Source organism: Pseudomonas sp. DR48 (assembly GCF_019823085.1).
Classification (GTDB): Bacteria; Pseudomonadota; Gammaproteobacteria; order Pseudomonadales; family Pseudomonadaceae; genus Aquipseudomonas.
In genome coordinates this window covers 2,375,760-2,433,430 of record NZ_CP081946.1, presented here as the reverse complement: position 1 = coordinate 2,433,430, position 57,671 = coordinate 2,375,760, and the positions used below count along the sequence as shown (strand labels likewise).

Here is a 57,671-nt window from a genome sequence, read left to right as displayed (position 1 = left end):
AATGCGACGGGCGTTAGCGATCGACTTGACCGAATCGGCCGCCATGAAACGCGCCAGGATGTGCGGCTGACCGAAGTAGCCCAGACCCCAGCCCATCAACGAAATGATGCCGATGAAGGTGGTGTTTTTCAGCATGTCGAAGTTGCCTGGGTCTTGCGCTTCGATGGCCAGGAAGGTGGTGTCGATGCCACCGGTGGCCAGCAGCACGATGATCGGCGTCAGCAGCAGGGCGAAGATCATCAGCGTGGCTTGCACGGTGTCCGTCCAGCTCACTGCCAGGAAACCACCGACGAAGGTGTAGGCAATCGTCGCCGCAGCACCGGCCCACAGCGCAGTCTCGTAGGACATGCCGAAGGTGCTTTCGAACAGACGCGCGCCAGCGACGATGCCGGAGGCGCAGTAGATAGTGAAGAACACCAGGATCACGACCGCCGAGATGATCCGCAGCAGGCCGCTTTTGTCTTCGAAACGGCTGGAAAAGTAATCCGGCAGGGTCAGCGCATCGCCGTTGTGCTCGGTCTGCACGCGCAGACGGCCAGCGACGAACAGCCAGTTCAGGTAAGCACCGATGATCAGGCCAATGGCGATCCAGCTTTCGGACAGACCGGACATGTAGATAGCGCCCGGCAGGCCCATCAACAACCAGCCGCTCATGTCGGAAGCACCGGCAGACAATGCGGTAACGACGCTGCCCAAGCTGCGACCGCCCAGAATGTAGTCAGAAAGGTTGTTGGTGGAGCGATAGGCCATCAAGCCGATCAGCACCATTGCTGCGATGTAGATCACGAACGTGATCAGGGTTGGATTACTTACGCTCATTCGAGTGATGCCCTGGCTTTGTTTTTATGTACGGCGAAGTGTGAAACGCCGACAGACGACAACGTCTGTTGAAACGATTTCCAGCCTCGCGCATTTATGACTGATGTTTCCCCAGGAAAGCCATCAGCCGGTGCACCTGTCTTTTTTGACCGGTTGCACCTTGGGCGCGAATGCTATTCAACAAAGCAAATAAGGTGCAACCAGTTTCGCGAGAATAAGTTGCACCTAATCCGATTTACCTGAAAAACCCCTGTTTTTGCTCCCTTTTAGCGCAGTCCTGAGGCTTTACTAGAAGTAAAAGCACCAAGCAGGAGCGGGACGTTCGTACCGGAATTTATTTCCTGACGAGCTGCTTATTATTCCGACAAAAAAAGGGTTGCACCCGGTTGCACCTCGACGGTTGCACGGCTAATCTTGCCGCCAGCTGATGCCACGCGGTCGTGGCAAACATGAGGATAAAAATATGGCTACCACCACCCTTGGGGTCAAACTAGATGACCCGACCCGCGAGCGCCTCAAAGCCGCCGCGACTTCGATTGATCGCACGCCGCATTGGCTGATCAAGCAGGCAATTTTCAATTACCTGGAAAAACTCGAGGGTGGTGCAACCCTGACCGAGCTGAGTGGTTTGACCAAGGATTCCGACGAAGCCGTCGATGCGCCTCTGGATCACGCCCACCAGTGCTTCCTCGAATTCGCTGAAAGCATCCTGCCGCAATCGGTCCTGCGCGCCTCGATCACCGCCGCTTACCGTCGCCCTGAGCCGGAAGTGGTGCCGATGCTGATCGAACAGGCTCGCCTGCCGGTCGCCATGGCGGACGCTACCAACAAACTCGCTGCTTCGATTGCCGAAAAACTGCGCAATCAGAAGAGCGCCGGCGGCCGTGCCGGCATTGTTCAGGGTTTGCTGCAGGAATTTTCCTTGTCGTCCCAGGAAGGCGTGGCGCTGATGTGCCTGGCTGAAGCGCTGCTGCGTATCCCGGACAAAGGCACCCGCGACGCGCTGATTCGCGACAAAATCAGCACCGGCAACTGGCAGCCGCACTTGGGCAACAGCCCGTCGCTGTTCGTCAACGCCGCCACGTGGGGCTTGCTGCTGACCGGCAAACTGGTCGCCACCCATAACGAAACCGGCCTGACGTCGTCCCTGAGCCGCATCATCGGCAAGAGCGGCGAGCCGATGATCCGCAAGGGCGTCGACATGGCCATGCGCCTGATGGGCGAGCAGTTCGTGACCGGTGAAACCATCGCCGAAGCCCTGGCCAACGCGAGCAAGTTCGAAGCCAAGGGTTTCCGCTATTCCTACGACATGCTCGGCGAAGCGGCGCTCACCGAACACGACGCCCAGAAGTACCTGGCCTCGTACGAACAAGCCATCCACTCGATCGGCAAAGCGTCCCACGGTCGTGGGATTTATGAAGGCCCGGGCATTTCGATCAAGCTGTCCGCTTTGCATCCGCGTTACAGCCGCGCCCAGTACGAGCGCGTGATGGACGAGCTGTACCCGCGCTTGCTGTCGCTGACCCTGCTGGCCAAGCAATACGACATCGGCTTGAACATCGACGCCGAAGAAGCCGACCGCCTCGAGCTGTCGCTGGATCTGCTGGAGCGCCTGTGCTTCGAGCCGCAACTGACCGGCTGGAACGGCATCGGTTTCGTGATCCAGGCTTATCAGAAGCGTTGCCCGTACGTCATCGACTACGTGATCGACCTGGCTCGTCGCAGCCGTCATCGCTTGATGATCCGTCTGGTGAAAGGCGCGTACTGGGACAGCGAAATCAAGCGCGCCCAGGTCGAAGGCCTGGAAGGCTATCCGGTCTACACCCGCAAGGTGTACACCGACGTTTCCTACATCGCTTGCGCGCGCAAACTGCTGTCGGTGCCGGAAGTCATCTACCCGCAATTCGCCACGCACAACGCCCACACCCTGTCGGCCATTTACCACATCGCCGGTCAGAACTATTACCCCGGCCAGTACGAGTTCCAGTGCCTGCACGGCATGGGTGAGCCGTTGTACGAACAGGTTGTAGGCAAGGTTTCCGAAGGCAAGCTGAACCGTCCGTGCCGCGTGTACGCACCGGTCGGCACTCACGAAACACTGCTGGCGTATCTGGTACGTCGCCTGCTGGAAAACGGCGCGAACACTTCGTTCGTCAACCGCATCGCCGACCAGTCGATTTCCATTCAGGAGCTTGTGGCCGATCCAGTGGCCAGCATCGAGCAGATGGCGACGCTGGAAGGCGGCTTCGGCCTGCCGCACCCGCGTATCCCGCTGCCGCGTGATCTTTATGGCGCCGAGCGCGCCAACTCCAGCGGCATCGACATGGCCAACGAACATCGTCTGGCTTCGCTGTCCTGCGCACTGCTGGCCACTGCTCACAACCACTGGAAAGCCGCGCCGATGCTCGGTTGCGCCTCCAGCACTGAAACTCCTGCGCCAGTTCTGAACCCGTCCGATCTGCGTGACGTGGTCGGCCATGTGCAGGAAGCCACCGTCGAAGACGTCGACAACGCGATCCAGTGCGCCCTGAATGCCGCACCGATCTGGCAGGCCACCCCGCCCGCCGAACGTGCCGCGATTCTGGAACGTGCCGCTGATTTGATGGAAGGCGAAATCCAGCCGCTGATGGGTCTGCTGGCTCGCGAAGCCGGCAAGACGTTCGCCAACGCCATCGCCGAAGTGCGTGAAGCCGTGGACTTCCTGCGTTATTACGCGGTGCAGGCACGTAACGATTTCACCAACGACGCCCACCGCCCACTGGGTCCGGTGGTGTGCATCAGCCCGTGGAACTTCCCGCTGGCAATTTTCAGTGGCCAGGTGGCTGCTGCATTGGCTGCCGGCAACCCGGTATTGGCCAAGCCTGCGGAACAAACCCCGCTGGTAGCGGCTCAAGCCGTGCGCTTGTTGCTCGAAGCCGGGATTCCCGAAGGCGTGCTGCAACTGCTGCCGGGCCGCGGCGAAACCGTGGGCGCTCGTCTGGTCGGTGACGATCGGGTCAAAGGCGTGATGTTCACCGGTTCGACCGAAGTCGCTCGCTTGCTGCAACGCAACGTCGCCGGTCGTCTGGATGCACAAGGTCGCCCGATTCCGCTGATCGCTGAAACCGGCGGCCAGAACGCAATGATCGTCGACTCCTCGGCACTGACCGAACAGGTTGTGATCGACGTGGTGTCGTCCGCCTTCGACAGCGCCGGCCAACGTTGCTCGGCTCTGCGCGTCTTGTGCCTGCAGGAAGATTCCGCTGACCGTGTCATCGAAATGCTCAAGGGCGCGATGGCTGAATGCCGTCTCGGCAACCCGGAACGCCTGTCCGTGGACATCGGCCCGGTGATCGACGCCGAAGCCAAGGCGGGCATCGAGAAGCACATCCAGGCCATGCGCGACAAAGGTCGCAGCGTGTACCAGGTGGCCATCGCCAATACCGAAGAAGTCAAACGCGGCACCTTCGTGATGCCGACCTTGATCGAACTGGAAAGCTTCGACGAACTGCAACGGGAGATTTTCGGTCCGGTGCTGCACGTGGTTCGTTACAAGCGCAAAGACATCGATCAATTGATTGGTCAGATCAACGCTTCGGGTTACGGCCTGACGCTGGGTGTTCATACCCGGATTGACGAAACCATCGCCAAGGTAATCGACAACGTCCACGCCGGTAACGTCTACGTGAACCGCAACATCGTGGGTGCCGTGGTGGGCGTGCAGCCGTTCGGCGGCGAAGGCTTGTCGGGCACCGGTCCGAAGGCTGGCGGTCCGTTGTACCTGTACCGTCTGCTGTCGACGCGTCCTACCGATGCGATTGAACAGTCCTTCGCTCGCGGCGACGCGATCACAGCGCCGGATGTACGTCTGCGCGATGCCATGAGCAAACCGCTGACAGCCCTGAAAGCCTGGGCCGACAGCAACAAGTTCAGCGACCTGAGCACCCTGTGCGTGCAGTTCGCGGCGCAATCGCAAAGCGGCATCACCCGCGTTCTGGCAGGCCCGACCGGCGAGCGCAACAGCTACGCCATCCTGCCGCGTGAACACGTGCTGTGCCTGGCGGAAGTCGAAGGCGACCTGCTGACGCAACTGGCGGCGGTATTGGCGGTGGGCGGCTCGGCAGTTTGGCCGGACGCTGACATGACCAAGGCTTTGTTCGCACGTCTGCCGAAAGACATTCAGGCGAAGATCAAGCTGGTGTCCGACTGGACCAAGGACGAAGTGGTGTTTGATGCGGTTCTGCATCATGGCCATTCTGATCAGCTGCGTGCGGTGTGCCAGCAAGTCGCCAAGCGTGCCGGGGCGATTGTCGGGGTTCATGGCTTGTCCCAAGGCGAGACCAACATTGCGTTGGAGCGCCTGGTGATCGAGCGGGCGTTGAGCGTTAACACGGCTGCGGCGGGTGGTAATGCGAGCTTGATGACGATCGGTTAAACCGCTTCAAATCCAGGCAGCCGCAATGGACGCCTAGAATGCAGAACCCTTGTGGGAGCGGGCTTGCTCGCGAAAGCGGTGTGTCAGTCGACATCAACATTGACTGTCACGCTGAATTCGCGAGCAAGCCCGCTCCCACATTTGATTAGCAGTGCCCGCACCACACCATCACGCTCATCAATCATCCTGTTCAGCCTTTATTCCCACGCCTAGACTCGGCCCATTCCAAAAAAAGGTAGGCCGCCATGTCCGAGACGTTGCTCAGTTCCCGCAATCTGGCTTTCGAGCTGTATGAAGTCCTCGATGCAGAAGGCCTGACCCAGCGTGAGCGTTTTGCCGAACACAATCGCGAAACCTTCGAAGCTGCCATCGGCACCGCGCGCAACATCGCCGAGAAGTTCTTCGCGCCGCATAACCGCAAGAACGACGAGAACGAGCCGCGCTACGAAAACGGTCAGGCGATACTGATTCCGGAAGTGAAGCCGGCGGTGGATGCCTTCCTCGAAGCCGGTTTCCTCAACGCGGCACGCAGTTTCGACGCTGGCGGCATGCAACTTCCTACGTTGTTGTCGCAGGCTTGCTTTGCGCATTTTCAATCGGCCAACGCGGCATCGACTTCGTATCCGTTCCTGACCATGGGCGCGGCCAACCTGATCGAAAGCTTCGGCACCGATGAACAGAAGCAGCGCTTCCTGCAACCGATGATCGACGGTCGCTTCTTTGGCACCATGGCGTTGACCGAGCCGCACGCCGGTTCTTCGCTGTCGGATATTCGTACACGCGCCGAGCCTGCGTCTGACGGCACCTATCGTCTCAAGGGCAACAAGATTTTCATCTCGGGCGGCGACCATCCGCTGTCGGAAAACATCGTGCACATGGTGCTGGCCAAATTGCCGGACGCACCGGCCGGGGTGAAAGGTATTTCGCTGTTTATCGTGCCCAAGTTTCTGGTCAACGATGACGGCAGCCTCGGCCAGCGCAATGACGTGCTGCTGGCTGGGCTTTTCCACAAGATGGGTTGGCGCGGCACCACTTCCACCGCGCTGAATTTCGGCGATAACGGGGAGTGTGTCGGGTATCTGGTGGGCAAGCCGCACCACGGTTTGAGCTACATGTTCCAGATGATGAATGAGGCGCGGATCGGCGTCGGCATGGGCGCGGTGATGCTCGGTTACGCCGGCTATCTGTATTCGCTGGAGTACGCCCGTGAGCGTCCGCAGGGTCGGGTGCCAGACAGCAAGGACCCGAACACTGCGCCGGTGGCGATCATTCAGCACGCTGACGTCAAACGCATGTTGCTGACTCAGAAGGCTTACGTCGAAGGCTCGTTCGACCTTGGGTTGTATGCGGCGCGACTATTCGATGACACCACGACGCTGGAGACTGAAGACCAGCGCAAGCAGGCCCATGAGCTATTGGATTTGCTGACGCCGATCGTCAAATCCTGGCCGTCGGAGTTTTGCCTGAAGGCCAACGAACTGGCGATCCAGATTCTCGGCGGCCACGGCTATACCCGCGAATATCCGGTTGAGCAGTACTACCGCGACAACCGCCTGAACCCGATTCATGAGGGCACTCACGGCATTCAGTCGCTGGATTTGCTGGGACGCAAACTGGCGCAAAACGGAGGTGCCGGGCTCAAGCAATTGATCCGGCTGATCGCCGACACCGCCGAGCGCGCTCAGGCATACGAATCGCTGACGGCACTGCGTGAACCGCTGGAAAAACTGGTGGCTCGCCTGCAAGCGGTGACCATCGGTTTGCTCACCGACCTGGGTCAGGGCAAGGTCAACAGCAGCCTGGCGAATTCGGCGCTGTACCTGAAAGTGTTCGGGCACACGGTGATTGGCTGGCGCTGGCTGGAGCAGGCGATTCGTGCCGAGGAAGGGTTGGCCAAAGGCAATGCGGCGGATGTGAGCTTCTATAAAGGCAAGCTGCAGGCGGCGCGGTATTTCCTGACGTGGGAAGTACCGGGTTGCCACCATGAGTTGGCGATTCTTGAGGCGCGGGATGATGTGTGCCTTGGGATGCAGGATGAGTGGTTTTAACCCCTCACACTGATCGTTCCCACGCTCCGCGTGGGAATGCCTCAACGGACGCTCCGCGTTCGGCTCCGGAAGGGACGCGGAGCGTCCCGGGCTACATTCCCACGCAGAGCGTGGGAACGATCGGTCAGGTGAGTTTGAAACTGCTCATCTGCCGCGCCAGATCATCGGCCAACCGCTGCAACGTCTGGCAATCCTCACGGCAAGCCCTGACTTCGCCTGCCGTCGCCCGGGCCAGATCGGAAATCCCCTGAACGTTGCGGTTGATCTCTTCGGTCACCGCCGACTGCTCTTCCGTCGCCGTTGCCACCTGATGGTTCATGTCGCTGATGCGCTCGACCTGACCGGTAATCGCCGTCAACGACGCGCCGGTGCGCTGGCTCGACTCGACTCCAGTGCCTGTCGCTGCCTGCCCGGAATGCATGGATGAAACGGCATTCTCCGCACCCTGCTTGAGGCTGCCGATCATCTGCTGAATCTCATCGGTGGACGCCTGCGTCCGCCGTGCGAGCGTGCGCACTTCATCCGCCACCACCGCAAAACCACGCCCCATGTCACCGGCTCGCGCGGCTTCGATGGCCGCGTTCAGCGCCAGCAAATTGGTCTGCTCGGAAATCCCGCGAATCACCGCCAGCACCTGATCGATGGACGCTACCTGATTGGCCAACTCACCCACGGCACCCGCCGCAATACCGATTTCATTCGACATGCTTTCAATATGCCGGATCGACCCACCCACCACTTCCCGCGCCTGCATCGCTTCATCGCGAGCATTCTGCGAAGCGACGGCGGCATTACCCGCGTTCTGGGCGATTTCCTGCACGGTCAGGCCCATCTCATGGACAGCGGTGGCGACCATGTCGGTCATTTCCTGCTGGCGACCAGAGCGTTCGGCGGTGTTGTCCACCACTCGCGCCACTTGGCCGACGGCCGTGCGCAAACGCTCGCTGGTGGTCAGTACTTCGCCAATCATCTGGCGCTGACTGTCCAGGAATCGGTTGAAGCCTCGAGCCAGGTCACCCAGTTCGTCGGCGCGACTGGAATCTAACCGGTGAGTCAAATCTCCACCACCGCTACCGATGGCCACCAGCGCCGCTGTTACCTGACGAATCGGCCGCACCAACCCACGGGCCAGCAAGACCACCAACAGCAGGCATACCAGCGCCACTGCCAGACCGATGCCGCTGCTCATCCACATGGCGCGACGGGCTTCGGCGTAGATTTGCGCCTGTGGCACTTCGGCCACCAGGGTCCAGCCCAAGTCCCGCAACGGCAGGCTCAACGCCAGATAATCTTCGCCGTCGCGTACGAAGCTGCTGTTGGTGGCAACTGCTTTTGAGCCAGAAAGGTGGCCCATCACCGCTTGTGCGGCCGGCGCGCCGATTTGCTCGGCCAGTGTGCGTTTACCGCTGTATTGCGCTTCGGGATGAACCTGGATCAAACCGTCTGAACGCACGAGATAGACCTTGCCGCGCGCGCCGAAACTGAAGTTGTGGATCAGCTCCGACAGCTCTTTCATGCTCAGGCCAAGCCCGGCAACGCCCACGGTTTTACCGGCCTGCTCGACCTTGAGGTCGATGAACAGCGCCAATTCTCCGGTCGCGGTGTCATTGTCGATATTGAGGGTGCGCGGTTGGTTGCTGTCGAGAAACGAATAGAACCAGGCGTCTTTGGGGTTGGAACGGCTGAGGGTCCGGTCCAGGCCTTTTTCAGTGAAATAGTGGTTTGAAGCGGTGCCGACGATCAGCGCGGTGAACGCTTTGTGCTCGGCGCGGATGCCTTCCAGGTACTGCACGAACGCGTCTGTCCGGGCGCTGCTTTCACCCCCGGCCAACCAGTCGCGCACCATGCTGTTGCTGGCGATGTCCTTGGCGGCGGTGAGGGGCTGAACGAGGATACGCTCGATGTCGTTGCGCATCGCCTCAATGCTCGACGGCAACGCTTGTTCGACCAGGTAGCTCTGGGCGAGACGGTTGACCACCAGGGTATAAATGCCAATCACGATCAGGATACTGACCAGCAGGGCGGTGCCCATACTCAGGATCAACTGCCATTGAATACTGCGTCGCCAAAACTGCATGGAGCACCCCCAAAGAATAAGAGGCTGAAACACTGCAACAGCCGTGCCGATTGTATACAACGCAACCGACAATTTATTCTTTGGTTGTGCGCAAAGCCGATCAGGCCTGATTGATCGTCTTGGAGATCACTTCAACCGTGGCGCTGACTTGCTCTTGGTAACGGTCGAGTTCCTGCTTGTGCTGCTTTTTCATTTCGATCTGCTGAGAACACAGATTCATCGCGGCCAGCACCAGCAGGCGGTCACCGATCAGCGTCGGATACTTTCTTTTAGTGTCGGCCAGGGCAGCCTTCAACATCATCACGGCGTCCAGCAGGGTTTGCTCTTCCCCGGCCGGCGCCTTGATCGAATAGTCCTCCCCCAGGATCGAGACGACTTTTACCCCTGCGGCGCCGTAGCTCATGCGCTGACCGGGCCGGCGCTGACGCGCTCAACCAGGGCCTGGATGCGTGCGGCGGTGGCGCCTTGTTTCTCTTCCTGTTCCATCAGGTTCAGTTGCAGGCTCTCGTTTTCATCCTTGGCCTGGGCCAGTTCTGCACTCAGGGTTTGGTTGGTGGCGAGCAGGCTCTGGTTCTGTTGTACCAGGTCGCTGACCAGCTGTTCCAATTGGCTTAGGGATGCTTCCAACATTTTGATTTTCCGGCATTTTCAAAGGGCGCGTACGATAAAGAAAAGTCACCACGGATGCCAGGGATATTGGGGCGCAAGGCCTTGATTTTCCTGGCAGATGAGCTTCCTCGCGAACTTTAAAGACTGTGATTGGCGGATCTGGTTCCTGCACTTCGTCGCCGGGCGTGCCGTGCGACAAAACCGCGCAGCCACTCAAGACTTTAGTCGCATGACCGATAAGTCATCCATACGTCAGTCTCGGCACCGCACGGGTGCGCTCATTTCGGTAAACACCATGTCCCTTCGTAATATGAACATCGCACCGCGAGCGTTCCTCGGTTTCGCCCTGATTGGCGGTTTGATGCTGGTTTTGGGGGTGTTTGCCTTGAACCAGATGAGCAAGATTCGCGCAGCGGGCGTAGACATCGCCTCCACCAGTGTCCCGAGCATCAAGAGCCTGGACGAATTCACCCAACTGACCCTGCGCCTACGGGTGTTGTCCTACCGTTTACTGGTCAACCGCGAACCGGACGTGCAGCAGAAAACCTTCGAGCTGTTTGACTTGCGCAATCAGCAGATTCGCGATGCTCAGAAGGTCTACGAACCGCTGATCGACGGCCCCCAAGAACGCGCAGCTTACGATCAATACGTGCAACTGCTGGCGCAGTATCGCCAACTCGAAGACCGCATGAAGACACTCTCGCGCAATAACCAGGTCGATGAACTGCGCAAGATGCTCAACACCGAATTGCTCTCCAACTCAGAAGCCGTCAACTCCGCCCTCGCCAAGTTACTCGAGATCAATACGCAACAGGTTGACGCCACCAACACCCAGGCAGGTGACCAGTATTCGACATCCTTTAACCTGGTCATCACTTTGCTGGTGATCGCTGGCGGCCTGACCTTGCTGTTCGCCTGGTTGCTGACCAACAGCATCACCAAGCCCATCGCCAATGCCTTGAGCGCCGCCGAAGAAATCGCCGAAGGCAATCTGACTCGCCCGATCACCGTAGACGGCGAAGACGAAGCCGGTCGTTTGCTGTTAGCCATGTCGAAGATGCAGGACAAATTGCGCGACACCCTGCAACGGATTTCTGGGTCGGCCACACAGTTGGCCTCCGCCGCAGAAGAGTTGAACAGCGTCACCGACGAAAGCGCCCGCGGCCTGACTCAGCAGAACAACGAAATCGAACAGGCTGCCACCGCAGTCAACGAAATGACCAGCGCCGTGGAAGAAGTCGCCCGCAACGCCGTGAGCACCTCCGAAGCCTCGAAAAACGCCACCACCTCGGCCGGTGACGGTCGTGATCTGGTGCAGGAAACTGTCAGTGCCATCGAACGCATGAGCGCTGATGTGCAGAGCACGGCGACCTTGATCGGTGATCTGGCCAATGAATCCCGCGACATCGGCAAGGTTCTGGACGTGATCCGCGGCCTGGCGGATCAAACCAACCTGCTTGCGCTAAATGCGGCGATCGAAGCGGCGCGTGCCGGTGAGGCCGGTCGTGGATTTGCGGTGGTGGCGGACGAGGTTCGAGCACTGGCCCATCGCACCCAGCAGTCGACCAGTGAAATCGAGCGCATGATCGGCAGCATTCAGACCGGGACCGAACACGCGGTGAATTCGATGCGCAACAGCACCGAACGTGCCGAATCGACCTTGAACATTGCCCGTGGTGCCGGTTTGTCGCTGGACACGATCAATAGTGCCATCGTCGAGATCAATGAGCGCAACCTGGTGATCGCCAGCGCGGCTGAAGAGCAGGCGCAAGTGGCCCGGGAAGTGGACCGTAACCTGGTGAACATCCGGGATCTGTCGGTGCAGTCGGCGACCGGGGCGAACCAGACGAGCGCGGCGAGCAACGAACTGTCGCGGTTGGCGCTGGACCTGAACAACATGGTTGGGCGGTTTAGCCTTTAACGGTTACCTCCTTGAAGGATCGTTCCCACGCTCTGCGTGGGAATGCCTCAATGGACGCTCCGCGTCCGTATTGGGACGCGGAGCGTCCCGGGCTGCATTCCCACGCAGAGCGTGGGAACGATCACGCCCCCTGATATCCAATGCTGCAAAACCTTTTTGACAGCATCACATTTCAACAGGTTAGAATCGCTGGCACGCAGACTGCATGGTCAGTTTGTGTCCGTCTTTCAGCTTTCTGGAGTACTGCCTTTGAATGCGACGACCATCAACAGCCTGTTCTTGATCGGCGCGTTGCTGGTAGGTGCAAGCATTCTGGTGAGCTCACTTTCGTCCCGCCTTGGCATCCCGATTCTGGTGATTATCCTGGCCGTGGGCATGGCGGCCGGCGTCGACGGCGGCGGCATTATCTTTGATAACTATCCAACGGCTTATCTGGTCGGCAACCTCGCGTTGGCGGTGATTCTGCTCGACGGCGGATTGCGCACCCGGGTCGCGAGTTTCCGTGTGGCACTGTGGCCCGCGCTGTCGCTGGCCACCGTCGGGGTATTGATTACGACCGCACTGACCGGTCTGGTCGCGGCCTGGCTGTTCAACCTGAACATCATTCAGGGCTTGCTGATCGGCGCCATTGTCGGCTCGACGGACGCCGCGGCGGTGTTCTCGCTGCTGGGTGGCAAAGGCTTGAACGAACGGGTCACCGCCAGCCTCGAAATCGAATCCGGCAGCAACGACCCGATGGCGGTGTTTCTCACCGTCACCCTGATCGACATGCTCGCCAGCGGCCAGACCGGCTTGCACTGGAGCCTGTTGGGGCATTTCGTGCGTGAGTTCGGCATCGGCGCCATCATCGGCCTGGGCGGCGGCTGGGTCATGCTGCAATTGGTCAACCGGATCAATCTGGCCAACGGCCTCTACCCGATTCTGGTGATTGCCGGCGGTCTGGCGGTGTTCGCCCTGACCAACGCTCTGCACGGCAGCGGCTTCCTCGCCGTCTATCTCTGTGGCCTGGTCATCGGCAACCGTCCGGTGCGCAGTCGCCATGGCATCCTGCACATGCTCGACGGCATGGCCTGGCTGGCGCAGATTGGCATGTTCCTGGTGCTGGGGTTGCTGGTGACCCCGCATGACCTGCTGCCCATCGCCCTGCCCGCTCTTGGGCTGGCGCTGTGGATGATTCTGTTTGCGCGGCCGTTGTCGGTGCTGGTCGGCCTGCTGCCGTTCAAAGCCTTCCACGGACGCGAGAAAGCATTTATCTCCTGGGTCGGATTGCGCGGCGCGGTCCCGATCATTCTGGCGGTGTTCCCGCTGATGGCCGGGCTGCCCCATGCCCAGCTCTACTTCAACCTCGCCTTCTTTATTGTGCTGGTGTCCCTGCTGGTGCAAGGCACGAGCCTGCCGTGGGTGGCAAAACTGTTAAAAGTCACCGTCCCGCCGGAGCCGGCACCGATCTCCCGTTCTGCGCTGGAAGTGCATGTCACCAGCGAGTGGGAACTGTTCGTTTATCGCCTGGGCCCGGAAAAATGGTGCATCGGTTCGCCCCTTCGCGAGCTGAAAATGCCGGAAGGCACTCGCATCGCTGCACTGTTTCGTGGCCAGCAACTGCTCCATCCGTCGGGTAGTACGGTGCTTGAGGTCGATGATTTGCTCTGCGTTATCGGCCATGAACATAACCTTCCGGCGCTGGGAAAACTCTTCAGCCAGGCACCGCAACGCGGGCTGGATTTGCGTTTCTTCGGCGACTTCGTGCTCGAAGGAGACGCCCAGCTGGCCGCGGTTGCGGCCCTGTACGGGTTGAAAGTCGAAGGCATCGATCCGGACATGTCCCTGGGGCACTTCATCGCACAGAAAGTCGGTGGCGCACCCGTTGTCGGTGACCAGGTGGAGTGGAACAACACCATCTGGACCGTCGCGGTCATGGACGGGAACAAGATCGGCAAAGTGGGCGTCAGATTCCCCGAAGGAAGTCGCCCGGGTCCCGGCTTGTTCCTCTAAACTCCACACTTCGTCTCGTTTTCGATCGGTCTCTATGTCAACCCTGCGCACCTTTTTCATCATGGCCCTGCTGGGCTTGAGTCTTTCTGTCGGAGCCCTGCAAGCGGCCGAACCGCCGTCCGCCGAAGCCGTGCAGGCGAACCTGGACAAGATCGCCGACCGCAAACTGCCGGAAGCCGATCAGAAAGCCCTGCAATCGATCCTGCAAAACACGCTGACCCAGCTCAACAATCAGCGCGATTACGAGCAGAAGCTGGCGGCCCTCAAGCAACAGTTGGCCACCGCGCCCAAGCAGAACATCGAGAACCAGCGTGAGCTGGTCCGGCTCAAAGCCTCCAAAGTGCTGCCGGTGGCGCAACGCTACGCCAATCAGTCAATCCAGCAGCTTGAGCAAATGCTCACCGAGCGCTCGACCCAGCAAAGCGATTTGCAAAAAGCACTGGCCGAGGCCAACAGTCTGGTGATTACCGCCCAGACCCGTCCCGAGCGAGCCCAGGCTGAAATCTCCAGCAGCCAGACGCGCATTCAGCAGATCAACAACATCCTCAAGACCGGTAAAGACGCCGGCAAGACCTTGACCGGCGAACAGCGAGACCTGCTCAATGCCGAGCTCGCAGCCCTCAATGCCCTGATCCCGCTGCGTCGTCAGGAACTGGCCGGCAACAGCCAGTTGCAAGACCTGGGCAACAGCCAGCATGACTTGCTTACGGAAAAATCCGATCGCCTGGATCAGGAAATCCAGGAGCTGCAAACCCTGATCAACCAGAAGCGTCTGGCTCAGTCCCAGGAAACGGTGACGCAGCAGTCCATCGAAGCGCAGAAGTCGGGCAGCAGCAGCTTGCTTGCCACTGAAAGCGCAGCCAACCTGAAACTCTCCGACTACCTGCTCAAAAGCACTGACCGTCTCAACGAAGTCACCCAGCAGAACCTGCAGACCAAGCAGCAGCTGGACAACGTGACACAGAGCGATGCGGCGCTGGACGAGCAAATCAACGTGCTCAAGGGCAGCCTGCTGCTCTCCAAGATTCTCTACAAACAGAAACAATCGCTGCCGCACCTCAAGCTTGATCGAGATTTGGCCGACCAGATTGCCGACATTCGCCTCTACCAGTTTGAAGTCAGCCAGCAACGGGAGTTGCTCAGCAACCCGGCAACCTATGTCGACAACCTGCTGGCGTCCCAACCGCCGGAACAAGTCACTCCGCAGTTGCGCAAGAGCCTGCTGGACTTGGCCACGACTCGCGCGGATCTGCTGGAGCGACTGAACCGCGAACTGAGCGCGGTGCTCAACGAATCCATCACCCTGCAACTCAATCAGAAACAATTGCTCAGCACCGCGCAAAGCCTGCGGGCGACGCTCGATGAACAGATGTTCTGGATTCCCAGCAACAAGCCGCTGGACCTGGAATGGATGCGCGCCGTGCCGGAACGCCTGCAACGCCAGGTGACGACGCTGCCGTGGGCCTCCAGCCTCAGTGAACTGACCGATGGCCTGATTCAGCGACCGTTGCTGTTTCTGCCACTGGTGCTGCTGATCGGCGCCCTGCTGTGGCGGCGCAAAAGCCTGTATGCCCGACTGAACAAGGTTCACCAGGACATCGGTCACTTCAAACGTGACAGCCAGTGGCACACCCCCCAGGCCATCCTGATCAATATTCTGCTGGCGATGCCGGTTTCCCTGGGCCTCGCGTTGTGCGGCCTGGCGTTGCAGATCGATGCCCGCGGACAGAATGCCAACATGGGCGCCGCACTGCTGCAAATGGCTCAGGCCTGGCTGGTGTTCTACACCGCGTACCGGATCCTCGCACCGGGTGGCGTGGCCGAACTGCATTTCCGCTGGGAAAAACCCCAGGTCGAATTCCTGCAAGGCTGGGTCCGCAGGCTTGGGCTTGTGGTGATGGCATTGGTCGCGGTGGTGGCTGTCGCCGAACTGCAACCCGCAACGCTGGCCGATGATGTGCTCGGCATGCCGGTGGTGTTGACGTGCTACGCCTTGATGGCCTGGCTGCTCAGCCGCCTGCTGGTCAGCAGCCCGACTCACCAGAACGCATCGCTGTTTCGCAAAGCGGTGGGGATCATGTTCACCGTCTTGCCCGTCGCGTTGTTCGTGGCGGTGTGCTTCGGCTACTACTACACGGCGCTGAAACTGAGCGACCGGTTGATCAATACACTCTATCTGCTGATGTTCTGGCTGGTGATCGAAGCCACTTTCGTTCGCGGCCTCAGCGTTGCGGCCCGACGCCTGGCTTATCAGCGAGCGCTGGCCAAACGGCAGGCTGCAAAAGAAGCCGGCGAAGGCGAAGCGGTGATCGAAGAGCCGACGCTGGACATCGAAAAGGTCAACGAACAATCGCTGCGACTGATCCGCCTGGCGTTGCTGGGTGGTTTCATCGCCGCGTTGTACTGGGTCTGGTCCGATCTGATCTCGGTGTTCTCGTACCTGGACAACATCACCCTTTACGAATACACCAGCGGCACCGGCGCCAACTTGAGCATGGTGCCGCTCAGCATTGGCGACTTGCTCGGCGCCCTGATCATTATCGGCATCACCTTCGCCCTCGCGCGCAACTTGCCGGGACTGCTGGAAGTGCTCGTGTTGTCGAAGTTGAACCTGGCGCAGGGCAGCGCCTACGCCACGACCACGCTCCTTTCTTACGCGATTGCCGGCATCGGTTTCGTATCGACCCTGTCCACACTCGGCGTGAGCTGGGACAAGTTGCAATGGCTGGTAGCAGCGCTATCGCTGGGTATAGGTTTCGGGATGCAGGAGATTTTCGCGAACTTCATCTCCGGCATCATGATTCTGTTCGAGCGTCCGGTGCGCATCGGCGACACCATCACCATCGGCAACTTGTCAGGCACGGTCAGCAAGATCCGTATCCGCGCCACCACCATCACCGACTTCGATCGCAAGGACATCATTGTCCCGAACAAGACGTTCATCACCGGGCAACTGATCAACTGGTCCCTGACCGACACCATTACTCGCGTGACGCTCAAGCTCGGCGTCGATTACGGCTCCGACCTGGATCTGGTGAAAGAACTGCTGCTCAAAGCTGCCCGGGATAACCCGCGCGTACTGAAGGATCCAGAACCGCACGTGTACTTCCTGAACTTCGGCGAAAGCACCCTCGACCACGAGTTGCGCATGCACGTGCGCGACCTCGGCGACCGTAACCCGGTGCTCGATGAGGTCAACCGCTTCATCAACCGCGAGTTCAAGAAGCAGCACATCAACATCTCGTTCCGCCAGATGGAGGTTTACCTCAAGAACCTCCAGGGCCAGGAATACAAAATGGTGCCGATCGAGCCGGAATCCAAAACCATCGTCCCCAAGCGAGATGACGAACCGCAAGAGCCGCCGGCCGCCAAGCTCGACTAACCGGCTTATCCCTAGCAGAATGCTCGGACATTCTGCTGGAGATGGCCGTTGAAAGTCCTCGACGAACTGACCTTCGATAATCGCTTCGCCCGCTTGGGCGATACGTTTTCCGTCCATGTGTTGCCCGAACCTATCGACAACCCGCGCCTTGTCGTTGCGAGCCCTGCCGCCATGGCGTTGCTCGATCTCGACCCGGCCGTGGCCGACACCCCTGAGTTCGCAGAGCTGTTCAGTGGCCATAAGCTCTGGGCCGATGCGGTCCCGCGGGCGATGGTCTATTCCGGCCATCAATTCGGTTCCTACAACCCGCAGCTAGGCGATGGTCGCGGTTTGTTGCTGGGCGAGGTCTACAACGAAGCCGGCGAGCACTGGGACTTGCACCTGAAGGGAGCGGGCCAGACACCGTTCTCAAGAATGGGCGATGGACGGGCCGTGCTGCGGTCCTCGATCCGTGAGTTTCTCGCCTCCGAAGCGCTGCATGCCCTGAACATCCCGACCACTCGCGCACTCTGCGTGATCGGTTCCGACACGCCGGTATGGCGTGAGAAACAGGAACGCGCGGCCATGGTCCTGCGCCTGGCGCCGAGCCATGTGCGCTTCGGCCATTTCGAATATTTCTACTACACCAAACGCCCCGAGAAACAGAAAGAACTCGGTGAGCATGTGCTGGCCATGCACTTTCCAGAATGCCTGGAACAGCCGGAACCTTATCTGGCGATGTTTCGCGAGATCGTCGAGCGCAATGCCGAGCTGATCGCCAAATGGCAGGCTTACGGCTTCTGCCACGGCGTCATGAACACCGACAACATGTCGATCCTGGGCATCACTTTCGACTTCGGCCCATTTGCCTTCCTCGATGATTTCGACGCCCACTTCATCTGCAACCACTCGGATGATCAGGGTCGTTACTCTTTCAGCAATCAAGTGCCGATCGGGCAATGGAACCTCAGCGCCCTGGCCCAGGCCCTGACGCCGTTCATCAGCGTCGAAGCCCTGCGCGAAACCCTCGGCTTGTACTTTCCGCTCTACCAGGCCCATTACCTGGACCTGATGCGCCGCCGACTCGGTTTCACTACCGCCGAAGAGGACGACCAGAAATTGCTGGAGCATCTGCTGCAACTGATGCAGAACAGCGGCGTCGACTACAGCCTGTTCTTCCGCCGACTCGGCGACGAGTCCCCCGAACTGGCCGTTGCCCGGTTGCGCGACGATTTCGTCGACATCAAGGGTTTCGATGCCTGGGGCGAGCTTTACATCGCCCGGGTCTCTCGCGACGGAACGCTGGATCAACCACAGCGCCGCGCGCGGATGCACGCGGTCAATCCGCTGTACATCTTGCGCAACTACCTGGCGCAGAAAGCCATCGATGCGGCAGAGGGTGGTGACTATTCAGAGGTTCGCCGTTTGCACGCGGTGCTGAGCAATCCCTTCGAAGAACAACCGGGGATGGAGAGTTACGCCGAGCGGCCGCCGGAATGGGGCAAGCATCTGGAGATCAGTTGTTCGTCGTGAAGCTGTTCATTCCAGGGGATCGATGGCACTGACGACTCGGGCGATGATGTCTGCCATCGTGATGTCATCCAGCCGCTCAATAAATTTGGCTGAGCCGTCGCGAACACGCTGCTCAATATCAAAACTGCGTACCTGATTACAAACCGCAACGCCATTCGTTTCGTGGCCAGAGACGATGACTGCCAAACCGGAGCTTCGACTGAAGCTCCCACCGCTGGTCACCGGTACCGTCATGCTGACACCCAAAGAGTTGATCTCCCTTGGGGTGATCACCACGAATCGATGCCGATCCATCATCTCCCGCCCAGCAACCGGGTTCGGATCAATCCAGTAGACATCACCCCGCTGCGGGGCTTGCCGGCGCACCATCAACCCAACTCCCGGCCAACTGGATCGCCTTCACGTGCAAACGCCGTCTGGGCATTCAGTTCTGCTATTTCTTCGGACCCTTCCAGCAACTCGGCGAGGCTGTAGCGCTTGCGAGAAGACTGGATAACCGGGCGGGCAATCAACTCACCGTCGACGACATTCAGTTCAAGTTGTGCCCCCACGTCCAAATGCAGGAGCTTCAGTAAAGTGGGGGGGAGCGTAATCACCGCAGCGCCACCTTGACGGCGAATTCTGGAAGTCACGGACATGGGATAACTCCTATCCGACAATTGAGAGATATCGATTTCTCGATAAGTGCAACAAAAGTAGCACGACGCTAAAGGCAAAAGCGAACTCCTTATTAAGGTATCTAAGCGGGTAAAGTTGCCTCCAGCGTAGCCATCGATTGCAATCCGAAACTCTGGAATATGTGAGCATTTGCGACAGTCTGCGTCCTCGATCTAAAAATCTTTCTTGATAAACGCAGGTTGCGACTCCAGATCAGCTTTGTATTGCCCAACCTTTCAGAGCCCGCCCGATCATGACCGACCCACTCCTCATCCCCTGCCCCCACTGCAACGGCCTCAACCGCATCCCTGCCGAGCGCCTCAACGACCATCCAAAATGCGGCCGCTGCAAAGCCGAGGTCTTGCTGAACAAACCGTTCGAATTGAAGCAAAGTGACTACGCCAGTCAGATCAAGGGCGATCTGCCGTTGCTGGTGGACGTCTGGGCAGACTGGTGCGGGCCGTGCAAGTCGTTTGCACCGGTGTTCGAGCAGGCGGCGGTGCAACTGGCGGGTAAATGCAGGCTGGCCAAGCTGGACAGCGAGGCGAATCAGCAGTTGTCGGCGCAGTTGGGGATTCGTTCGATTCCGAGTTTGATTCTGTTCAAGAACGGCCGGGAAGTGGCACGCCAGAGTGGGGCCTTCCCTTTACCGCAATTGATGAGCTGGTTGCGTAGCCAGGGGATCTGAAACCACCACGAACCCAATTGTGGGAGCGAGCCTGCTCGCTACCACATGAGCCCCGTTCTACATCAGCGAATCAGGCGTTTTCCAGCAAGTTGTGCAGTTCGACGAACTGCTGGGTCAGCTTGTGCCGTGGGTCGAGGTGGATCAGCGGCGTATTGGCCTGATGGGATTCACGCATGCGCACCGAACTGCCCAGATAGACCGGGAGCACCGGCAACCCTTCGGCAATCAACTCGTCAAGAATCTGCTGAGGCAGACTGGCACGGGCCTGGAACTGATTGACGACGATCCCCTCGACTTCCAGCCCTTCGTTGTGGTCTTCCTTCAGTTCTTCGATTTCCGCTAAAAGGCCATACAGCGCCTGGCGGGAAAAACTATCGCAATCGAAAGGAATCAGCACCCGGTCAGCGGCGATCAGCGCCGATACCGCGTAGAAGTTCAGCGCTGGGGGCGTATCGAGGTAGATACGGTCGTAATCACCGTCCAGCTCTTCAAGCAATTTACGCAGCTTGTTGATCTTGTGCTTGGCCTCGAGCTTGGGCTGTAGATCAGCCAATTCAGCCGTGGCGGTGATGACATGGAGGTTATCGAATGGTGTCTCGTAGATATCGACCTGGTTTTTCTTCGAAAACGGCCCGGACGACAGGGTCTGTTTGAAGAAGTCGGCGATGCCCATCGGAATGGCATCACCTGTGAGGCCCGTCAGGTATTGAGTGGAGTTGGCTTGGGAGTCGAGGTCCACCAACAACGTACGATACCCCTCGCTGGCACTGACCGCCGCCAGGTTGCAGGCAATGCTGGATTTGCCCACGCCACCTTTCTGATTGAACACCACGCGCCGCATGTCAAAACCTCCGTGTATCAAAGAATGACCGAGTGTAGTAGTCCACGGCGCTGCTTAGCTACCTCGTCGGCATAGGGACTACACAGTCAGCGGTAATCTCTTAATAAAAAATCCGCTATCTCTGCCATTGATCGCTGACTGAGCCGACAGACTTGAGCACCACAATGTGGATAATGGCCAAACGACAGCGTACAGCGGACCAACCAGTACATTTCGCTGAGCAAAATGTAACCATCATTTGCTACGCGCCGGCCGCAACGGGATAATGCCCGTCACTCGGCGCCAAGCGCCACGTAAGGTAGCTGGCGCTTTTTTGCAGCTCGCCGCGTCAAGAAAGCCCGCAGGGGCGGGAAGAATGTCTGTGATCAACTTCAATATCGCCCAATGGCGCGCGTGGGCCCCTGGGCTCGAAAGCGTGGACGATTGGCAGGCCTGGAGCCGACAACCGGTCGCCCTTCAGAACAGCGATGCCGCTCCCGACGTGTCTTTTCTCCCGGCAATGCAGCGTCGGCGGCTCAGTCGCCTCGCTCGGATGGCGTTCAGTGTCGGCTGGCCGTTGGCCGAGGGTCGCGATGAACTACCGCTGGTCTTTATTTCCCGCCACGGCGAAACCCCACGGACCTTCGAAATACTCAGCGACCTGGCCGCCGATCAGCCGTTGTCGCCTACTCAATTCAGCTTGTCGGTTCACAACGCAGTGATTGGCCTCTGGTCGATCCTGCGGGGTGAAACCAGCGAAATGACCGCGCTCGCCGCTGCCGGTGACGGCCTCGAAAACGGCATGGTAGAGGCCGCGGCACTGCTCGCCGAAGGCGCGCCTGCCGTTTTGCTGATCGTTACCGAAGAACAACCACCCCAAGCCTACTCAGCCTGGATTGATGACGTGCCATTCCCTTATGCGGTCGGTCTGTTACTGACACCGGGCACCGAGTGGCAGCTGTCCATGAACAGCCCTGCGGATCCGTTGTCAAAAGCCCAATGGCCCCATGCCTTGAATCTATTGCGTACCCTGCTCGGCCAGCAGACCACCTGCCAACATGCCTGGAAAAATCGTGTATGGACCTGGCAACGCAACCTGTAACCGAAAAAAACCGCGACGCTTATTACTGGCGTCTGCTGGCCACCGCCGCGAGCTTCACCCTCTTCGGGTTGGGTGGGCTGTGTCTGCGTCTGCTGGTTTTCCCGCTATTGAGCTGCCTGCCCGGCGACGCCCAGGCACATCGACTGCGGGCGCGCGTCACTGTCAGCCGCTGCTTCTGGTTTTTCGTGCGGTTTATGGCTCGCACTGGCGTGCTCACCTACGACATCCAGGGCGCCGAAAAACTCGGTCGACCGGGCCAGATGATCGTTGCCAATCACCCGTCGCTGATCGATGTGGTGTTCCTGATCGGCCTGGTCAGCCACGCCAATTGCGTGGTCAAGCAAAGCCTCTGGACCAACCCCTTCACCCGTGGCCCTCTGCGCCGCACCGATTACATCAGCAACGACGGCAGCATGGACATGCTGGACACGGCAGCCGACGCACTGAAAAACGGCCAGACCCTGATCATTTTTCCCGAAGGCACCCGTACCCAGCCGGGCAAACCGCCGGCCTTTCATCGGGGAGGCGCGGCAATCGCCATGCGCGGTGCGAAAATCCTCACCCCTGTGATCATCAAGGTCAATCCGAGCACTTTGACCAAGGCAGAACCCTGGTATCGCATCCCAAAACGCCGTGTGCACTTCAGTTTCCGTGTCGGGGCCGATATAGATCCACAAGCCTTCGCCGCGTGTGGCCCTGCGCCTCAGGCCTCGCGCAAGCTCAACGATTATTTGCATCACTACTTTATCAAGGAGCTCGCCGAAGATGAGCGATCTACACCGTGACATCAAACTGCTGATCATCGAAGCCCTGGGCCTGGAAGACATCAGCGTCGACGATATCGGCGACGACCAGACGCTGTTTGGCGAAGGCCTGGGACTGGACTCGGTGGACGCCCTGGAACTGGGCCTGGCGATCCAGAAAAAGTACGGCATCAAAATCGATGCCGACGCCAAGGACACCCGTAATCATTTCAGCAACGTGGCGAGCCTTGCGGCGTTCGTCACAGCAAAACAGGCAGCTTGAGACCGGACCATGCAAACTCGAGACGACATTTTCAACACCCTGCGCGATGCCTTGGTCGAACTCTTCGAGCTGGATCCCGGCCGCGTCAGCCTCGAATCCAATTTGTATCAGGACCTGGAAATCGACAGCATCGACGCCGTCGACCTGATTGATCACATCAAGCGCCAGACCGGCAAGAAAATCGCCGCCGAAGAATTCAAATCGGTGCGCACCGTCGGCGACGTGGTCGAGGCGGTCTACCGTCTGGTTCAACCCGCCGCATGAGCCGATTGATCGGCCTGGGCCTGCTGCTGGCAGGCCTGTTGTACCCCTTTGCGGTGTATTTCGGCATGGAGCATTTTGCTCCGTGGCAGTTCGGCCTGTTGCTGGGCAGCTTGTGGCTGGCGCGTGCCGTGCTCGGCGCGCGTCGCCCGGGCAGCCTGTGGATGGCATTGACCGCCATCGGTTTTTGCCTGTTGCTGGCGCTTTTCGACAGTCCGTTGTTATTGCGCTGGTATCCCGTGCTGATCAACGCCTTCCTGCTCGGGCTGTTTGGCCTGAGCCTGAAAATCGGACCACCGATGGTCGAACGGCTGGCAAGGCTGCGTGAACCGCACTTGCCGGCCAGAGCCATTGTTTATACCCGTCAGGTGACGATCGTCTGGTGTGTATTTTTTCTCTTTAACGGTTTGCTCGCCGCCGCCCTGACGCTTTGGGCGCCGCTGAGTTGGTGGATGTTGTACACCGGCCTGATTTCCTACGGATTGATGGGCTTGCTGTTTGCCATTGAATGGCTCATACGACAACGGGTACGAGGCCACCCATGAATTGGATAAAACTTGAGCAATTGCTGCTCAAGGCTCAACCGGAACGCGCCGTGACGGCCGAGCCGGCATTGAATCACGCACAGCTTTGCGAACAGGCCCTGAGCCTGGCAGCCGGCCTGCAATCCCAAGGCGTGCAACGCATCGCCGTGCACCTGGAAGACGCCGCAGAGCTGGCGATTGCCCTGCTCGGTGCCTGGCGTGCCGGGGTCAGCGTGCTGCTGCCCGCCGATCTGCAACCCCAGACTCGCCAGCGCTGGTCGAGCGAAGTTGATCTATGGCTGACCGATCAGGCGGATGACGCGCATCTCACCGATTACCGCCACGCCCCACTGAGCGCCGCTGCGCTGGATCTGGATCGCTGCCAGCTAAGCCTGTGCACCTCAGGATCCAGTGGCGAGCCCAAGCGCATCGACAAGAACCTGCGCCAACTGGCTAACGAAGTTGAAGCGCTGGAACAGCTGTGGGGCGCGGAACTGGGGGAGGCCTGCATCATCGGCAGCGTCGCCACCCAGCACATCTACGGCCTGTTGTTTCGGGTGTTGTGGCCGCTGTGCGCCGGGCGCTCATTCCTGCGCAAACAATTGGCCTTTCCGGAAGACTTGCAACGCGCCAGCCGCGAACACCCGGCGTTCGCCTGGGTGGCCAGCCCGGCGCTGCTCAAGCGCATGGGCGACAACCTCGACTGGCCGGCCTTGAGCGCCGTTCGCCGAGTGTTTTCATCCGGCGGCGCGCTACCGGCCGAGGCCGCGCAAAGCCTTTTCGAGCGACTGCACCAATGGCCGACAGAAATCTTTGGCAGCTCGGAAACCGGCGGCATCGCCTGGCGCCAGGGTCACGAGCTTTGGCAACCCTTTGCTGATATCGAGCTGAGCCAGGACAACGATGGCGCCCTCTTGATCGCGTCTCCCTACCTGCCCGCCGGCCACATCGAGCACACCGCCGATGCGGCCAAAATTGATGCCGACGGCCGCTTCGAACTGCTTGGGCGACTGGACCGGATCGTCAAGCTGGAAGAAAAGCGTATCTCGCTGCCGATGCTGGAAAAGGCGCTGACTGACCATGACTGGGTGGCCGAAGCGCGCCTCGGCGTGGTCCGGGAAAATCGCGCCTCACTGGGTGCGCTGCTGGTGCTGACAGACGCCGGCCTGCATGCGTTGCGCAATCAGGGACGCCGCGCGCTCACCCAAGCGCTGCGTCAGCATCTTAGCCAGCATTGCGAAGCCCTGGCGCTGCCACGACGCTGGCGAATGTTGCGCCAGTTGCCGCTGAATGCTCAGGGCAAACTGCCCCAGGCCGACGTCGAAGCCTTGCTGCTGGCGCCCCGCCCCAAGGCGCCGCAAGTGTTGGAGCAAGTCGAAGTCGAAGGTGAATGGAGCCTGCAACTGGCCGTGCCGCCGGACCTGGCCTATTTCAGCGGACACTTCCCGAAGACACCGGTGCTGCCTGGCGTGGTTCAGGTGGACTGGGCCTTGAGCCTGGGCCAGCAATTGATGAAGTTGCCAGCAAAATTTGCCGGCATGGAAGTGCTGAAGTTCCAGCAACTGGTGCGCCCGGGCGATGAGGTCCAGTTGCACCTGCGCTTTGATCCGGAGCGCGGCAAGCTGTACTTCGCCTATCGCAATGAAACCGCGACCTGCTCCAGCGGGCGCATCTTGCTGGAGGCTGTGGGTGATGCATAACCCTTGCGCCGTGGTTCCGGTCTACAACCATGAAACCGCCATCACCACGGTGGTCGACGCGCTGATTGCCAGCGGCCTGCCGTGCATTCTGGTGGACGATGCCAGCGATCAGGCCTGCGCCAGAGTGCTCGATCAGCTCGCGCAGCGCGAAATGGTCAACCTGATCCGCCTCGCCGCCAATCAGGGCAAGGGCGGTGCAGTCATGACCGGTTTTCGCGAAGCCTCGCGCCTGGGCTTCAGCCACGCCTTGCAAGTGGACGCCGACGGCCAGCACGACCTGCAGGATGTGAAGACCTTCATCGAAGAATCGCGCCGGCATCCCGACGCGGTGATCTGTGGTTATCCGCAATACGACGCCAGCGTGCCTAAAGGTCGTCTGTACGCCCGCTACCTGACCCACGTCATGGTCTGGATCAACACGCTTTCATTGCAGATTCGCGATTCCATGTGCGGGTTCCGCATCTATCCATTGCCAGCAACGCTGGCGCTGATCGACTCGGCAAAAATCGGCAAGCGCATGGATTTCGACTCGGACATTCTCGTGCGACTGGCCTGGCGCAATCTGCCAATGCGGTGGTTGCCGGTGCGGGTTCGTTACCCGCTGGACGGGGTCTCGCATTTCCGCATGTTCCACGACAACGTGCTGATTTCGAGCATGCACACACGGCTGTTCTTCGGCATGTTGCTGCGGGCGCCGCTGATTCTCTGGCGACGGTGGCGGACATGAACATCAACGCTGACAAACAGCACTGGGCCGACCGTCAGGAACGCGGCAGTTTCTGGCTGATGAAACTCACCGCGTTCGGCGCCAAGGTCCTCGGTCGTCGTCTGTTGAGCCCGCTGCTGTATGGCATCGTCTTGTATTTTTTCCTGTTCGGTCGCAGCGCCCGTCAAAGCGCCTGGCAATACCAGCAACGGCTTGCCGACTGGAGTGGTCGCCCTGAATTGCGCCCGACCCAGTGGCGGGTGTTCAGCCAGTTCATGGCCTTTGCCGATTCGATGCTCGACAAGCTCGATGTGTGGAACGGCAAGCTGAGCATCGAGCAAATCGAAATCATCGACCCGGCACTGCTGCGCAATCAGTTGCGCGGCACACGCGGGCAGATGCTGGTGGGCGCGCACCTGGGCAACCTCGAAGTCTGCCGCGCATTGGCGGAGATCGGCGAGAAAGTCACGATGAACGTGCTGGTGCACACCAAGCATGCCGAGCAATTCAACCGTCTGCTGGGTGAAGCCGGGGCGACCAACTTGCGGCTGATTCAGGTCAGCGAGCTGGACCCTTTGATCATGCTGCAACTGCATGAACGCCTGGAGCGCGGCGAGTGGCTGGCGATTGCCGGCGACCGTGTGCCGTTGCATGGCGGGCGTAGCGTGACGGTGGACTTCCTCGGTCATCAGGCCGCGTTCCCTCAGGGACCGTGGCTGCTGGCCGGCCTGCTCAAGTGCCCGATCAATCTGCTGATGTGCCTGAAGAAACCGTCGGGCCAATACCGCGTGATCCTCGAACCGTTCACCGAGGCCGTGGTGTGGAAACGCAACGACCGCGAACAGGTCATCCATCAGTGGGCGACCCGCTACGCCGAACGCCTGGGCCACTATTGCCTCGAAGCGCCTCAACAATGGTTCAACTTTTACCCTTTCTGGAAGACCGATGACGACGCCAACGCTTGAGCCGGTAACCTTCGGCGAACTCCCTTTGCGCATTGAAGACGTGCTGGCCCTGGCCAACCGTCAGGTGCCGACGCAGTTGCAAAGTGATCCCGCGTACCGTGAGCGCATTGCCAAGGGCGCGCGATTCCTCGATTCCCTGCTGGACAAGGAAGGCGTGATCTACGGCGTGACCACCGGCTACGGCGATTCTTGCGTGGTCGCCGTGCCGCTGCATCACGTCGAGGCCCTGCCCCGTCATCTGTACACCTTCCACGGTTGCGGACTGGGCAAACTGCTCGACGCCCAGGCCACGCGCGCGGTGCTCGCCGCGCGTTTGCAGTCGCTGTGCCACGGCGTGTCGGGTGTGCGCGTGGAACTGCTGGAGCGCCTGCACGCGTTCCTCGAACACGACATCCTGCCGCTGATCCCGGAAGAAGGTTCAGTGGGCGCCAGCGGCGATCTGACGCCGTTGTCCTACGTCGCGGCGACCTTGTCCGGCGAGCGTGAGGTGATGTTCCGTGGCGAACGCCGCCAGGCGGCCGACGTGCACCGTGAACTCGGCTGGCAGCCGCTGGTGCTGCGCCCGAAAGAAGCCCTGGCATTGATGAACGGCACTGCCGTGATGACCGGCCTCGCCTGCCTGGCCTATGCCCGAGCCGATTACCTGCTGCAATTGGCCACGCGCATCACCGCGCTGAACGTGGTCGCGCTGCAAGGCAACCCGGAACACTTCGACGAACGCCTGTTCGCCACCAAACCGCATCCAGGGCAGATGCAAGTGGCCGCCTGGCTTCGCAAAGACCTGGCGATCGACGCGCCGACCGCGCCGCTGCATCGCCTGCAAGACCGCTATTCCCTGCGCTGCGCGCCGCATGTCCTCGGCGTCCTGGCCGACAGCCTGAACTGGTTGCGCTCGTTCATCGAGATCGAACTCAACAGCGCCAACGACAACCCGATCATCGACGCCGAAGCCGAGCGCGTGCTGCACGGTGGGCATTTCTACGGCGGCCATATCGCGTTCGCCATGGACAGCCTGAAAAACCTGGTGGCCAACGTCGCCGACCTGCTCGACCGTCAACTCGCGCTGTTAGTGGACGAGCGTTACAACCATGGCTTGCCGAGCAATTTGTCCGGCGCCAGCGCTGACCGGGCGATGCTCAATCACGGCTTCAAGGCCGTGCAGATCGGCACCAGTGCCTGGACCGCCGAAGCCCTGAAAAACACCATGCCGGCCAGCGTCTTCTCGCGCTCCACTGAATGCCACAACCAGGACAAGGTGAGCATGGGCACCATCGCCGCCCGTGATGCGATCCGCGTGCTGGAGCTGACGGAACAAGTCGCCGCCGCCACCTTGCTCGCCGCCAATCAGGGTGTGTGGCTGCGCAGCAAGGCTGAAGATGCCCGGCCGTTGCCGCCCGCCCTGGCCGCCATGCACGAAGAACTGGGCAAGGACTTCCCGCCGGTCATCGAAGACCGTGCGCTGGAAGGTGAATTGCGCCTGTGCCTCAAGCGGATTGCCGAACAACACTGGAGGCTGCATGCGTAGCAAAGGAGTGCTTCATACCGATACGGAAATCCTCGTGCCGTTCTTTGACGTCGACACCATGAACGTCGTCTGGCACGGCCATTACGTCAAATACCTGGAAGTGGCCCGCTGCGCGCTGCTGGACAAAATCGGCCACAACTACACCGCGATGGTCGAATCGGGTTACGCCTGGCCGGTGATCGACCTGCAATTGCGCTATGTGCGTGGTGCTGTGTTCGGCCAGAAGCTGAACGTGCGCGCCAATCTGGTGGAGTGGGAGAACCGCCTGAAGATCAGCTACCTGATCAGCGACCTGGAAACCGGCGAGCGCTTGACCCGCGCCAGCTCGGTGCAGGTAGCCGTGGACATGGCCAGCCGTGAGATGCAGCTGGCTTCACCGAAGATCTTCACCGACGCCGTTGAAAGGATCCTGGCATGAGCCCGTTTTTTAAATGCCTGGGTGCGTTAGCGCTGCTTGGGTTGTCATCGATCGCTCACGCCTTCGATCTGCAACAACTGAGTGATCAGCTGGCCAAACCCGATGTGATCCATGGCAATTTCATCCAGGAAAAACACCTGCGTGCGCTGCCCCAGCCACTGACCAGCAAGGGCACTTTCGTCCTCGCCAAAAACCACGGTTTGCTCTGGCTGCTGAAGACGCCGCTGCAGCAGGATTACCGCATCACCGACAAGGGCATTGCCCGACGTGACGCCAACGGTTGGCAGATGCTGCCAGGCAAGAGTGCTGGCACCGAGCAGAACCGGTTGTTCCTCGCCGTGCTGCAAGGCGACAGCAGCGGCCTGCAACGGGATTTCGAGCTGTCGCTGAGCGGCGAGGCGCAAAACTGGAAGCTGACGCTGACCCCGCGCTCGATGCTGCTCAAGCAAGTGTTCAACCAAATCAACATCACCGGCGGCGAATTGGTGCACAGCATCGAGCTGCTGGAAACCCAGGGTGACAGCACCCTGTTGCGCATGCAGGACAGCACCAGCGCGCAACCGCTGAGCGACGCGGAGCAACATGACTTTGCCGAGTGAACGCAGGCTCCCGTGGCTGTTTCTGATCCTGCTGTTGGCGGTGCTCGCGCTCGCCGGCTGGCAGTGGCGTAACGGCGCTCCGCTGTCGGCCAACCTGATGGAACTGGTGCCGGGCACGGCGCCGGACGCGCTGGAACTACGCGCTGAACAACGCATGCAAGAACCGCTGAACCGCGAAATGCTGGTGCTGGTCGGCCATAAAGATCGCCCGCAAGCCATCGCCATGGCTCAGAAACTGGGTGAGCAGTGGCAAGCCAGCGGCTTGTTCGAGAAGGTCCAGTGGACCCTGCAAGCCGACTTGCCAGCGCTGCGCACTCAATTGCTGCAAGGCCGATTGGCCATGCTGTCTGCCTCGGATCGTCAGCAACTGATCGAACACCCTGACGCCTTTATCCAACAGCGCGTGCAAGCGCTGTTCGACCCCTTCACCGGTTTCAGTCTGGTGCCGAGCCAGGAAGACTGGCTGGGGCTGACCGGACGCATTCAGAACAGCCAGCCACAACACGGCGCCGTGCAACTGGACATCGGCAGCGGTGCACTGGTGGCCGATGCCGACGGTAAAAGCTGGGTGTTGCTGCGAGCAAAAACCACCGGCAACGCCTTCGACATGAACCTGCCGCTGCAAGTGGCCGCCCTGCTCAAACACAGCCGCGAAGAAGCGGCCCAGAGCGACGTTCAACTGCTCGCCGCCAGCGGCTTGCTCTACGCGGCCAATGGTCAGCAACAAGCCACCCGCGAAATGACCTGGGTCGGAGGCGGCGCTACCGTCGGCATTTTGTTGCTGCTGTTGCTGGCCTTCCGGCGCTGGCGGGTCTTGCTGGCGTTCGTGCCGGTGCTGGTGGGCATGCTGTTTGGCGCCGTGGCTTGCGTGGCGCTGTTCGGTCACATGCATGTGATGACGCTGGTGCTGGGGTCGAGCCTGATCGGCGTTGCCGTCGATTACCCGCTGCATTACCTGTCGAAAAGCTGGAGCATGAAACCCTGGCACAGCTGGCCGGCATTACGCCTGACCTTGCCAGGCCTGACGCTGAGCCTGATCACCAGTTGCATCGGCTACCTGGCACTGGCGTGGACGCCATTCCCGGCGCTGACCCAGATCGCCGTATTCTCCGCCGCCGGCCTGCTTGGCGCCTACCTGTCAGCGGTGTGCCTGCTGCCGGCGCTGCTCAAGGGCGCGGACCTGCGACCGGCGCAATGGCCGCTGCGCGTCAGTGAGTTTTTGCTGGAGCTACGCGAATCGTTGCTCAAAATTGCGCGTACGCCGGTGCTGCTGGCACTGCTGATTGCCTTTTGCGTCGGCGGCTTGTTGCAACTCGAGAGCAAGAACGACATCCGCCAGTGGATCGGCACGCCGCAGCAATTGACGGACGAAGCCAGGACCATCGCGCGCATTACCGGTTATCAACCCACCAGCCAGTTCTTCCTGGTGCGTGCAGCCAACCAGCAAGAGCTGCTCGAGCGCCAAACCGCGCTGAGCGAGCGTCTCGATCAGCTGGTCAAGATGGACAAACTCCAGGGTTATCTGTCGCTCAACCAACTGGTGAGTCAACCGAGCGAACAGCACAAAGTGCGCGAAGCGCTGAACAAATTGCCGCAATTCTGGCAGCCGCTGCTCGACCTCGGTGTGACAGCGCAAGCGCTGCAAACAGAGCTTGTGCAATTGCAGGCATTGCCCACCGAAGACATCGACGCGGCGCTGACCGGTCCGTTGGCAGAGCCCTATCGCACCTTGTGGCTGGGGCCGACCGATGACGGCGTGGCGGCGATGGTCAGTCTGCAGGGCCTGAACAATCCTTCGCTGCTGCGCGCTCAGGCGCTGGACTTGCCGGGTGTCCAACTGGTCGACCGTCTCGGTGAATTGAACACGGTTTTCGCGGCGACCCAGATCAGTGCCGCTGAGCTCAAACTCGCTTCCTGCGCATTGATCGTGCTGGTGCTGATCGTGCCATTCGGCCTTGGTGGCGCGCTGCGTATCGTCTCGCTGCCCTTGTTGGCCGCGCTGTGCAGTCTGGCCAGTCTTGGCTGGCTGGGTCAGCCGCTGACGCTGTTCAGCCTGTTCGGCCTGTTGCTGGTGACGGCGATCAGCGTCGATTACGCGATCCTCATGCGCGAACAGGTCGGCGGCGCCGCCGTGAGCCTGCTGGGCACCTTGCTGGCGGCGGTTACCACCTGGCTGTCGTTCGGTCTGCTGGCCGTGTCCAGCACGCCGGCGGTGAGCAACTTCGGCCTGTCGGTCAGCCTGGGCCTGGCTTTCAGCTTCATCCTCGCGCCGTGGGCCGGACGCCATGTCCACACCGCTGCCGTTACGGAGTCCGCGGCATGATGATCGCCGTGTTTTGGCTCATGGCCCTGGCAATGTTCGCCGCGGCCACCCGGGTCGGTCGGCATTTCGGCCTGATCCCGATCGTCAGCCAGTTGCTGCTGGCGACCTTCGGCCTGCCGCTGCTGATGTACTTCTGGATCGAGCCGGGCTGGCAACTCAGCGGCGCCGAACTGATCTCGCCGACGTGGCTGAAAAACCTCTACAGCCTGGGATTTGCCTTGCTGCTGGGGCACATCCTCAGTGACGTGATCGACCTGCGACTGGATCGCCAGAGCCTGAAAATCGCCCTGCCGAGTTTCTGTATTCCGTTTGTCTGCGGACTCGCCACCGCCGTTTGGCTGCTGCCGGCGCAATCCTGGATAAGCTCGCTGGCGGTCGGCCTGGTGTTCGCCATCACCGCGATTCCGGTGTTGTATTTGTACCTGCGACACATTCACTACCCACCCGACGCCACCCGACGCCTGGTACAAACGGCGATTCTCATCGACCTGACGTGCTGGACGCTGTTCGGCTTCGCCCAAGGCAGTTTGCATCTGAGCAGCCTCTTGCTACCGCTGGCCGGCGCTTGCCTGCCGTTACTGCTGCGCCTGCTCGGTGCGCGCCAACCGATGCTGTACAGCGGCGGCTTCTTCGCGCTGCTGGTGGTCGCCGAACATTTCAAGCTCAACGCGCTGATTTTCGGCATCGGTTACTTGTTGTGCATGGCTGCGCTGAAAGTGCCACTGGTGCTGCCGTTGCCGGCGATCTGGATGAGCCGCTTGCAAACCTGGATCGCCATTCCGCTGATCCTGACGTTCGGCATCGTGCAGATCAACGTTCACGCCGCGATGGCCAGTCTCGGCTGGGTCCAGCTGGCGGCGCTGCTGCTGTTGCCGATTGCCAGCAAACTGCTGGGCAACTGGCTGGGCCTCGGTTGGGCCGGCGCCTCGTTCGAGGGCGCCAGCCGCTGGCGCGAAAGCCTGCTGCTGAATATTCGCGGCTTGAGTGAGATCGTCTTTCTCAACCTGCTGCTGCAACAACAGCTCATCAGTCCGGCGCTGTATTTCGCACTGATGTTGATGGGTTTGATCGCTACATTGCTGCCGGCACTCGCCGGCATGCACAGCCCCCCTTTGAATATCGCCGCCCCGGCAAGGAGCCCCCGTGCCAACAGTTGAAATGGAACATCGCCAGGTCGTCGTTATCGGTGCGGGCCCCTCGGGCGCCATCGCCGCCGCGCTGCTCAAGCGCAAAGGTCATGACGTGCTGATGATCGAACGCCAGCATTTCCCACGGTTTTCCATCGGCGAAAGCCTGTTGTCGCACTGCCTGGATTTCGTCGAAGAGGCCGGCATGCTCGACGCGGTGAACGCCGCCGGGTTCCAGTTGAAGAATGGTGCGGCGTTCGCCTGGGGCGACCAATACAGCGCCTTTGATTTCGGCGACACGTTCAGCCACGGCAAGCCGACCACCTTCCAGGTTCAACGCGCCGATTTCGACAAGTTGCTGGCCGACCAGGCCGAATTGCAAGGCGTGGAAGTTCGCTACGGCGAGGCCATCGTCAGCGCCGATTTCACCCTGGCAAAACCGCAGCTCGATGTGCTGCGAGAAGATGGCAGCCAGTACCGCGTCGAAGCTGATTTCGTGCTCGACGCCAGCGGTTACGGCCGCGTTCTGCCGCGTTTGCTGGACCTTGAAGCGCCGTCGAACTTCCCGGTGCGCCAGGCCGTGTTCACTCACATCGAAGACCAGATCGACAGCCCGACCTTCGAGCGGGAAAAAATCCTCATCACCACCCATCCGATCCATCGCGATATCTGGTTCTGGACCATCCCGTTCAGCAACGGCCGTTGCTCGGTCGGCGTAGTGGCGGCGGCCGAACACTTCGAAGGCCGCATGGACAACCTGGACGAGTGCCTGCGCGGCTTTATCGCTGAAACCCCAAGCCTGGCCGGTGTCCTGAAAAACGCAGTGTGGGACACCCCCGCGCGTACCATCGGTGGCTACTCGGCCAACGTCAAAACCTTGCACGGCCCGGGCTTTGCACTGCTGGGCAACGCCGCGGAATTCCTCGACCCGGTGTTCTCCTCCGGCGTGACCATCGCCATGCGCTCGGCGAGCATGGCCGCCGGCGTCCTGCACCGCCAACTGCAAGGTGAAAGCGTCGACTGGCAAACCGAGTTCGCCGCACCGCTCAAGCGCGGCGTCGACACATTCCGCTGCTACGTCGAAGGCTGGTACGCCGGAACCTTCCAGGATGTGATTTTCCATCCGGACGGTTCACCTGACATCCGCCGCATGATCAGCGCGATCCTCGCCGGTTATGCCTGGGACGAGCGCAATCCGTTCGTCAGTGAACCCAAACGTCGGCTGCGCATGCTGTCAGAACTCTGCGCCAGAGATGTCACATGAATAACGTGAACGCCTTTTTGTGGCGAACTTCCCTTGAAGGTGAGGTCTGATGATTCGTTTCCTGCTCCTGGGTTGCTGTCTGTTGCTGAGCGCTTGCGCCAGCAGTCCGCCGCTGCCCGAGCAAACCCCGAACCTGTCGTTGCCGCTGCAGTTGCACATCCAGCGCCTGGTCGCCGAACAACGTCAGGACTGGGTGCTGGTGATCCAGCGTGAAGGCCCTGGCATTCGCTGGTCGATGATGGATTTGCTGGGCATTCCACAGGCTCGCCAGAAACTGATCGATGGCCAATGGAAAGCCGACGGCCTGTTGCCGCCGAACCCGGAAGCCCGGGAGCTGTTCGCGGCGTTGCTATTTGCGCTAACCCCCAAGGATGAACTGTCGGGCAACTACCCCACGGCTTGGCAACATGGCAGTCAACGCTCCTTGCCCACGCACTGGGACGTCCGTTATTCACAACCGATGAGCTTCGAATTGAACCTGCCCAAAGGTCCCAAGTATCAAGTCACACCCTTGAGCGGAGACGCTCCATGACCGCCTATCTGAATGCCCTTGGGGTTATCTGTGCCCTGGGGCGCGACAAAACGGAAGTCGCGCGCAATCTGTTTGCCGGTGATTGCTCCGGCATGCGCAGCGAGGCTGGCTGGGTCCCGGAGCGCTCATTGCCGGTGGCGGCAGTGCGTGGCGAATTGACCCCGATTCCAGCGGAACTGGCTCAGCAAGCCAGCCGTAACAACCAGTTGCTGCTGGAAGCCGCGTTGCAAATCCGCGAAGACATCGATCGTGCGATCCAGACCTACGGCCGTGACCGTATCGGCGTGGTGCTGGGCACTAGTACGTCGGGTATCCATGAGGCCAGCCGTGGCCTGGCCCATTACATTCGCGAGCATCATTTCCCTGCCGATTACGACTATCAGCAGCAGGAGCTCGGCGCACCGGCCAATTTCCTCGCCGACTGGCTGCAATTGAGCGGCCCGGCTTACGTGATCTCGACCGCCTGCACCTCCAGCGCCCGGGCGCTGATGAGCGCCCAACGCCTGCTGGATCTGGGGGTGTGCGACGCGGTGCTGTGCGGCGGCGTCGACAGTTTGTGCAAATTGACCCTCAACGGCTTCTCGGCGTTGGAAGCGGTGTCCGAGCAACGTTGCAATCCGTTTTCAGTCAACCGCAACGGCATCAATATCGGTGAAGCCGCCGCGCTGTTTCTGATGAGCAAAAATGCCGGCGACGGCCAGCCGATTGCACTGCTAGGCAGCGGTGCCAGTTCCGATGCGCACCACATTTCTGCGCCGGAACCGACTGGCCGTGGCGCCTTGCAAGCCATGCGCAAAGCCTTGAGCCGAGCAAATCTGCAACCCGCTCAGATCGGTTACCTGAACCTGCATGGCACCGCGACCCAACACAACGACGCCATGGAAAGCCTGGCTGTAGCGACCCTGTTCCCGCAAGGCGTCCCGTGTTCTTCAACCAAGCCGATGACCGGTCACACCCTTGGCGCCGCCGGTGCCCTGGAAGCGGCGTTCTGCTGGCTGAGCCTGAGCACGAACAACCGCGAGCAGGCCCTGGCGCCCCACGTCTGGGACGGCCAGCCTGATCCTGAGTTGCCGGCGCTGGATTGGGTGACCCCGACCGATCGCCTGACGTCCATTGCACCTCGCTACTTGATGAGCAATTCCTTTGCCTTCGGTGGCAACAACGTCAGCCTGATAATCGGAGACGCCCCATGATTGACTGGCCGATCGCCGAACTGCTGCCGCACGCTGGCGATATGATCTTCATCGAACAGATTCTGGAGTTCGATGACGACCAGATCCGCACACGCCTCATCGTCAGGCCAGATGGCCTGTTCAGCCGTGCCGACGGCAGCATGCCCGCCTGGGTCGGCATTGAACTGATGGCCCAGAGTGTCGCCGCGTATGCCGGTTGCCACGCGCGCCAGCGGGGCGATGGCGTGGTGCTGGGTTTTTTGCTCGGTACGCGCAAATTCGAATGCAACGTGGAACACTTCCCCGTTGGCACCGAGCTGACCATCCACGGGATGCGCTCGCTGGAAGACGATAACGGCATGGGCGTGTTCGAATGCCACATCAACGCTCCAGGCATTCACGCCACCGCCCGTCTGAACGTGTTCCGCCCACCTCAGGCCGCTCAATATCTTCATGAACCCGAAGGAGTCCAGTCATGACTGAATCCGTACTGGTCACTGGCTCCAGCCGTGGCATCGGCCGCGCCATCGCGCTGCGCCTCGCCCAGGCAGGGCATGACATCGTCCTGCATTGCCGCAGCGGTCTGGCGGACGCCGTGATCGTTCAAGGCGAAATCCAGGCGCTGGGGCGCCAGGCGCGCATCCTGCAATTCGACGTGTCCGACCGCGCCGGCTGCAAAGCCATCCTCGAAGCCGACGTTGAAACCCATGGCGCCTACTACGGTGTCGTGCTCAACGCCGGCCTGACCCGCGACGGTGCTTTTCCAGCACTGAGCGAGGATGATTGGGATGTGGTGATGCGCACCAACCTCGACGGTTTCTACAACGTGCTGCACCCGGTGATGATGCCGATGATTCGTCGTCGTGCTGCCGGGCGGATTGTCTGCATTACCTCGGTTTCCGGCCTGATCGGCAACCGCGGCCAGGTCAACTACAGCGCGTCCAAGGCCGGTCTGATCGGCGCGGCGAAAGCGTTGGCGATCGAACTGGGCAAGCGCAAAATTACCGTCAACTGTGTCGCACCCGGCCTGATCGACACGGCAATGCTCGACGAAAACGTGCCGGTGGAAGAACTGATGAAAATGATTCCCGCACAACGCATGGGCACCCCGGAAGAGGTGGCCAGCGCGGTGAATTTCCTGATGTCGGCGGAAGCGTCGTACATCACCCGGCAGGTTCTGGCCGTCAATGGAGGCCTGTGCTGATGAAGCGCGTCGTCGTCACCGGCATGGCCGGCATCACCTCACTGGGCAGCGACTGGGCAACCATCGCCGCCAACTTCGCGGCCAACCGCAGTGGCATTCGCCGGATGGACGAGTGGGATCGTTTTACCGAGCTCAACACGCGCCTGGCCGGCCCCATCGACGACTTCAAAGTGCCCAGCCACTGGACCCGCAAACAACTGCGCAGCATGGGCCGGGTCTCACGCCTGGCGGTCGGCGCGGCGGAACAGGCGCTGGCCGATGCCGGGCTGTTGGGTGACGAGTCGATCAAGGACGGGCGCATGGGCGTCTCCTGCGGCTCCTCCACCGGCAGCACCGACGAGATCAAGGCATTCGGCAACATGTTGCTCAACTCGGTGGCCGAGGGCCTGAACGCCAACTCCTACGTGCGGATGATGCCGCACACCACCGCGGCCAATATCAGCATCTTCTTTGGTCTCACCGGCCGATTGATCCCGACCTCCAGCGCCTGCACCAGCGGCAGCCAGGGCATCGGTTATGCCTACGAGTCGATCAAATTCGGCCGCCTGCCACTGATGCTCGCCGGCGGCGCCGAAGAACTGTGCCCGACCGAAGCCATGGTCTTCGACGCGCTCTACGCCACCAGCCTGAAAAACGATGCACCGCAGACCTCTCCGCGTCCCTACGACAGCGCCCGCGATGGCCTGGTGATTGGCGAAGGCGGCGGTATGCTGGTGCTTGAGGAACTCGAACACGCGCTGGCTCGCGGTGCGCGCATCCACGCCGAACTCGTCGGCTTCGGCAGCAACGCCGACGGCCAGCACGCCACCCGACCGGAACAGGTCACCATGCGCAGGGCCATGGAACTGGCGCTGGAAGACGCCGGGCTACAGCCGTCGGACATCGGCTACGTCAATGGTCACGGCACGGCGACTGAACAGGGCGACATCGCCGAAACACTGGCAACCAGTGCGCTGTTCGGCGAACACATGCCAATCAGCTCGCAAAAGAGCTTCCTCGGCCATACCTTGGGTGCGTGCGGAGCATTGGAGTCCTGGTTCAGCATCGAAATGATGAACCGCGACCTGTATGTGCACACGTTCAACCTTGACGATGTCGATCCGCTCTGCGGCAAGCTCGACTACCTGCGCGGCGAGTTCCGGCAGATGAGTAATGAATACGTGATGAACAACAATTTTGCTTTTGGTGGCGTCAATACCTCGTTGATTTTCCGTCGCTGGCACTGATCCGGACACGTTTGGAGTAAAGGGAATGACTCAGTTTCAGCGCATCGCCGCGCTGTTTGCCGTGGCGGTCGCGCTGAGCGGTTGCACCAGCAGTCCGGTGTACACCGCCAAGGAAACCTTCCCCAGCGACCGGGGTTTGAGCAACGACCGGATGAGCCGCGCCATTGTCACCGCGCTGATTGAACGCCAATGGGTCGTGCAATCGGCGCGCCCGGGCATGATCAAGGCGGCGATCACCGTGCGCGATAAACACCACGCCGAAATCGACATCCCCTACACCACGACCTCCTTTGAAATCGACTACCGCAACAGCCGCGGCCTGGACTACAAGGACGGCCGCATCCACGGCACCTACAACCGCTGGATCAACTACCTGCGTGATGACGTGATCAAGCAAATGGCCTCCGATCCGGATATCGATCAGGTCATCGCCTCGCAAGGCGCCTATGAACCCACCTTCCAGGACTTCCAGGAAGGCGTGAAACGCGCCACCGACGTCGGCCTGCTGGACGGCAGCGTCAAGTTCTACCTGGCCGGAGAAACGCTACCAGCGCAGGCGCGCAAACTGACCGCCGTGAGCAGTAGCCGACGAACCGACAACGAAGACAAGTCTGAGGAAGACGCCTGCTTCTGGGCCTTGCAATCGACCTTGGCGACCCTGCAGAGCAAAGCCAAAAAGGCCGGCGCCAACGCCGTGATCAATATTGCCGGCATCAACAAGCGCGACCTGAGCCAGGACACCGGGAAATACCAGTGCGCAGCCGACGGGGCGACAATACCGGGGCTGGAGGCGCTTAAGCCTGTGGTGACCGGGGTGGGGTTGCGAGGGGAGCTGGTAAAGGTTGAGTGAGGTGAGCACCTCGGAATCGAGTAGGAGACGGATTTACATCCGTCGTCCTCTCACACCACCGTACGTACGGCTCCGTATACGGCGGTTCAAATTATGCGATTAAGCCGAGTTATCGTATCCAGTATCGAGATCAGTCCGAGTCCATCCCAGAGCTTCTTCGGCAGCGCCTGATTCATATGAGGTGCCCCCGAATTCCACCAAGGGCCTCGACCATTGAACGCTGAGTGGTAAGCGCGCTGCTCGTCTATCCCCAAGCGCATCAGGTTGCGCGCCCTCGCTGAGGGCCGTTTCCATTGCCGCCAAAGAGCACAACGAAGCTTGTGACGCACCCACCCATCAAGTATCTCTAAAGCGCGTTTGCCCTGAGTGAGCTTGAAGTATCCAGCCCAACCGCGCAGCACAGGGTTTATACGCTCAATGGTATAGGCCATTTTACGTCCTCGTGCTCCGCGCAGAAGCGCCCCGAGCCGGTCGCGCAAGCGAAGCAAGCTCATCGTTGCCACTCGTAACCGTGGCTGTCGATGCCAGCTCATCCCATAGCCCAAGTAATCACACATCCACGATCCGGCTACTCGGCTCTTTTCCCGGTTCAGCGTCAGTTTCAGGCGCTGCCTCAGGAAACGCTCAACGCTAGCCATCACCCGTTCGCCTGCGCGACGACTGCGCACATAAATGTTCGCATCGTCGGCATAACGTACAAAACGATGGCCCCGCCGTTCCAATTCACAATCGAGTTCGTTGAGCAGGATGTTCGACAGCAACGGCGAGAGCGGGCCGCCTTGCGGCGTCCCTTCCTGCCGGCGACTGACGAGTCCGCCTGACATCGTTCCCGCTTCGAGATAACGACGGATCAGCGTGAGCACACATCTATCTTCGATTTGACGCTCGATGTAGGCCATCAATACATCGTGGTTGACCCGATCAAAGAACTTCTCCAGATCAAGTTCCACGCACCAGCGGTGACCCGCCGCCACATGGGCGCGGGCTGTTTCGATGGCTTGGTGAGCGCTTCTACCCGGTCGAAAGCCGTAGCTGTAGTCCGAGAACAGAGGGTCGAAGATTGGCGTGAGCTGTTGCAGCAAAGCCTGTTGAATCAGGCGGTCCACGACATTGGGGATACCCAGTTGCCGTGTTCCTCCTTTGGGTTTGGGGATGTCGACGGCGCGTACACCTTGCGGGTGGTACTCGCCTGCCAGCAACCGAGCCTTGAGGATCGGCCAATACTGTTTCACGTAGCCCGCCAAGTCGGCGACCGTCATGCCATCGGCACCCGTCGCCCCCTTGTTGCTGACTACGCGTTGATACGCACGCTTGAGGTTGGGGGGTGCGAGCACCCGCGCCATCAACGTGCCCGGCTCCGCGTTCGCCCCCGTCACAGACGCCGCTGATACCTGTGCGCTGTCAGCCGTCATCCTCGGATTCTGTCCGGGACTCGGAGTAACTGTCTTCTCTGGGAGAAATTTCTGCATTTCGGTATTCAACGAGACTTTGACGCCTACTAGCGGCATAACTTGTTCGGCCCTTGGTGGCGCGGTTAACCGCCACTTACTACGGCCTCGGCTGACTTCTGCACGTTCATCCCGTCGCCTCTCGACGCTCGGTAGCACAGCGGCAAACATGCAGATCTCCCAGGGTAATTCGCGCGACCTTCCTGCTTATGCCTGTCGGATTTACGTCGTAGCGCTCCGTGCAAGTATTGGGCTTTGATGAGCATTGCCACCTGACCCCGCTACGCCGCCTGATCCGCTTCCTGTTCGTCAGGCCAGCATTTTGCCTCGGGCTTCCTTCAGATTCGCAGTCACCCGCGACACCCTTGCCTCTGGCTAACACTTCCCCTTGCCGGGTGTGTAGAGGACTTTCACCTCCAAGTCCCCAGCGAGGCCACCACAGCCAAGCTGGTTGCGCTTACGCGCAACGCGCCATGCCTGGCGCACAACGACAAAGGGCGCCTTTCGGCGCCCCTTCACAAACAGGTCGGCTTGTCATCGCCCGTTACCTGTCTGGTTCTGCGATGGCTGGTTACCCAGGATCCTCAGAGTCTCACAAGCCCCTTTCGGGAACCGTCCAGATGCTTACTGAGCCTGAATCAACATGCTCTCAGCAACGCCCGCGCGACCCGTCTTGTCGTCGACGACTTGCAGGCTATTGCGCGCCTTGATGAAGCCCACTTTCACTTCCTGCCAGACGAAATAGTTCTTGCCGGCTTCTGCAGTGAGTTTCAGTTCGGAATCGTTTTCCGCCGAAGACACCAAGGTCTGCTGACCCGCCGGGACGGCTAACATCAGGTAAGACTTGGCGACAGTCTGGCCGACCGGTTTGCCATTGAGTGTCACAGGCATTTTCACCCCGGCACCCATGCTTTCATTGCGATAAACATAGATATGGGCTTTGTCGGGGTTTACCTGGAACGTCTTCGCTTGAGCGTCTTGGGTTTCATCAGCCATCTTTACCGAAGCACAACCACCGGTCAGCGCCATCAAGGCCAGCAAAGCGGTGAACGTTAACTGCTTGAACATCCTGTATCTCCATAGTGTGTGATGAGTCCAATGACGGTTATCGGCCGATCAGAAAAAAGACTAAGAGGAGCATCGAAAAAAATCTCCGCCCTTAAGGGGTCAGCTTCCTCGTCAACAATTCCACAAACGCCTTGGCCATCGGCGACTTCTGATCCTTTCGCTGCACCAGCCACACCGCCGACACCGCTTCCGGATCGAGCAATGGCCGATACACCACGCCATCAATACGCATCCGCTGATAAGACGCTGGCAGCACTGACACCCCCAGCCCCGCCGCTACCAACCCGATAATCGTCATCGCTTCGCCCGCCTCTTGCGCAAAGTGCGGGCTGAAACCTGCATCCCGCGCCAGGCTGAGCAATTGTGCATACAGACCACTGCCATAACTGCGTGGGAAAAATACGAAGGGTTCGAGGGCCAATGCCGACAGGAACAACCCCTCTTCGCTGCCGTTCACCAGCGGATGCTTGGAGCTGAGCACAGCCACCAGGGGTTCACGCATCAATTCCACCACGCTGAGGGAGTCCGGCAACCCCAGCGGTCGCATGATCCCGACCTCGATCGACTCATCCACCAGCGCATCGGCCACTTGGGTGCTGCTCATCTCCCGCAGGTTCAAATGCACGGCCGGAAACCGCTGGCGGAAAGAAAAAATCGCCTGGGGAATGGTCGAGTTGAAGGGGGCCGACGAGGTGAAGCCAATTTTCAGCTCACCCAACTCGCCAAGCTGCGCACGACGCGCCACGTCAGCGGCTTTATCGACCTGCGCCAGCACCAACCGCGCCTCTTCCAGGAACAACCGACCCGCCTCGCTGAGCTCGACCCGACGATTGGTTCGCTCGAACAGCCGCGCACCGACTTCCTGCTCCAGCGCTTGAATCTGCTGACTCAAGGGCGGTTGCGAGATGCCCAGCACCTGGGCGGCGCGGCCGAAGTGCAGTTCTTCGGCGACGGCGATGAAGTAGCGCAGGTGACGCAATTCCATGAAAACTCCATTAGGTCGTTAAACCTATCAAACAGGTCGAACAATATATTGGATTGAATCATTAGCCAGCTATATGCTTTTTTCATTGCCTGACCGGCTGCGTCCTCCGAGGTCTGAAGTGAAAACTGCTGTCGCCCCCCTTGCTCATGAAGTTCCGCCCGCTGCGGTAGACGATGCCGTCGCCGAATTGAAGGAGATCTACATCGAAAAAGGCACGCCGATGTTCATGCGCACGGTGCTGGCGCTGTTCTGCGGCGGTTTCGCGACGTTCGCCTTGCTCTACTGCGTGCAGCCGATGATGCCGCTGCTGTCCCACGAGTATTCGATCAATGCGGCGCAGAGCAGCCTGATCCTGTCGGTGGCCACTGGCATGCTGGCGATTGGTCTGCTGATCACTGGGCCTATCTCCGACCGCATCGGACGCAAACCGGTGATGGTCGCGGCCCTGTTCGCCGCCGCGCTGTGCACCATGGCCAGCGCGATGATGCCGAGCTGGCAAGGCGTCTTGGTGATGCGCGCGTTGATCGGGTTGTCGCTGAGCGGTCTGGCGGCAGTTGCCATGACGTACCTGAGCGAAGAAATCCACCCGCAACACATCGGCCTGGCGATGGGCCTGTACATCGGCGGCAACGCGATTGGCGGGATGAGCGGACGCTTGATTACCGGTGTGTTGATCGACTTCGTCAGCTGGCACACCGCAATGCTGGTGATCGGCAGCCTGGCGCTGATCGCGGCGGCGGTGTTCTGGAAAATCCTTCCCGAATCGCGCAACTTCCGCGCTCGCTCACTGCACCCGCGCAGCCTGCTCGATGGCTTCACCATGCACTTTCGCGATGCCGGCCTGCCGCTGCTGTTCCTTGAAGCTTTTGTGTTGATGGGCGCGTTTGTCACGCTGTTCAACTACATCGGTTATCGCCTGCTGGCCGAGCCCTACCATATGGATCAGGTGTTCGTCGGGCTGCTGTCGGTGGTGTACCTGTCGGGTATCTACAGCTCGGCGAAAATCGGTTCGCTGGCTGACAAACTGGGCCGGCGCAAAGTGCTCTGGGCGACGATCGTGCTGATGCTGGCAGGCCTTGCCCTGACGATGTTCACGCCATTGCCGCTGGTGATCATCGGCATGCTGATCTTCACGTTTGGCTTCTTTGGCGCGCACTCCGTGGCCAGCAGCTGGATCGGGCGCCGGGCGATCAAGGCCAAGGGGCAGGCGTCGTCGCTTTATTTGTTCAGCTATTACGCCGGATCGAGCATCGCCGGAACGGCGGGTGGGGTGTTCTGGCACATGGGTGGATGGAATGGGATCGGGTTGTTCATTGGCGGGCTGCTGGTGATTGCGCTGCTGGTGGCTTTGAAGCTGGCGAAGTTGCCGCCGTTGGGCGGTGTAAAGGCCTGACAACCATCCCTGTGGGAGTGAGCCTGCTCGCGATGGCGGCGTAACAGACGACATTGATGTTGGATATTACGGCCTCATCGCGAGCAGGCTCGCTCCCACAGGGACCGAGTGTTGCCCGAGATCTCCATACAAAAACGCCCGGCATCTGCCGGGCGTTTTTTATTGGGCGACGATCACTCGTGATACTGCGCCGACAATTCGTGAACCGCGCGCAGGAACGCACCCGCGTGTTCCGGATCAACTTCCGGCGTGATGCCATGGCCAAGGTTGAACACGTGGCCGCTGCCTTTGCCGTAGCTGGCGAGGATCCGGCCGACTTCGGCGCGAATGGCTTCTGGCTTGGCGTACAACACAGTCGGGTCCATGTTGCCTTGCAGCGCGACTTTATTGCCGACACGTTGGCGGGCTTCGCCGATGTCGCAGGTCCAGTCCAGGCCCAAGGCATCAGCGCCAGCGTCGGCAATGCTTTCCAGCCACAGGCCGCCATTCTTGGTGAACAGAATGACCGGAACCTTGCGGCCTTCGTGTTCGCGGATCAGGCCACTGACGATTTTGCGCATGTAGGCCAGGGAGAATTCCTGGTACGCCGCCGCCGAGAGGTTGCCGCCCCAGGTGTCGAAGATCTGCACCGCTTGCGCGCCGGCCATGATCTGGCCATTGAGGTAACTGGTGACCGACTGCGCCAGCTTGTCCAGCAGCAAGTGCATGGCTTGCGGGTTGTCGTAGAGCATGGCCTTGGTCTTGCGGAAGTCTTTCGACGAACCGCCTTCGACCATGTAGGTGGCCAGGGTCCATGGGCTGCCGGAGAAGCCGATCAGTGGCACGCGGCCGTTCAGTTCGCGGCGGATGGTGCTGACCGCGTCCATAACGTAGCCGAGGTCTTTGTGTGGATCGGGAATCGGCAGGGCTTCGATGTCGGCCAGGGTGCTGACGACTTTCTTGAAGCGCGGACCTTCACCGGTTTCGAAGTACAGGCCTTGGCCCATCGCGTCGGGGATGGTGAGGATGTCGGAGAACAGGATCGCCGCGTCCAGTTGAGGATAGCGGTCGAGCGGTTGCATCGTGACTTCGCAAGCGAACTCCGGGTTCATGCACAGGCTCATGAAGTCACCGGCCTTGGCACGGCTGGCGCGGTATTCCGGCAGGTAGCGACCGGCCTGACGCATCATCCACACAGGGGTGACGTCTACGGGTTGCTTGAGCAGGGCGCGAAGGAAACGGTCGTTCTTCAGGGCAGTCATGTCGGCATCCGGAAAAAAAGTGCGGGCATTTTCTCAGAGCGCGACACAAAAGGCACGGTTGCAGGTCAGCCTTTTGTCTATCGGGTCAATTTGTCGCGGGGGAATGCAGTGATTGCAGCACCACAAAACACTGTGGGAGCTGGCCTGCCGGCGATGCAAACACCTCGGTTGGTCTGGTAGACCGAGGTGTCTGCATCGCCGGCAGGCCAGCTCCCACAGGTATTGCATTCCAAACTATTGGAAAGTGATCAGACGCCCAGGTAATCGAGGATCCCTTCAGCGGCATTACGCCCTTCGAAGATCGCCGTTACCACCAGGTCAGAACCGCGAACCATATCGCCACCGGCGAAGATTTTCGGGTTGCTGGTCTGGTGCTTGTACTTCCCTTGCTCCGGGGCCACGACGCGGCCCTGGCTGTCGGTCTGGATGCTGTGCTGTTCGAACCACGATGCCGGGCTTGGACGGAAACCGAAGGCGATGACCACGGCGTCGGCCGGGATGATCTCTTCAGAACCCGGGATAGGCTCAGGGCTGCGACGGCCACGGGCGTCCGGCTCGCCGAGACGGGTCTCGACCACCTTCACACCTTCGACGCGGTCTTCACCGACGATGGCGATCGGCTGGCGGTTGTAGAGGAATTTCACGCCTTCTTCCTTGGCGTTCTTCACCTCTTTGCGCGAACCCGGCATGTTTGCTTCGTCGCGACGATAAGCACAGGTCACCGACTTGGCGCCCTGACGAATCGAAGTACGGTTGCAGTCCATCGCCGTGTCGCCACCACCCAGCACCACAACCTTCTTGCCTTTCATGTCGACGAAATCTTCCGGCGACTTTTCAAAGCCCAGGTTGCGGTTGACGTTGGCGATCAGGAAGTCGAGCGCGTCATGCACGCCCGGCAGATCCTCACCGGCAAAGCCGCCCTTCATGTAGGTGTAGGTGCCCATGCCCATGAACACGGCATCGTATTCTTCGAGCAGTTGCTCGACGGTCACGTCCTTGCCCACTTCGGTGTTCAGGCGGAACTGGATGCCCATGCCGGTGAAGACTTCGCGACGATTGCTCAGCACGGTCTTTTCCAGCTTGAACTCGGGGATGCCGAAGGTCAGCAGACCACCGATTTCCGGGTTCTTGTCGAACACCACCGGCGTCACGCCGCCGCGTACCAGCACGTCAGCACAACCCAGGCCGGCCGGGCCTGCACCGATGATTGCAACACGCTTGCCGGTCGGCTTGACCTTGGACATGTCCGGGCGCCAGCCCATGGCGAACGCAGTGTCAGTGATGTATTTCTCGACCGAACCGATGGTCACCGCGCCGAAACCGTCGTTGAGGGTGCAGGCACCCTCGCACAGACGGTCCTGCGGGCACACCCGGCCGCAAACTTCCGGCAGGGTGTTGGTCTGGTGCGACAGTTCGGCGGCCTGGAGGATGTTGCCCTCGGCCACCAGCTTCAGCCAGTTCGGAATGAAGTTGTGCACCGGGCACTTCCATTCGCAATACGGGTTACCGCAACCCAGGCAGCGGTGGGCCTGATCGGCCGAATGCTGGGGTTTGAAGGGTTCGTAGATCTCCACGAACTCTTTCTTGCGTTGACGCAACAGTTTCTTCTTCGGATCCTTGCGCCCGACATCGATGAACTGGAAGTCGTTATTTAGACGTTCGGCCATCTTCAAAACCTCGTACACGACAGCTCCAAGCTACAAGCTTCGAGCTGCAAGAAAATCAAATTAATCCGCCACACCGCGCACGGCCTCAAGCTTGCGGCTTGAAGCTTGCCGCTTGCAGCTGCGTCGTTTATTGCGGACTCGCACGAGTACTCGAGAGCAGAGATTTCAGACTCGCTGCTTTCGGTTTGACGAGCCAGAAACGACGCAAATAGTCATCGAGGTTTTCAGCGAGGTTACGACCCCACTCGCTGTCGGTTTCCTCGACGTATTCGTTCAGCACGCGTTGCAAGTGGCTGCGATAGGCTTCCATCGCCTCACCGCTGATCCGCTGGATTTCCACCAGTTCGTGGTTGACCCGGTCAACGAAGGTGTTGTCCTGGTCGAGCACGTAGGCGAAACCGCCGGTCATGCCTGAGCCGAAGTTGTAACCGGTCTTGCCCAGGACGCAGACGAAACCACCGGTCATGTACTCGCAGCAGTGATCGCCAGTGCCTTCCACAACCGTGTGGGCACCAGAGTTACGCACCGCAAAACGCTCGCCCGCGGTGCCGGCGGCGAACAGCTTGCCACCAGTAGCGCCATAGAGGCAGGTGTTACCGATGATGGCACTGTCCTGAGTCTTGTAGACGCTGCCTTTCGGCGGAACGATGACCAGTTTGCCGCCGGTCATGCCTTTGCCGACGTAGTCGTTGGCGTCGCCTTCCAGGTACATGTTCAGGCCACCGGCGTTCCATACACCGAAGCTCTGACCGGCCGTCCCTTTGAAGCGGAAGGTGATCGGCGCGTTCGCCATGCCTTGGTTGCCGTGCTTGCGCGCGATTTCACCGGAGATCCGGGCGCCGATCGAACGGTCGCAGTTGCAGATATCCAGCGCGAAATCGGCGCCGCTCATGTCGTTGATGGCCGAAGTGGCCATGCCGACCATTTTCTCGGCCAGCAGGCCTTTGTCGAACGGCGGGTTGCGGTCCACCTGGCAGAACTGGGGTTTGTCTGCCGGGATGTGATCGCTGCCCAGCAACGGCGTCAGGTCCAGGTGTTGCTGCTTGGCGGTCTGACCTTCGAGGATTTCCAGCAGATCGGTACGACCGATCAGTTCTTCGAGGGAGCGCACGCCCAGCTTGGCCAGCCACTCACGGGTTTCTTCGGCGACGTAGGTGAAGAAATTCACCACCATGTCGACGGTGCCGATGTAGTGATCCTTGCGCAGCTTCTCGTTCTGAGTCGCGACGCCGGTGGCGCAGTTGTTCAGGTGGCAGATGCGCAGGTATTTGCAGCCCAGCGCAATCATCGGTGCGGTGCCGAAGCCGAAGCTTTCAGCGCCGAGGATGGCCGCCTTGATCACATCGAGGCCGGTTTTCAGGCCGCCGTCGGTCTGTACCCGGACTTTGCCGCGCAGGTCGTTGCCGCGCAGGGTCTGGTGGGTTTCGGCCAGGCCGAGTTCCCACGGAGCGCCCGCGTATTTGATCGAGGTCAGCGGCGATGCACCGGTACCACCGTCGTAGCCGGAAATGGTGATCAAGTCCGCGTAGGCCTTGGCCACACCAGCGGCGATGGTGCCGACGCCCGCCTCTGCGACCAGCTTCACCGAGACCAGAGCCTTCGGGTTAACTTGTTTCAGGTCGAAAATCAGCTGCGACAAGTCTTCGATCGAATAGATGTCGTGGTGCGGCGGTGGCGAAATCAGGGTCACGCCCGGCACTGCGTAACGCAGCTTGGCAATCAGACCGTTGACCTTGCCGCCCGGCAATTGACCACCTTCGCCAGGCTTGGCGCCCTGAGCGACCTTGATCTGCAGCACCTCAGCGTTGACCAGGTATTCCGGGGTCACCCCGAAACGGCCGGTCGCGACCTGCTTGATTTTCGAGCTCTTGATGGTGCCGTAGCGCGCAGGGTCTTCGCCGCCTTCGCCGGAGTTGGAACGCGCACCGAGGCGGTTCATGGCTTCGGCCAGGGCTTCGTGGGCTTCCGGCGACAAGGCGCCAAGGGAGATACCGGCGGAGTCGAAGCGCTTGAGCACCGATTCCAGCGGTTCGATCTCGCTGATGTCCAGCGGCGTATCCAGGGTCTTCACCTTGAACATGTCGCGGATCATCGACACCGGACGGTTGTCCACCAGCGCCGTGTATTCCTTGAACTTGCCGTAGTCGCCCTGCTGCACAGCGGCTTGCAGGGTGTTGACCACGTCCGGGTTGTAAGCGTGATATTCGCCACCGTGGACGAACTTCAGCAGCCCACCTTGCTGGATTGGCTTGCGCGGGCTCCAGGCTTCGGCAGCGAGGGCTTTCTGTTCGGCTTCGATGTCGACGAAACGCGCGCCCTTGATGCGGCTTGGCACGCCACGGAAGCTCAGTTCGCAAACTTCTTCGGACAGGCCGATGGCTTCGAACAGTTGCGCACCGCGGTACGAAGTGATGGTGGAGATGCCCATCTTCGACAGGATCTTCAACAGGCCTTTGGTAATGCCTTTGCGGTAGTTCTTGAACACCTCATAGAGGTCGCCCAGCACTTCACCGGTGCGGATCAGGTCGCCCAGCACTTCGTAGGCCAGGAACGGATAGACCGCCGAGGCGCCGAAACCGATCAGCACCGCAAAGTGATGCGGATCGCGGGCGGTAGCGGTTTCCACGAGGATGTTGGAGTCGCAACGCAGGCCTTTTTCGGTCAGGCGGTGATGCACCGCGCCGGTGGCGAGCGAAGCGTGGATCGGCAATTTACCCGGAGCAATGTGACGGTCACTCAGCACCACCTGGGTACGACCTGAGCGTACGGCTTCTTCAGCCTGATCGGCGACGTTGCGGATGGCCGCCTCGAGGCCGACGTTTTCGTCGTAGTTGAGGTCGATGATCTGGCGTTCGAAACCCGGACGATCGAGGTTCATCAGCGAGCGCCACTTGGCCGGGGAAATGACCGGCGAGCTGAGGATCACGCGCGAGGCGTGTTCCGGCGACTCCTGGAAAATGTTGCGCTCGGCACCGAGGCAGATTTCCAGCGACATGACGATGGCTTCACGCAGCGGGTCGATCGGCGGGTTGGTGACCTGCGCGAACTGCTGGCGGAAATAGTCGTACGGCGTGCGCACGCGCTGGGACAGCACGGCCATCGGCGTATCGTCGCCCATCGAGCCCACGGCTTCGTAGCCCTGCTCGCCGAGCGGACGCAGCACCTGATCGCGTTCTTCGAACGTGACCTGATACATCTTCATGTACTGCTTGAGCTGATCGACGTCGTAGAAAGCCGAACCGTGGTCGTTGTCTTCCATGGTCGCCTGGATGCGCAGAGCGTTCTTGCGCAGCCATTGCTTGTACGGATGACGGGACTTCAAGCGGTTGTCGATGGCGTCGGTGTCGAGGATCTGACCGGTTTCGGTGTCCACGGCAAAGATCTGGCCCGGGCCCACGCGCCCCTTGGCGATCACGTCTTCAGGCTGGTAGTTCCAGACACCGATTTCAGAGGCCAGGGTGATGAAACCGTTCTTGGTGGTGACCCAACGCGCCGGACGCAGACCGTTACGGTCGAGCAGGCACACCGCGTAGCGACCGTCGGTCATTACCACGCCGGCCGGGCCGTCCCACGGTTCCATGTGCATCGAGTTGTATTCGTAGAACGCCCGCAGGTCCGGGTCCATGGTTTCGACGTTCTGCCACGCAGGCGGAATGATCATCCGCACGCCACGGAACAGGTCGATGCCACCGGTGACCATCAGCTCGAGCATGTTGTCCATGCTGGAGGAGTCGGAACCGACGCGGTTGACCAGCGGGCCGAGCTCTTCGAGATCGGGCATCATGTCGTTGGCGAACTTGGTGCGACGGGCCACGGCCCAGTTGCGGTTGCCGGTGATGGTGTTGATTTCGCCGTTGTGCGCCAGGAAGCGGAACGGTTGAGCCAACGGCCATTTCGGCAGGGTGTTGGTGGAGAAGCGCTGGTGGAACACGCAGATCGCGGTTTGCAGGCGCTGGTCGCTCAGGTCTGGATAGAAGGCGGTCAAGTCCGCCGGCATCATCAGGCCTTTATAAATGATGGTCTTGTGGGAAAAGCTGCAGATGTAGTGATCGACGTCGGCGGCGTTGGCCACGGACGAACGACGACGGGAACTGAACAGCTTGATCGCCATGTCCTGATCGCTCAGGCCTTCGCCACCGATGAACACTTGTTCGATCTGCGGCAGACGCTCGAGGGCCAGACGGCCGAGGACGCTGGTGTCGATCGGCACTTTGCGCCAGCCGACGAGGGTCAGGCCGGCAGCCAGGATCTCGCGGTTCATGTTCTCGCGAGCGGCTTCGGCTTTGACCGGGTCCTGGTTGAAGAAGACCATGCCCACGGCATATTGCTTGGGCAGTTCGACGCCGAAGGTTTCCTGGGCGATGGCTCGCAGGAACACGTCCGGCTTTTGAATCAGCAGACCGCAACCGTCACCGGTCTTGCCGTCGGCGTTGATCCCACCGCGGTGGGTCATGCAGGTCAGGGCCTCGATGGCCGTTTGCAAAAGGGTATGACTGGGCTCGCCCTGCATATGGGCTATCAGGCCGAAACCGCAGTTATCCTTGAATTCATCTGGTTGGTACAGACCTGCTTTCATAGACACTTTCTCACCAGGCTGCCTCTTATCGAGGCAAATTTCTTTTCAATTCAACCACTTACCTTCCGCGCCGAACGTACGCCAGCTTTGCGGGGGCAAAAGGGAGGTCATTGTACACACCGACACTTAGGCTCACAAATTTGACGACGAAATGTCGCAAATCTATGTCGCATTTGTGAAAGGTTTAAAGCGATATGCTGTGCTAGTCAAAACTTTTTTAATTTTGACCGCAACGACTCAAAGACCACTATGACGCAGACACCACAAGGCACGCGGTCTGTAGAGACGGCATGCGCTTGTAGAAATTTTGAGGTGCTTGGAGAGGCGGCCTGGGTAAGGCCGCCGAATCTTCAGCGAGTTGTTGCCAGTTCCTGTTGGACGCTGGCGACAGTGCGAGGCCAAGGTTTACCAGCCTGAACCTTCGCTGGCAAGGCCTTGATGGCGGTAACGGCTGCATCGCGGTTGGCGAAGTTACCGTAGGTGATGACGTAAAGCGGTTTGCCGTTGAGGACTTTCTTGAAATAACGGTACTCGCCGCCCTGCTCTTTCACGAAGTTTTGCGCGGCCGTTTCAGAGCTGGTACCGAGGATCTGCACCACGTAGTTGCTCGTCGGTTGCCCGGCGTACCAGGTGCCACCGGCGCCTTTCGCGGCGGCAGCGGGCTTCTCGGCCGCTTTCTCGACAGGTTTGGCGGTAGCCACGGCGGCGGGCTTGGCAGGCGCTGGAGCCGGCTTCACGGCAGGCGCGGTCGGGACCGGCTTGGCTGTTGCCACCTGAGTCGGCGCAGGCGTCGGTTTGGCGGCAGGCGTTGGTGCAGGACCAGGCTGGATACCCGCAGGCGGCGCAGTGGTGGTCACGGTAGGCGGTTTAGCGCTGGAACCTTCGACAGGCACGCCGTCGTCACCTTCAGTAATACCGCCAGCCGCTTCGGCTAACGGACCGCGCATGACCGGTTGCGAGTTACCGACCAGCGGTAACGGCATCGGTTGTGTATTACCGGCGAATTCGACGGATGGTGCACCGCCGCTATTGGGTTTTGGCGCGCCCTGGCCGAGCGGCAATTGCGCCTGCTCGTTGGCAGGAGCGCCAGTGGTCGGTGCTTTGCTGCGACCTGGCATCAACCAGGCGGCGGCTACCGCGACCACGACGACGGCGGATATCGCCAATACGTGTTTCTTCGGCATGTTGAACCCCATACTTGGACGCTTCACCGCTGAGCGGCTGGCAATCATGGCTTCGATCATTGCATCGCGGGCGACCTGGTTGATATTGCCAGGCCAACCGTCGGAGCTTTCGTGAATATCAGAGATCTGATCTGCGGTAAAAAGTTCGATACCCCGACCGGCACCTTCAAGGCGCTGAGCCAGATATTCGCGCGTTTCTTCTTCGGTGTAGGGCTGCAATTCGATGACGTGGAAACGCTCTTCCTCAAGGCTGAGCGCGTCAAGCTGAGCAATCAGCGAGGACTCACCGAACAGGAACACGTGCGGCCGACCTTCCGGCGCCCCAGCGGCGAGCGCCAGCAAGGCTTCCAGCGCGGATTCGTCGAGTTGCTCGGCATCATCCACCAGCAAATAGACTTCCTGCCCCGTCAGCGCCAACTGCACCACTTGAGAGAGGATCGCGCCGATTTCGGCCTGTTCGATGTTCAGCGCCTGGGCCACCTGACGCAGCACGCCAGCCGCATCACCGGCGCCACGGGCGGAAACCACCAGGCTCTGCACCGACTGTTTGTTGGTGCTGGCTACGAGCGCCTGACGCAACAGGGTCTTGCCACTGCCTTGCGGGCCGGTGACCACCAGCAGCAACTGGCTGTAACGCGCCAGATGGTGCAGTTGTCCCAGCACCGGCTTGCGCTGGGCCGGGAAAAATTTGAAACCAGGCACCCGTGGAGCAAAAGGGTCATGGTTTAACTGGTAATGGCCGAGGAAAGCCTCGTCGGCATGCAAACTAGTCATCGGGATCTTATTAACCTTTAAGCTGAGCCAGGGCGCGGTAATCCGCTCCCAGCGTGGCCTGTAAAACCTCTTTCGGATAATCGTCGGTCACCACCGCTTCGCCCATGTGGCGCAGCAGCACCAGGCGCAAACGACCGTCGATCACTTTCTTGTCAATTGCCATGTGTTCGAGAAAATCGGCTTCGGTCATCTCTTCAGGCGGGATGACCGGCAATCCGGCGCGCTGGAACAGGCGAATACCACGATCACGTTCCTGCTCGGTGATCCAGCCCAGGCGCGCAGACATTTCCAACGCCATTACGGTGCCAGCAGCCACAGCCTCGCCATGCAGCCAGACACCATAGCCCATATGAGTTTCGATAGCGTGGCCGAAGGTGTGACCCAGGTTCAAGGTGGCACGAACGCCGGTTTCCTTCTCGTCGGCACCGACCACCGCAGCCTTGGCCGCGCAAGAGCGCTCGATGGCATACGTCAGGGCCACCTGATCCAGGGCGCGCAGGCTATCGACGTTTTCTTCGAGCCAGGTCAGGAACGGCTCATCGCAGATCAGCCCGTACTTGATGACTTCCGCCAGCCCGGCAGAGAGTTCGCGGGCCGGCAGGGTATTGAGGGTGGCGGTATCGATCAGCACCACGTTCGGCTGATAAAACGCGCCGACCATGTTTTTGCCCAGCGGATGGTTGATCCCGGTCTTGCCGCCCACCGAGGAGTCGACTTGCGACAGCAATGTGGTCGGGACCTGGATGAAATCGACGCCGCGCTGGTAACAGGCCGCGGCAAAACCGGCCATGTCACCTATAACACCACCACCGAGGGCGATCACCGTGGTACGTCGATCGTGCCGTGCGGTCAGCAGGCCGTCGAAAATCAGTTGCAGGGTTTCCCAGGTCTTGAAGGCTTCGCCGTCGGGCAGCACCACGGAAATCACCGAGAATTGCGCGAGGCTGCGGGTCAGACGCTCCAGATAGAGCGGCGCAACGGTCTCGTTGGAGATGATCGCTACTTGCCGTCCGCGGATGTGCGGGGCCAGCAGCTCAGGCTGATCCAACAAACCTTCGCCAATATGAATCGGGTAGCTGCGCTCGCCTAAGTCGACCTTGAGTGTCTGCATGTGTCCCCACAGTGAAGATGAATCAGGCGTCCTGCCTTGAATTAACGAATGTCCATGATGCCTGTTGGTGTGACGCCGTTTGGCAGCCATCTGCCACAACCTTGAGCGGTTGTGACAGGACGCCGAGGATAGCGCATTTCGCGCCGGGCATTAACGGGGAGGTAGCTGCTGCAAGCGTTCGAGAATGTCGAGCACCACCATTCGCGGCGGCCGCTCATCCGTTTCCACCACCAGGTCGGCGATTTCCCGATAAAGCGGATCGCGGATCGCCAACAGGTCCCGAAGGGTCTTGGCCGGATCGGCTGTACGCAACAGCGGCCGATTGCGATCGCGGGAAGTGCGGCCGACCTGCTGCTCGACGGAGGCATGCAGATAAACCACCCGACCACCGGCGCGCAGTGCCCGACGATTGGCTTCGCGCATTACCGCGCCACCACCGGTCGCCAGCACCACGCCGTCGCAACCACACAGCTCGGCAATCATTGCCTGCTCGCGGTCACGGAAGCCCGGTTCGCCTTCCTTATCGAAAATCCACGGGATATTGGCGCCCGTGCGCAATTCAATTTCCTTATCGGAATCTTTGAACGGCAGGCGCAGCTCTTTGGCCAGCAACCGGCCGATGGTGCTTTTTCCAGCCCCCATCGGTCCAACAAGAATCAAATTTCGCACAGAATCAATGACTCACAGCAATCGCCTGGTTGTTCATGATACGCGGAGTGAGAAATACCAGCAGCTCGGATTTTTTCTCCGAAACCACGTCACGCCGGAAAAGGCGGCCAAGATACGGCACATCACCGAGAAATGGCACCTTATCTACAACCTTGCTCTGAGTATTTGAGAAAACTCCACCGATCACGATGGTCTCGCCGTCGTTGACCAGCACCTTGGCATTGACTTCGTTTTTCTTGATCGGCGGTACATCCTGGACTTTGTTCAGGTAGTCCGGCTCATCCTTGGTGACCTTGACCTCCATGATGATCCGGTTGTCCGGGGTGATCTGCGGCGTCACTTCAAGCGACAGCGAGGCTTCCTTGAAAGACACCGAAGTCGCGCCACTGGAACTGGCTTCCTGATAGGGAATCTCGGTGCCCTTGAGGATTTTTGCGGTTTCCTTGTCGGACGTGACGACCTTCGGCTGCGAGACAATTTCTCCGTTGCCGGTCTTCTCCATCGCCGTCAGCTCCAGATCCAGCAACACGTTGTCGGTGATGAAGGCGATGCCGATCCCCGAGGTATTGCCGGCAGCACCCAGATCGACAAACGGTGAGTTGGTGCTGGTGCTGCCCGGCGTACCAATGGTCGTCGAGGAGCCGCTGACCCCGGACGTGTTCCAGTTGCCCTTGTTCTGAGCCGAACCGCCCCAGCGCACACCGAGGCTTTTGTCATAGTCGACATTGGCTTCGACGATTCGCGCCTCGATCATCACCTGGCGCACCGGTATATCCAGTTGCGCGACGATCCGCCGAAGCTCGTCGAGGCGGTCCTGGGTCTGGTAGGCAATGATGTTGTTGGTCCGCTCATCAACCGTGATGGAGCCCCGCTCGTCGGCTTTCGCTTCGGCACTGGTTACCGAAGTGAACAGTTTGGCGATATCGGCAGCCTTGGCGTAATTGACCTGCAGCAACTCTCGACGCAGCGGCGCGAGGTCGGAAATCTGCTTCTGCGATTCCAGCTCCTGGCGTTCGCGAGCGGCGATTTCATCGGCCGGCGCCACCAGCAGAACGTTGCCGATCTTGCGCTTGTCCAGGCCTTTGGTTTTCAGCACCAGGTCCAGCGCCTGGTCCCATGGGACGTTTTGCAAACGCAAGGTAATGCCGCCCTGCACGGTGTCACTGGCGACCAGGTTGAGGTTGGTGAAATCGGCGATCAACTGCAGTACCGAACGCACATCGATGTCCTGGAAATTCAGCGAGAGCTTTTCACCGGTATAGGCAAAACGCTCGGCGTTGCGCTTTTGCAGGTCGTCGACGGTCATCGGACGAATACTGACCGTCAGCTTGTTGTCGGTCTGGTAGGTCGAATAATCGAACGCTCCGCTGGGCTCGATGCTGATCGTCGCCCGGTCGCCCGTGGCACTGGCGTTGACGAATTGAACCGGCGTGGCGAAATCCTTGACGTCCAGACGCACGCGCAACGGCTCAGGCAATTGGGTCCTGGCGAAACCGAGGATAATCTTGCCGTCGCGCTCCTGGATATCCGGGGCGATTGAAGGATCCGACAAGTCGATCACCACATTGCCTTCACCCTGGGTGCCACGCTGGAAGTCCACGCCACGGATGGCTTTGTTGGCGGGCACATAGGCTTTCACCGGGGCAGGCTTTGCCGTCGCGACGCGGGGCGCACTGGCCGGCGGTCGAGGCGCCTTGGTGGCCCCCTGCCCGACCACCACAATCAGTTTGTTGCCTTCGACCCGGGCGTTATACGGGGTCAACTGGGTCAGGTTGATGATCAGCCGCGTACGATCTTTAGCCTCCACCACCGTCGCGCTGCGCGCATTGCCGCCGCCCAGATCACGATTCTTGCTCGTCAGCTGATTGACCACACCGGGTAGATCGAGCGCGATTCGCGCAGGTGACTCGGTCGTGTATCCGTGGGGCTCCGGTGGCGGCCCGTCGAAAGACAACTTCAACTCGACGCGATCACCCGGCAGCGCGGCGACATCCAGCGCCTTGAGGTTGGCCGCTTGTACCATCGGCGACAGCAACGCTATCCATAGCGTGATACCGACGGTTGAGAAAATCCTGTTCATTGTTCGAGTTCC

At 60.3% G+C, this 57,671-nt stretch carries 45 protein-coding genes and 2 pseudogenes (1 of these 47 only partly in view); 29 read left to right on the top strand and 18 right to left on the bottom strand.

Translation table 11 applies throughout. From position 1 onward, the window contains the following. Window positions 1-819, bottom strand: the 5' portion of a protein-coding gene (gene putP / locus K5K95_RS11095; protein ID WP_222589474.1) for a sodium/proline symporter PutP. It extends 666 nt beyond the left edge of the window; 819 of the gene's 1,485 nt are visible here — the first part of the coding sequence; it begins with the start codon at window positions 817-819; the stop codon falls past the left edge of the window. A 463-nt stretch (window positions 820-1,282) separates the two neighbouring features. Between putP and putA the strand changes: the two genes are divergently transcribed. After that, on the top strand, window positions 1,283-5,233 hold the full coding sequence (putA, locus tag K5K95_RS11090; RefSeq protein ID WP_222589473.1) for a trifunctional transcriptional regulator/proline dehydrogenase/L-glutamate gamma-semialdehyde dehydrogenase: 3,951 nt from the start codon (window positions 1,283-1,285) through the stop codon (window positions 5,231-5,233). 245 nt (window positions 5,234-5,478) lie between these two features. Beyond that, window positions 5,479-7,281, top strand: a complete 1,803-nt coding sequence (locus K5K95_RS11085) for an acyl-CoA dehydrogenase (protein WP_222589472.1) — start codon at window positions 5,479-5,481, stop codon at window positions 7,279-7,281. Between the two features lie 124 nt (window positions 7,282-7,405). Here K5K95_RS11085 and K5K95_RS33575 read toward each other — a convergent pair whose 3' ends face one another. The 4 genes and pseudogenes from K5K95_RS33575 to K5K95_RS11070 all read right to left on the bottom strand — a co-directional run bounded on the left by K5K95_RS33575 (window position 7,406) and on the right by K5K95_RS11070 (window position 9,988). Then, window positions 7,406-8,113: a methyl-accepting chemotaxis protein gene (locus tag K5K95_RS33575; RefSeq protein WP_409999725.1), complete on the bottom strand. Its 708-nt coding sequence runs from the start codon at window positions 8,111-8,113 to the stop codon at window positions 7,406-7,408. 204 nt (window positions 8,114-8,317) lie between these two features. Then, window positions 8,318-9,196 (bottom strand): annotated as a pseudogene (locus K5K95_RS33570) (cache domain-containing protein); the annotation flags it as partial. Window positions 9,197-9,458: 262 nt separating this feature from the next. After that, on the bottom strand, window positions 9,459-9,761 hold the full coding sequence (locus K5K95_RS11075; RefSeq protein ID WP_222589470.1) for a cell division protein ZapA: 303 nt from the start codon (window positions 9,759-9,761) through the stop codon (window positions 9,459-9,461). Continuing rightward, window positions 9,758-9,988: a hypothetical protein gene (locus tag K5K95_RS11070; protein WP_090176480.1), complete on the bottom strand. Its 231-nt coding sequence runs from the start codon at window positions 9,986-9,988 to the stop codon at window positions 9,758-9,760. The genes K5K95_RS11075 and K5K95_RS11070 overlap by 4 nt, the downstream gene beginning before the upstream one ends. A gap of 97 nt (window positions 9,989-10,085) precedes the next feature. Here K5K95_RS11070 and K5K95_RS33565 point away from each other — a divergent pair. From K5K95_RS33565 to selO, 5 genes and pseudogenes are all read left to right on the top strand, one after another. Beyond that, window positions 10,086-10,985, top strand: a pseudogene (locus K5K95_RS33565) (MCP four helix bundle domain-containing protein); the annotation flags it as partial. A gap of 30 nt (window positions 10,986-11,015) precedes the next feature. Next, window positions 11,016-11,888, top strand: a complete 873-nt coding sequence (locus tag K5K95_RS33560) for a methyl-accepting chemotaxis protein (RefSeq protein WP_409999724.1) — start codon at window positions 11,016-11,018, stop codon at window positions 11,886-11,888. A 249-nt stretch (window positions 11,889-12,137) separates the two neighbouring features. Further along, the gene (locus K5K95_RS11060; RefSeq protein WP_222589468.1) at window positions 12,138-13,880 is read left to right on the top strand and encodes a potassium/proton antiporter; all 1,743 of its coding nucleotides are present in this window, start codon (window positions 12,138-12,140) and stop codon (window positions 13,878-13,880) included. A gap of 34 nt (window positions 13,881-13,914) precedes the next feature. Then, complete coding sequence (gene mscK, locus K5K95_RS11055; protein WP_222589467.1) at window positions 13,915-17,262, top strand: mechanosensitive channel MscK; 3,348 nt, start codon at window positions 13,915-13,917, stop codon at window positions 17,260-17,262. A 48-nt stretch (window positions 17,263-17,310) separates the two neighbouring features. Further along, window positions 17,311-18,774: a protein adenylyltransferase SelO gene (gene selO / locus K5K95_RS11050; protein ID WP_222589466.1), complete on the top strand. Its 1,464-nt coding sequence runs from the start codon at window positions 17,311-17,313 to the stop codon at window positions 18,772-18,774. 6 nt (window positions 18,775-18,780) lie between these two features. Here selO and K5K95_RS11045 read toward each other — a convergent pair whose 3' ends face one another. After that, complete coding sequence (locus tag K5K95_RS11045) at window positions 18,781-19,143, bottom strand: type II toxin-antitoxin system PemK/MazF family toxin (protein WP_222589465.1); 363 nt, start codon at window positions 19,141-19,143, stop codon at window positions 18,781-18,783. After that, on the bottom strand, window positions 19,143-19,412 hold the full coding sequence (locus K5K95_RS11040) for a PbsX family transcriptional regulator (protein WP_222589464.1): 270 nt from the start codon (window positions 19,410-19,412) through the stop codon (window positions 19,143-19,145). Before K5K95_RS11040 ends, K5K95_RS11045 begins: the two co-directional genes overlap by 1 nt. Window positions 19,413-19,684: 272 nt before the next feature. Here K5K95_RS11040 and trxC point away from each other — a divergent pair, with 272 nt between their 5' ends. Then, window positions 19,685-20,119, top strand: coding sequence for a thioredoxin TrxC (gene trxC / locus K5K95_RS11035; protein ID WP_046045645.1), 435 nt, complete (start codon window positions 19,685-19,687; stop codon window positions 20,117-20,119). Window positions 20,120-20,189: 70 nt separating this feature from the next. Here the strand turns inward: trxC and K5K95_RS11030 are convergent, their stop codons facing one another. Beyond that, window positions 20,190-20,960: a ParA family protein gene (locus K5K95_RS11030; RefSeq protein WP_222589463.1), complete on the bottom strand. Its 771-nt coding sequence runs from the start codon at window positions 20,958-20,960 to the stop codon at window positions 20,190-20,192. Window positions 20,961-21,315: 355 nt separating this feature from the next. On the opposite strand from K5K95_RS11030, the gene K5K95_RS11025 reads away from it, so the two are divergent. From K5K95_RS11025 to K5K95_RS10930, 20 genes are read left to right on the top strand one after another with little or no spacing between them, the layout of a single operon-like run. Beyond that, window positions 21,316-22,041, top strand: coding sequence for a beta-ketoacyl synthase chain length factor (locus K5K95_RS11025; RefSeq protein WP_222589462.1), 726 nt, complete (start codon window positions 21,316-21,318; stop codon window positions 22,039-22,041). Continuing rightward, complete coding sequence (locus K5K95_RS11020) at window positions 22,017-22,826, top strand: lysophospholipid acyltransferase family protein (RefSeq protein ID WP_222589461.1); 810 nt, start codon at window positions 22,017-22,019, stop codon at window positions 22,824-22,826. Before K5K95_RS11025 ends, K5K95_RS11020 begins: the two co-directional genes overlap by 25 nt. Then, window positions 22,807-23,067, top strand: coding sequence for a phosphopantetheine-binding protein (locus K5K95_RS11015; RefSeq protein WP_090176507.1), 261 nt, complete (start codon window positions 22,807-22,809; stop codon window positions 23,065-23,067). The genes K5K95_RS11020 and K5K95_RS11015 overlap by 20 nt, the downstream gene beginning before the upstream one ends. Before the next feature lie 9 nt (window positions 23,068-23,076). Further along, window positions 23,077-23,331: an acyl carrier protein gene (locus K5K95_RS11010; protein WP_222589460.1), complete on the top strand. Its 255-nt coding sequence runs from the start codon at window positions 23,077-23,079 to the stop codon at window positions 23,329-23,331. Beyond that, the gene (locus tag K5K95_RS11005; RefSeq protein ID WP_090176512.1) at window positions 23,328-23,873 is read left to right on the top strand and encodes a hypothetical protein; all 546 of its coding nucleotides are present in this window, start codon (window positions 23,328-23,330) and stop codon (window positions 23,871-23,873) included. The genes K5K95_RS11010 and K5K95_RS11005 overlap by 4 nt, the downstream gene beginning before the upstream one ends. Then, window positions 23,870-25,552 carry an acyl-CoA synthetase family protein gene (locus K5K95_RS11000; RefSeq protein ID WP_222589459.1) on the top strand — a complete coding sequence of 561 codons (1,683 nt, stop codon included), beginning with the start codon at window positions 23,870-23,872 and terminating at the stop codon, window positions 25,550-25,552. Before K5K95_RS11005 ends, K5K95_RS11000 begins: the two co-directional genes overlap by 4 nt. Further along, window positions 25,545-26,279 (top strand): glycosyltransferase family 2 protein, encoded by a 735-nt coding sequence (locus K5K95_RS10995; RefSeq protein ID WP_222589458.1) that lies wholly within the window; start codon window positions 25,545-25,547, stop codon window positions 26,277-26,279. The genes K5K95_RS11000 and K5K95_RS10995 overlap by 8 nt, the downstream gene beginning before the upstream one ends. Continuing rightward, window positions 26,276-27,223 (top strand): glycosyl transferase, encoded by a 948-nt coding sequence (locus K5K95_RS10990; protein WP_222589457.1) that lies wholly within the window; start codon window positions 26,276-26,278, stop codon window positions 27,221-27,223. Before K5K95_RS10995 ends, K5K95_RS10990 begins: the two co-directional genes overlap by 4 nt. After that, window positions 27,204-28,748, top strand: coding sequence for a histidine ammonia-lyase (gene hutH, locus K5K95_RS10985; RefSeq protein ID WP_222589456.1), 1,545 nt, complete (start codon window positions 27,204-27,206; stop codon window positions 28,746-28,748). Before K5K95_RS10990 ends, hutH begins: the two co-directional genes overlap by 20 nt. Beyond that, a complete protein-coding gene (locus K5K95_RS10980; RefSeq protein WP_222589455.1) occupies window positions 28,741-29,166 on the top strand; it encodes an acyl-CoA thioesterase in 426 nt (141 codons plus the stop codon). Before hutH ends, K5K95_RS10980 begins: the two co-directional genes overlap by 8 nt. After that, the gene (locus K5K95_RS10975; RefSeq protein WP_222589454.1) at window positions 29,163-29,765 is read left to right on the top strand and encodes an outer membrane lipoprotein carrier protein LolA; all 603 of its coding nucleotides are present in this window, start codon (window positions 29,163-29,165) and stop codon (window positions 29,763-29,765) included. Before K5K95_RS10980 ends, K5K95_RS10975 begins: the two co-directional genes overlap by 4 nt. Next, window positions 29,749-32,088 (top strand): MMPL family transporter, encoded by a 2,340-nt coding sequence (locus K5K95_RS10970; protein WP_222589453.1) that lies wholly within the window; start codon window positions 29,749-29,751, stop codon window positions 32,086-32,088. Before K5K95_RS10975 ends, K5K95_RS10970 begins: the two co-directional genes overlap by 17 nt. Further along, window positions 32,085-33,245, top strand: coding sequence for a sodium:proton antiporter (locus K5K95_RS10965; protein ID WP_222589452.1), 1,161 nt, complete (start codon window positions 32,085-32,087; stop codon window positions 33,243-33,245). Before K5K95_RS10970 ends, K5K95_RS10965 begins: the two co-directional genes overlap by 4 nt. Continuing rightward, on the top strand, window positions 33,232-34,479 hold the full coding sequence (locus K5K95_RS10960) for an NAD(P)/FAD-dependent oxidoreductase (RefSeq protein ID WP_222589451.1): 1,248 nt from the start codon (window positions 33,232-33,234) through the stop codon (window positions 34,477-34,479). Before K5K95_RS10965 ends, K5K95_RS10960 begins: the two co-directional genes overlap by 14 nt. 49 nt (window positions 34,480-34,528) lie before the next feature. Beyond that, window positions 34,529-35,011 (top strand): hypothetical protein, encoded by a 483-nt coding sequence (locus K5K95_RS10955; protein ID WP_222589450.1) that lies wholly within the window; start codon window positions 34,529-34,531, stop codon window positions 35,009-35,011. Next, window positions 35,008-36,204: a beta-ketoacyl-[acyl-carrier-protein] synthase family protein gene (locus K5K95_RS10950; protein ID WP_222589449.1), complete on the top strand. Its 1,197-nt coding sequence runs from the start codon at window positions 35,008-35,010 to the stop codon at window positions 36,202-36,204. Before K5K95_RS10955 ends, K5K95_RS10950 begins: the two co-directional genes overlap by 4 nt. After that, the gene (locus K5K95_RS10945) at window positions 36,201-36,662 is read left to right on the top strand and encodes a hotdog family protein (protein ID WP_222589448.1); all 462 of its coding nucleotides are present in this window, start codon (window positions 36,201-36,203) and stop codon (window positions 36,660-36,662) included. Before K5K95_RS10950 ends, K5K95_RS10945 begins: the two co-directional genes overlap by 4 nt. Beyond that, window positions 36,659-37,387 carry a 3-oxoacyl-ACP reductase FabG gene (gene fabG, locus K5K95_RS10940; RefSeq protein WP_222589447.1) on the top strand — a complete coding sequence of 243 codons (729 nt, stop codon included), beginning with the start codon at window positions 36,659-36,661 and terminating at the stop codon, window positions 37,385-37,387. Before K5K95_RS10945 ends, fabG begins: the two co-directional genes overlap by 4 nt. Continuing rightward, complete coding sequence (locus K5K95_RS10935; RefSeq protein ID WP_222589446.1) at window positions 37,387-38,613, top strand: beta-ketoacyl-ACP synthase; 1,227 nt, start codon at window positions 37,387-37,389, stop codon at window positions 38,611-38,613. The genes fabG and K5K95_RS10935 overlap by 1 nt, the downstream gene beginning before the upstream one ends. A 25-nt stretch (window positions 38,614-38,638) precedes the next feature. Continuing rightward, window positions 38,639-39,463, top strand: coding sequence for a hypothetical protein (locus K5K95_RS10930; protein ID WP_222589445.1), 825 nt, complete (start codon window positions 38,639-38,641; stop codon window positions 39,461-39,463). Between the two features lie 86 nt (window positions 39,464-39,549). On the opposite strand, the gene ltrA is transcribed toward K5K95_RS10930, so the two are convergent. The 3 genes from ltrA to K5K95_RS10915 form a co-directional block, all read right to left on the bottom strand. Further along, the gene (gene ltrA, locus K5K95_RS10925; RefSeq protein WP_222589444.1) at window positions 39,550-40,971 is read right to left on the bottom strand and encodes a group II intron reverse transcriptase/maturase; all 1,422 of its coding nucleotides are present in this window, start codon (window positions 40,969-40,971) and stop codon (window positions 39,550-39,552) included. A gap of 564 nt (window positions 40,972-41,535) precedes the next feature. Beyond that, the gene (locus K5K95_RS10920; RefSeq protein WP_222589443.1) at window positions 41,536-41,979 is read right to left on the bottom strand and encodes a DUF2846 domain-containing protein; all 444 of its coding nucleotides are present in this window, start codon (window positions 41,977-41,979) and stop codon (window positions 41,536-41,538) included. Between the two features lie 91 nt (window positions 41,980-42,070). Further along, window positions 42,071-42,964 (bottom strand): LysR family transcriptional regulator, encoded by an 894-nt coding sequence (locus K5K95_RS10915; protein ID WP_222589442.1) that lies wholly within the window; start codon window positions 42,962-42,964, stop codon window positions 42,071-42,073. 118 nt (window positions 42,965-43,082) lie between these two features. Between K5K95_RS10915 and K5K95_RS10910 the strand changes: the two genes are divergently transcribed. After that, window positions 43,083-44,357 (top strand): MFS transporter, encoded by a 1,275-nt coding sequence (locus K5K95_RS10910; RefSeq protein WP_222589441.1) that lies wholly within the window; start codon window positions 43,083-43,085, stop codon window positions 44,355-44,357. Between the two features lie 173 nt (window positions 44,358-44,530). Here the strand turns inward: K5K95_RS10910 and hemE are convergent, their stop codons facing one another. The 7 genes from hemE to pilQ form a co-directional block, all read right to left on the bottom strand. Then, on the bottom strand, window positions 44,531-45,598 hold the full coding sequence (gene hemE, locus K5K95_RS10905; protein ID WP_222589440.1) for a uroporphyrinogen decarboxylase: 1,068 nt from the start codon (window positions 45,596-45,598) through the stop codon (window positions 44,531-44,533). Between the two features lie 248 nt (window positions 45,599-45,846). Next, window positions 45,847-47,265, bottom strand: coding sequence for an FAD-dependent oxidoreductase (locus tag K5K95_RS10900; protein WP_222589439.1), 1,419 nt, complete (start codon window positions 47,263-47,265; stop codon window positions 45,847-45,849). A gap of 127 nt (window positions 47,266-47,392) precedes the next feature. Further along, window positions 47,393-51,841, bottom strand: a complete 4,449-nt coding sequence (gltB, locus tag K5K95_RS10895; protein WP_222589438.1) for a glutamate synthase large subunit — start codon at window positions 51,839-51,841, stop codon at window positions 47,393-47,395. A gap of 350 nt (window positions 51,842-52,191) precedes the next feature. Next, window positions 52,192-53,799, bottom strand: a complete 1,608-nt coding sequence (locus tag K5K95_RS10890) for an AAA family ATPase (RefSeq protein ID WP_222589437.1) — start codon at window positions 53,797-53,799, stop codon at window positions 52,192-52,194. Between the two features lie 10 nt (window positions 53,800-53,809). Beyond that, window positions 53,810-54,910, bottom strand: coding sequence for a 3-dehydroquinate synthase (aroB, locus tag K5K95_RS10885; protein ID WP_222589436.1), 1,101 nt, complete (start codon window positions 54,908-54,910; stop codon window positions 53,810-53,812). A 150-nt stretch (window positions 54,911-55,060) separates the two neighbouring features. Beyond that, a complete protein-coding gene (aroK, locus tag K5K95_RS10880; RefSeq protein WP_222589435.1) occupies window positions 55,061-55,579 on the bottom strand; it encodes a shikimate kinase AroK in 519 nt (172 codons plus the stop codon). 4 nt (window positions 55,580-55,583) lie between these two features. Beyond that, a complete protein-coding gene (gene pilQ / locus K5K95_RS10875; protein ID WP_222589434.1) occupies window positions 55,584-57,659 on the bottom strand; it encodes a type IV pilus secretin PilQ in 2,076 nt (691 codons plus the stop codon). Between the last annotated feature and the right edge of the window lie 12 nt (window positions 57,660-57,671).

Excerpts from the sequence above, each read along its gene's own strand:
- putA (WP_222589473.1), top strand. The coding sequence starts at position 1,283 with ATGGCTACCACCACCCTTGGGGTCAAACTAGATGACCCGACCCGCGAG.
- K5K95_RS11085 (WP_222589472.1), top strand. The coding sequence starts at position 5,479 with ATGTCCGAGACGTTGCTCAGTTCCCGCAATCTGGCTTTCGAGCTGTAT.
- K5K95_RS33575 (WP_409999725.1), bottom strand. The coding sequence starts at position 8,113 with ATGGGCCTGACCGTGCAGGAAATCGCCCAGAACGCGGGTAATGCCGCC.
- K5K95_RS11075 (WP_222589470.1), bottom strand. The coding sequence starts at position 9,761 with ATGAGCTACGGCGCCGCAGGGGTAAAAGTCGTCTCGATCCTGGGGGAG.
- K5K95_RS11070 (WP_090176480.1), bottom strand. The coding sequence starts at position 9,988 with ATGTTGGAAGCATCCCTAAGCCAATTGGAACAGCTGGTCAGCGACCTG.
- K5K95_RS33560 (WP_409999724.1), top strand. The coding sequence starts at position 11,016 with ATGTCGAAGATGCAGGACAAATTGCGCGACACCCTGCAACGGATTTCT.
- mscK (WP_222589467.1), top strand. The coding sequence starts at position 13,915 with ATGTCAACCCTGCGCACCTTTTTCATCATGGCCCTGCTGGGCTTGAGT.
- K5K95_RS11045 (WP_222589465.1), bottom strand. The coding sequence starts at position 19,143 with ATGGTGCGCCGGCAAGCCCCGCAGCGGGGTGATGTCTACTGGATTGAT.
- K5K95_RS11040 (WP_222589464.1), bottom strand. The coding sequence starts at position 19,412 with ATGTCCGTGACTTCCAGAATTCGCCGTCAAGGTGGCGCTGCGGTGATT.
- trxC (WP_046045645.1), top strand. The coding sequence starts at position 19,685 with ATGACCGACCCACTCCTCATCCCCTGCCCCCACTGCAACGGCCTCAAC.
- K5K95_RS11030 (WP_222589463.1), bottom strand. The coding sequence starts at position 20,960 with ATGCGGCGCGTGGTGTTCAATCAGAAAGGTGGCGTGGGCAAATCCAGC.
- K5K95_RS11025 (WP_222589462.1), top strand. The coding sequence starts at position 21,316 with ATGTCTGTGATCAACTTCAATATCGCCCAATGGCGCGCGTGGGCCCCT.
- K5K95_RS11020 (WP_222589461.1), top strand. The coding sequence starts at position 22,017 with ATGGACCTGGCAACGCAACCTGTAACCGAAAAAAACCGCGACGCTTAT.
- K5K95_RS11015 (WP_090176507.1), top strand. The coding sequence starts at position 22,807 with ATGAGCGATCTACACCGTGACATCAAACTGCTGATCATCGAAGCCCTG.
- K5K95_RS11010 (WP_222589460.1), top strand. The coding sequence starts at position 23,077 with ATGCAAACTCGAGACGACATTTTCAACACCCTGCGCGATGCCTTGGTC.
- K5K95_RS11005 (WP_090176512.1), top strand. The coding sequence starts at position 23,328 with ATGAGCCGATTGATCGGCCTGGGCCTGCTGCTGGCAGGCCTGTTGTAC.
- K5K95_RS11000 (WP_222589459.1), top strand. The coding sequence starts at position 23,870 with ATGAATTGGATAAAACTTGAGCAATTGCTGCTCAAGGCTCAACCGGAA.
- K5K95_RS10995 (WP_222589458.1), top strand. The coding sequence starts at position 25,545 with ATGCATAACCCTTGCGCCGTGGTTCCGGTCTACAACCATGAAACCGCC.
- K5K95_RS10990 (WP_222589457.1), top strand. The coding sequence starts at position 26,276 with ATGAACATCAACGCTGACAAACAGCACTGGGCCGACCGTCAGGAACGC.
- hutH (WP_222589456.1), top strand. The coding sequence starts at position 27,204 with ATGACGACGCCAACGCTTGAGCCGGTAACCTTCGGCGAACTCCCTTTG.
- K5K95_RS10980 (WP_222589455.1), top strand. The coding sequence starts at position 28,741 with ATGCGTAGCAAAGGAGTGCTTCATACCGATACGGAAATCCTCGTGCCG.
- K5K95_RS10975 (WP_222589454.1), top strand. The coding sequence starts at position 29,163 with ATGAGCCCGTTTTTTAAATGCCTGGGTGCGTTAGCGCTGCTTGGGTTG.
- K5K95_RS10970 (WP_222589453.1), top strand. The coding sequence starts at position 29,749 with ATGACTTTGCCGAGTGAACGCAGGCTCCCGTGGCTGTTTCTGATCCTG.
- K5K95_RS10965 (WP_222589452.1), top strand. The coding sequence starts at position 32,085 with ATGATGATCGCCGTGTTTTGGCTCATGGCCCTGGCAATGTTCGCCGCG.
- K5K95_RS10955 (WP_222589450.1), top strand. The coding sequence starts at position 34,529 with ATGATTCGTTTCCTGCTCCTGGGTTGCTGTCTGTTGCTGAGCGCTTGC.
- K5K95_RS10950 (WP_222589449.1), top strand. The coding sequence starts at position 35,008 with ATGACCGCCTATCTGAATGCCCTTGGGGTTATCTGTGCCCTGGGGCGC.
- K5K95_RS10945 (WP_222589448.1), top strand. The coding sequence starts at position 36,201 with ATGATTGACTGGCCGATCGCCGAACTGCTGCCGCACGCTGGCGATATG.
- fabG (WP_222589447.1), top strand. The coding sequence starts at position 36,659 with ATGACTGAATCCGTACTGGTCACTGGCTCCAGCCGTGGCATCGGCCGC.
- K5K95_RS10935 (WP_222589446.1), top strand. The coding sequence starts at position 37,387 with ATGAAGCGCGTCGTCGTCACCGGCATGGCCGGCATCACCTCACTGGGC.
- K5K95_RS10930 (WP_222589445.1), top strand. The coding sequence starts at position 38,639 with ATGACTCAGTTTCAGCGCATCGCCGCGCTGTTTGCCGTGGCGGTCGCG.
- ltrA (WP_222589444.1), bottom strand. The coding sequence starts at position 40,971 with ATGCCGCTAGTAGGCGTCAAAGTCTCGTTGAATACCGAAATGCAGAAA.
- K5K95_RS10920 (WP_222589443.1), bottom strand. The coding sequence starts at position 41,979 with ATGTTCAAGCAGTTAACGTTCACCGCTTTGCTGGCCTTGATGGCGCTG.
- K5K95_RS10915 (WP_222589442.1), bottom strand. The coding sequence starts at position 42,964 with ATGGAATTGCGTCACCTGCGCTACTTCATCGCCGTCGCCGAAGAACTG.
- hemE (WP_222589440.1), bottom strand. The coding sequence starts at position 45,598 with ATGACTGCCCTGAAGAACGACCGTTTCCTTCGCGCCCTGCTCAAGCAA.
- K5K95_RS10900 (WP_222589439.1), bottom strand. The coding sequence starts at position 47,265 with ATGGCCGAACGTCTAAATAACGACTTCCAGTTCATCGATGTCGGGCGC.
- gltB (WP_222589438.1), bottom strand. The coding sequence starts at position 51,841 with ATGAAAGCAGGTCTGTACCAACCAGATGAATTCAAGGATAACTGCGGT.
- K5K95_RS10890 (WP_222589437.1), bottom strand. The coding sequence starts at position 53,799 with ATGACTAGTTTGCATGCCGACGAGGCTTTCCTCGGCCATTACCAGTTA.
- aroB (WP_222589436.1), bottom strand. The coding sequence starts at position 54,910 with ATGCAGACACTCAAGGTCGACTTAGGCGAGCGCAGCTACCCGATTCAT.
- pilQ (WP_222589434.1), bottom strand. The coding sequence starts at position 57,659 with ATGAACAGGATTTTCTCAACCGTCGGTATCACGCTATGGATAGCGTTG.